General features: G+C 57.8%; 54 protein-coding genes and 2 pseudogenes (2 of these 56 only partly in view). 20 read left to right on the forward strand and 36 right to left on the reverse strand.

Going from position 1 to position 56394, the window contains the following annotated elements; genetic code table 11:
- A protein-coding gene (locus ACQQZ8_RS01925) for a low molecular weight phosphatase family protein (protein WP_430267889.1) crosses the window boundary here: on the forward strand, positions 1–289 show its 3' portion. Its footprint begins 146 nt before the window's first position; only the last 289 of its 435 coding nucleotides appear in the window; its start codon lies off the left edge, out of view; it ends in the stop codon at positions 287–289.
- A gap of 59 nt (positions 290–348) precedes the next feature.
- Complete coding sequence (trxB, locus tag ACQQZ8_RS01930) at positions 349–1335, forward strand: thioredoxin-disulfide reductase (protein WP_430267890.1); 987 nt, start codon at positions 349–351, stop codon at positions 1333–1335.
- Between the two features lie 81 nt (positions 1336–1416).
- On the opposite strand, the gene ACQQZ8_RS01935 is transcribed toward trxB, so the two are convergent.
- Together ACQQZ8_RS01935 and ACQQZ8_RS01940 are read right to left on the reverse strand one after the other, a co-directional pair.
- Positions 1417–1914, reverse strand: coding sequence for a universal stress protein (locus tag ACQQZ8_RS01935; RefSeq protein WP_430267891.1), 498 nt, complete (start codon positions 1912–1914; stop codon positions 1417–1419).
- Between the two features lie 253 nt (positions 1915–2167).
- Positions 2168–3835, reverse strand: a complete 1668-nt coding sequence (locus tag ACQQZ8_RS01940) for a heavy metal translocating P-type ATPase (protein ID WP_431711065.1) — start codon at positions 3833–3835, stop codon at positions 2168–2170.
- A 306-nt stretch (positions 3836–4141) separates the two neighbouring features.
- On the opposite strand from ACQQZ8_RS01940, the gene ACQQZ8_RS01945 reads away from it, so the two are divergent.
- The 3 genes from ACQQZ8_RS01945 to ACQQZ8_RS01955 are packed head-to-tail and all read left to right on the forward strand — an operon-like array spanning position 4142 to position 6381.
- Complete coding sequence (locus ACQQZ8_RS01945; RefSeq protein ID WP_011113070.1) at positions 4142–4195, forward strand: chloramphenicol resistance leader peptide; 54 nt, start codon at positions 4142–4144, stop codon at positions 4193–4195.
- 21 nt (positions 4196–4216) lie between these two features.
- Positions 4217–5392: a chloramphenicol efflux MFS transporter Cmx gene (cmx, locus tag ACQQZ8_RS01950; RefSeq protein ID WP_431711066.1), complete on the forward strand. Its 1176-nt coding sequence runs from the start codon at positions 4217–4219 to the stop codon at positions 5390–5392.
- Positions 5392–6381 (forward strand): IS481-like element IS5564 family transposase, encoded by a 990-nt coding sequence (locus ACQQZ8_RS01955; protein WP_012359994.1) that lies wholly within the window; start codon positions 5392–5394, stop codon positions 6379–6381. Before cmx ends, ACQQZ8_RS01955 begins: the two co-directional genes overlap by 1 nt.
- 167 nt (positions 6382–6548) lie before the next feature.
- Here ACQQZ8_RS01955 and cmtR read toward each other — a convergent pair whose 3' ends face one another.
- Positions 6549–6917 carry a Cd(II)/Pb(II)-sensing metalloregulatory transcriptional regulator CmtR gene (gene cmtR / locus ACQQZ8_RS01960; protein WP_430267893.1) on the reverse strand — a complete coding sequence of 123 codons (369 nt, stop codon included), beginning with the start codon at positions 6915–6917 and terminating at the stop codon, positions 6549–6551.
- 225 nt (positions 6918–7142) lie between these two features.
- Entirely contained in the window at positions 7143–7907 is a 765-nt protein-coding gene (locus ACQQZ8_RS01965; RefSeq protein WP_001389365.1) for an IS6-like element IS6100 family transposase, read from the reverse strand.
- 383 nt (positions 7908–8290) lie between these two features.
- Here ACQQZ8_RS01965 and ACQQZ8_RS01970 point away from each other — a divergent pair, with 383 nt between their 5' ends.
- Complete coding sequence (locus tag ACQQZ8_RS01970; RefSeq protein WP_004152787.1) at positions 8291–8431, forward strand: hypothetical protein; 141 nt, start codon at positions 8291–8293, stop codon at positions 8429–8431.
- On the opposite strand, the gene ACQQZ8_RS01975 is transcribed toward ACQQZ8_RS01970, so the two are convergent.
- From ACQQZ8_RS01975 to dfrA1, 5 genes are all read right to left on the reverse strand, one after another.
- Positions 8414–8914 (reverse strand): GNAT family N-acetyltransferase, encoded by a 501-nt coding sequence (locus ACQQZ8_RS01975; protein WP_000376623.1) that lies wholly within the window; start codon positions 8912–8914, stop codon positions 8414–8416. The genes ACQQZ8_RS01970 and ACQQZ8_RS01975 overlap by 18 nt on opposite strands.
- A gap of 127 nt (positions 8915–9041) precedes the next feature.
- Positions 9042–9881, reverse strand: a complete 840-nt coding sequence (sul1, locus tag ACQQZ8_RS01980) for a sulfonamide-resistant dihydropteroate synthase Sul1 (protein WP_000259031.1) — start codon at positions 9879–9881, stop codon at positions 9042–9044.
- Positions 9875–10222, reverse strand: a complete 348-nt coding sequence (locus ACQQZ8_RS01985; RefSeq protein WP_000679427.1) for a quaternary ammonium compound efflux SMR transporter QacE delta 1 — start codon at positions 10220–10222, stop codon at positions 9875–9877. Before ACQQZ8_RS01985 ends, sul1 begins: the two co-directional genes overlap by 7 nt.
- A 116-nt stretch (positions 10223–10338) precedes the next feature.
- Positions 10339–11184: an ANT(3'')-Ia family aminoglycoside nucleotidyltransferase AadA11 gene (locus tag ACQQZ8_RS01990; RefSeq protein WP_048608579.1), complete on the reverse strand. Its 846-nt coding sequence runs from the start codon at positions 11182–11184 to the stop codon at positions 10339–10341.
- A gap of 92 nt (positions 11185–11276) precedes the next feature.
- Positions 11277–11750: a trimethoprim-resistant dihydrofolate reductase DfrA1 gene (gene dfrA1, locus ACQQZ8_RS01995; RefSeq protein ID WP_000777554.1), complete on the reverse strand. Its 474-nt coding sequence runs from the start codon at positions 11748–11750 to the stop codon at positions 11277–11279.
- 156 nt (positions 11751–11906) lie between these two features.
- On the opposite strand from dfrA1, the pseudogene intI1 reads away from it, so the two are divergent.
- Positions 11907–12428, forward strand: a pseudogene (intI1, locus tag ACQQZ8_RS02000) (class 1 integron integrase IntI1); the annotation flags it as partial.
- Positions 12429–12467: 39 nt separating this feature from the next.
- Here intI1 and ACQQZ8_RS02005 read toward each other — a convergent pair.
- On the reverse strand, positions 12468–13232 hold the full coding sequence (locus ACQQZ8_RS02005) for an IS6-like element IS6100 family transposase (protein WP_001389365.1): 765 nt from the start codon (positions 13230–13232) through the stop codon (positions 12468–12470).
- A gap of 207 nt (positions 13233–13439) precedes the next feature.
- Between ACQQZ8_RS02005 and ACQQZ8_RS02010 the strand changes: the two genes are divergently transcribed.
- On the forward strand, positions 13440–13784 hold the full coding sequence (locus tag ACQQZ8_RS02010) for a hypothetical protein (RefSeq protein ID WP_417374357.1): 345 nt from the start codon (positions 13440–13442) through the stop codon (positions 13782–13784).
- Between the two features lie 208 nt (positions 13785–13992).
- Here ACQQZ8_RS02010 and ACQQZ8_RS02015 read toward each other — a convergent pair whose 3' ends face one another.
- Together ACQQZ8_RS02015 and ACQQZ8_RS02020 are read right to left on the reverse strand one after the other, a co-directional pair.
- Complete coding sequence (locus tag ACQQZ8_RS02015; protein ID WP_431711067.1) at positions 13993–14985, reverse strand: arsenic resistance protein; 993 nt, start codon at positions 14983–14985, stop codon at positions 13993–13995.
- 154 nt (positions 14986–15139) lie between these two features.
- Positions 15140–15529: a heavy metal-responsive transcriptional regulator gene (locus ACQQZ8_RS02020; RefSeq protein WP_133835017.1), complete on the reverse strand. Its 390-nt coding sequence runs from the start codon at positions 15527–15529 to the stop codon at positions 15140–15142.
- A gap of 107 nt (positions 15530–15636) precedes the next feature.
- On the opposite strand from ACQQZ8_RS02020, the gene merA reads away from it, so the two are divergent.
- Entirely contained in the window at positions 15637–17067 is a 1431-nt protein-coding gene (gene merA / locus ACQQZ8_RS02025) for a mercury(II) reductase (RefSeq protein WP_431492716.1), read from the forward strand.
- A 30-nt stretch (positions 17068–17097) separates the two neighbouring features.
- Here merA and ACQQZ8_RS02030 read toward each other — a convergent pair whose 3' ends face one another.
- Complete coding sequence (locus tag ACQQZ8_RS02030) at positions 17098–17931, reverse strand: IS5 family transposase (protein WP_431711068.1); 834 nt, start codon at positions 17929–17931, stop codon at positions 17098–17100.
- Between the two features lie 431 nt (positions 17932–18362).
- Here ACQQZ8_RS02030 and ACQQZ8_RS02035 point away from each other — a divergent pair, with 431 nt between their 5' ends.
- From ACQQZ8_RS02035 to ACQQZ8_RS02045, 3 genes are all read left to right on the forward strand, one after another.
- Positions 18363–18956: a recombinase family protein gene (locus ACQQZ8_RS02035; RefSeq protein ID WP_035762867.1), complete on the forward strand. Its 594-nt coding sequence runs from the start codon at positions 18363–18365 to the stop codon at positions 18954–18956.
- Positions 18957–19028: 72 nt separating this feature from the next.
- Complete coding sequence (locus ACQQZ8_RS02040; protein ID WP_431711069.1) at positions 19029–20471, forward strand: Mu transposase C-terminal domain-containing protein; 1443 nt, start codon at positions 19029–19031, stop codon at positions 20469–20471.
- Positions 20471–21283, forward strand: a complete 813-nt coding sequence (locus ACQQZ8_RS02045) for an AAA family ATPase (RefSeq protein WP_105553695.1) — start codon at positions 20471–20473, stop codon at positions 21281–21283. The genes ACQQZ8_RS02040 and ACQQZ8_RS02045 overlap by 1 nt, the downstream gene beginning before the upstream one ends.
- A 168-nt stretch (positions 21284–21451) precedes the next feature.
- Here the strand turns inward: ACQQZ8_RS02045 and ACQQZ8_RS02050 are convergent.
- The 16 genes and pseudogenes from ACQQZ8_RS02050 to ACQQZ8_RS02125 all read right to left on the reverse strand — a co-directional run.
- Positions 21452–21880: pseudogene (locus tag ACQQZ8_RS02050) on the reverse strand (integrase core domain-containing protein); the annotation flags it as partial.
- 35 nt (positions 21881–21915) lie between these two features.
- Positions 21916–23087, reverse strand: a protein-coding gene (locus ACQQZ8_RS02055) for an IS3 family transposase (RefSeq protein ID WP_431711070.1) whose coding sequence is annotated in 2 segments (ribosomal slippage) — positions 21916–22808 and positions 22808–23087 — 1173 coding nt in all. Because the reading frame shifts where the segments join, the coding sequence is not laid out codon by codon here.
- A 122-nt stretch (positions 23088–23209) separates the two neighbouring features.
- Positions 23210–24238: a 4-hydroxy-2-oxovalerate aldolase gene (gene dmpG, locus ACQQZ8_RS02060; RefSeq protein WP_431711071.1), complete on the reverse strand. Its 1029-nt coding sequence runs from the start codon at positions 24236–24238 to the stop codon at positions 23210–23212.
- 30 nt (positions 24239–24268) lie between these two features.
- Positions 24269–25198: an acetaldehyde dehydrogenase (acetylating) gene (locus ACQQZ8_RS02065; protein ID WP_431711072.1), complete on the reverse strand. Its 930-nt coding sequence runs from the start codon at positions 25196–25198 to the stop codon at positions 24269–24271.
- Between the two features lie 176 nt (positions 25199–25374).
- Complete coding sequence (gene istB, locus ACQQZ8_RS02070; protein WP_431710131.1) at positions 25375–26154, reverse strand: IS21-like element helper ATPase IstB; 780 nt, start codon at positions 26152–26154, stop codon at positions 25375–25377.
- A 2-nt stretch (positions 26155–26156) separates the two neighbouring features.
- Positions 26157–27686, reverse strand: a complete 1530-nt coding sequence (gene istA / locus ACQQZ8_RS02075) for an IS21 family transposase (protein WP_431710132.1) — start codon at positions 27684–27686, stop codon at positions 26157–26159.
- Between the two features lie 331 nt (positions 27687–28017).
- Positions 28018–28698, reverse strand: a complete 681-nt coding sequence (locus ACQQZ8_RS02080; RefSeq protein ID WP_431711073.1) for a 2-keto-4-pentenoate hydratase — start codon at positions 28696–28698, stop codon at positions 28018–28020.
- A gap of 284 nt (positions 28699–28982) precedes the next feature.
- A complete protein-coding gene (locus ACQQZ8_RS02085; protein WP_431711074.1) occupies positions 28983–30593 on the reverse strand; it encodes an ATP-dependent acyl-CoA ligase in 1611 nt (536 codons plus the stop codon).
- Positions 30590–30940 carry a zinc ribbon domain-containing protein gene (locus ACQQZ8_RS02090; protein WP_431711075.1) on the reverse strand — a complete coding sequence of 117 codons (351 nt, stop codon included), beginning with the start codon at positions 30938–30940 and terminating at the stop codon, positions 30590–30592. The genes ACQQZ8_RS02085 and ACQQZ8_RS02090 overlap by 4 nt, the downstream gene beginning before the upstream one ends.
- Positions 30904–32046 (reverse strand): thiolase family protein, encoded by a 1143-nt coding sequence (locus tag ACQQZ8_RS02095; protein ID WP_431711076.1) that lies wholly within the window; start codon positions 32044–32046, stop codon positions 30904–30906. Before ACQQZ8_RS02095 ends, ACQQZ8_RS02090 begins: the two co-directional genes overlap by 37 nt.
- A 117-nt stretch (positions 32047–32163) precedes the next feature.
- A complete protein-coding gene (locus ACQQZ8_RS02100) occupies positions 32164–33498 on the reverse strand; it encodes an MFS transporter (RefSeq protein ID WP_431711077.1) in 1335 nt (444 codons plus the stop codon).
- Positions 33499–33566: 68 nt separating this feature from the next.
- Positions 33567–34625: an amidohydrolase family protein gene (locus ACQQZ8_RS02105; RefSeq protein ID WP_431711078.1), complete on the reverse strand. Its 1059-nt coding sequence runs from the start codon at positions 34623–34625 to the stop codon at positions 33567–33569.
- A 27-nt stretch (positions 34626–34652) separates the two neighbouring features.
- Positions 34653–35198, reverse strand: coding sequence for a 3-hydroxyanthranilate 3,4-dioxygenase (locus ACQQZ8_RS02110; RefSeq protein ID WP_431711079.1), 546 nt, complete (start codon positions 35196–35198; stop codon positions 34653–34655).
- Between the two features lie 45 nt (positions 35199–35243).
- Complete coding sequence (locus ACQQZ8_RS02115) at positions 35244–35660, reverse strand: RidA family protein (RefSeq protein ID WP_431711080.1); 417 nt, start codon at positions 35658–35660, stop codon at positions 35244–35246.
- Positions 35657–36454 carry a 2-keto-4-pentenoate hydratase gene (locus ACQQZ8_RS02120; RefSeq protein ID WP_431711081.1) on the reverse strand — a complete coding sequence of 266 codons (798 nt, stop codon included), beginning with the start codon at positions 36452–36454 and terminating at the stop codon, positions 35657–35659. The genes ACQQZ8_RS02115 and ACQQZ8_RS02120 overlap by 4 nt, the downstream gene beginning before the upstream one ends.
- The gene (locus ACQQZ8_RS02125; RefSeq protein ID WP_431711082.1) at positions 36451–37932 is read right to left on the reverse strand and encodes a 2-hydroxymuconic semialdehyde dehydrogenase; all 1482 of its coding nucleotides are present in this window, start codon (positions 37930–37932) and stop codon (positions 36451–36453) included. Before ACQQZ8_RS02125 ends, ACQQZ8_RS02120 begins: the two co-directional genes overlap by 4 nt.
- Positions 37933–38071: 139 nt before the next feature.
- Here ACQQZ8_RS02125 and ACQQZ8_RS02130 point away from each other — a divergent pair, with 139 nt between their 5' ends.
- The 3 genes from ACQQZ8_RS02130 (at position 38072) to ACQQZ8_RS02140 (ending at position 41687) form a co-directional block, all read left to right on the forward strand.
- On the forward strand, positions 38072–39046 hold the full coding sequence (locus ACQQZ8_RS02130; protein ID WP_431711083.1) for a LysR substrate-binding domain-containing protein: 975 nt from the start codon (positions 38072–38074) through the stop codon (positions 39044–39046).
- A 124-nt stretch (positions 39047–39170) separates the two neighbouring features.
- The gene (locus tag ACQQZ8_RS02135) at positions 39171–40817 is read left to right on the forward strand and encodes a thiamine pyrophosphate-binding protein (RefSeq protein WP_431711084.1); all 1647 of its coding nucleotides are present in this window, start codon (positions 39171–39173) and stop codon (positions 40815–40817) included.
- A 60-nt stretch (positions 40818–40877) separates the two neighbouring features.
- Positions 40878–41687, forward strand: a complete 810-nt coding sequence (locus ACQQZ8_RS02140; RefSeq protein WP_431711085.1) for a cyclase family protein — start codon at positions 40878–40880, stop codon at positions 41685–41687.
- Positions 41688–41873: 186 nt separating this feature from the next.
- Here ACQQZ8_RS02140 and ACQQZ8_RS02145 read toward each other — a convergent pair whose 3' ends face one another.
- Both ACQQZ8_RS02145 and ACQQZ8_RS02150 read right to left on the reverse strand, forming a co-directional pair.
- A complete protein-coding gene (locus ACQQZ8_RS02145; protein WP_431711086.1) occupies positions 41874–42032 on the reverse strand; it encodes a hypothetical protein in 159 nt (52 codons plus the stop codon).
- An 824-nt stretch (positions 42033–42856) separates the two neighbouring features.
- A complete protein-coding gene (locus ACQQZ8_RS02150; protein ID WP_431711087.1) occupies positions 42857–43828 on the reverse strand; it encodes a helix-turn-helix transcriptional regulator in 972 nt (323 codons plus the stop codon).
- A 90-nt stretch (positions 43829–43918) separates the two neighbouring features.
- Here ACQQZ8_RS02150 and ACQQZ8_RS02155 point away from each other — a divergent pair, with 90 nt between their 5' ends.
- Positions 43919–44467: a DinB family protein gene (locus tag ACQQZ8_RS02155; RefSeq protein WP_431711088.1), complete on the forward strand. Its 549-nt coding sequence runs from the start codon at positions 43919–43921 to the stop codon at positions 44465–44467.
- Positions 44468–44631: 164 nt separating this feature from the next.
- On the opposite strand, the gene moaA is transcribed toward ACQQZ8_RS02155, so the two are convergent.
- Positions 44632–45672, reverse strand: a complete 1041-nt coding sequence (moaA, locus tag ACQQZ8_RS02160) for a GTP 3',8-cyclase MoaA (protein ID WP_431711089.1) — start codon at positions 45670–45672, stop codon at positions 44632–44634.
- A 142-nt stretch (positions 45673–45814) separates the two neighbouring features.
- On the opposite strand from moaA, the gene modA reads away from it, so the two are divergent.
- The 3 genes from modA to ACQQZ8_RS02175 are packed head-to-tail and all read left to right on the forward strand — an operon-like array spanning position 45815 to position 48154.
- A complete protein-coding gene (modA, locus tag ACQQZ8_RS02165; protein ID WP_431711090.1) occupies positions 45815–46606 on the forward strand; it encodes a molybdate ABC transporter substrate-binding protein in 792 nt (263 codons plus the stop codon).
- The gene (locus ACQQZ8_RS02170; protein ID WP_431711091.1) at positions 46599–47405 is read left to right on the forward strand and encodes an ABC transporter permease; all 807 of its coding nucleotides are present in this window, start codon (positions 46599–46601) and stop codon (positions 47403–47405) included. Before modA ends, ACQQZ8_RS02170 begins: the two co-directional genes overlap by 8 nt.
- Positions 47402–48154, forward strand: a complete 753-nt coding sequence (locus ACQQZ8_RS02175; RefSeq protein WP_431711092.1) for an ATP-binding cassette domain-containing protein — start codon at positions 47402–47404, stop codon at positions 48152–48154. The genes ACQQZ8_RS02170 and ACQQZ8_RS02175 overlap by 4 nt, the downstream gene beginning before the upstream one ends.
- Before the next feature lie 79 nt (positions 48155–48233).
- Here ACQQZ8_RS02175 and narI read toward each other — a convergent pair whose 3' ends face one another.
- Genes narI through ACQQZ8_RS02195 form a run of 4 tightly spaced genes read right to left on the reverse strand, consistent with a single transcriptional unit; the run spans position 48234 to position 55082 of the window.
- Positions 48234–49004 (reverse strand): respiratory nitrate reductase subunit gamma, encoded by a 771-nt coding sequence (gene narI / locus ACQQZ8_RS02180; protein ID WP_431711093.1) that lies wholly within the window; start codon positions 49002–49004, stop codon positions 48234–48236.
- A complete protein-coding gene (narJ, locus tag ACQQZ8_RS02185; RefSeq protein WP_431711094.1) occupies positions 49001–49699 on the reverse strand; it encodes a nitrate reductase molybdenum cofactor assembly chaperone in 699 nt (232 codons plus the stop codon). The genes narI and narJ overlap by 4 nt, the downstream gene beginning before the upstream one ends.
- Positions 49696–51351, reverse strand: coding sequence for a nitrate reductase subunit beta (gene narH / locus ACQQZ8_RS02190; RefSeq protein WP_431711095.1), 1656 nt, complete (start codon positions 51349–51351; stop codon positions 49696–49698). Before narH ends, narJ begins: the two co-directional genes overlap by 4 nt.
- Positions 51348–55082 carry a nitrate reductase subunit alpha gene (locus tag ACQQZ8_RS02195; protein WP_431711096.1) on the reverse strand — a complete coding sequence of 1245 codons (3735 nt, stop codon included), beginning with the start codon at positions 55080–55082 and terminating at the stop codon, positions 51348–51350. Before ACQQZ8_RS02195 ends, narH begins: the two co-directional genes overlap by 4 nt.
- 206 nt (positions 55083–55288) lie before the next feature.
- Here ACQQZ8_RS02195 and ACQQZ8_RS02200 point away from each other — a divergent pair, with 206 nt between their 5' ends.
- Positions 55289–56394 carry the 5' portion of an MFS transporter gene (locus ACQQZ8_RS02200; protein WP_431711097.1) on the forward strand. Its footprint extends 121 nt past the window's final position, so the window shows 1106 of its 1227 coding nt (coding positions 1–1106); its start codon is at positions 55289–55291; its stop codon lies beyond the right edge, outside the window.

Below are 56394 nucleotides of genomic sequence, written 5' to 3' on the forward strand. Positions count from 1 at the left end.
CAAGGCAATCAACGATCTTTCGGCCCAAACACTGATGGATCTAGGCATTGATATCAGTGCCGAAACTCCCAAGCAGCTCACCGAACAAATGTTGCGCGACGCCGGATTAGTCGTAGTCCTGGGCACCGAAGCGCAGGTTCCACCACTTGATCAAGTGCAGATCGAAGTGTGGGAAACCGACGAGCCATCGTTACGCGGCATCGAAGGCCGCGAACGCATGGAACTAGTACGCGACGATATTCATGCCCGCGTGAAAGACCTTGCTCAGCGCTTACTGGGCGCCAAGTAAACCTGAACTAACCAACAACTAAGAACTTCTTTACCGTGCTCGATGAAAGGCACCCGCTCATGAGCGTTGACTCTACTGAAGCCATCCGCAACGTCATCATTATCGGCTCAGGCCCTGCCGGATACACCGCGGCGATCTATACCGCCCGCGCAGATTTGGCACCTTTGGTCATTGCCGGTTCAGTCACCGCCGGCGGCGAACTCATGAACACCACGGAGGTTGAAAACTTTCCGGGATTCACCGACGGCATCATGGGGCCCGTCCTGATGGACAATATGCAGAAGCAGGCTGAACGTTTCGGCGCTGAAATTCTCTTCGATGACGTGACTCACGTTGAGTTGGATGGCGAAGTGAAGAAGGTGACGGCCGCCAACGGGCAGACTTATCGTGCCCGCACTGTCATCCTGTCCACAGGTTCGGCCTACCGCACTTTGGGTGTCTCCAATGAGCAGCGCCTGACTGGCCACGGTGTATCGTCCTGCGCCACCTGTGATGGGTTCTTCTTCCGCAATCAAGAAATCGCTGTCATTGGCGGTGGTGATTCGGCGATGGAAGAAGCCTTGTTCCTCACCAAGTTTGCTGCCAAGGTGACCGTCGTGCATCGCCGTGACACACTGCGTGCCTCCAAAATCATGGGCGACCGGGCTCTAGCCCATCCCAAGATCGAATTCTTGTGGGATAGCACTGTCACCGATATCGACGGAGACGAGAAAGTCACCGGATTGCAGATTGAAAATCTGCGCACCGGAGCATCGAGTCGCTTAGCGGTCACCGGTGTATTTGTTGCGATTGGCAACGACCCCCGCACCGACCTGGTCAAAGATCAGCTAGAACTGACCTCTGCGGGAACGATCGCTGTCGAGGCCCGTACCTCGAAAACCTCTGTCGCTGGTGTCTTTGCTGCCGGGGATGTCATTGACCCTACCTACCGTCAAGCAATTACGGCCGCGGGGTCCGGTTGCGTTGCGGCCTTGGACGTCACCCATTATTTGGCCGCTGGGGAAACGACGGACACGACAACTGATAAGTCTGCGCAGCTCGTCTAACTCTCTGGGCAGAAGAGGTGGGGCCGGCCGGTGAATTGGCCGCGGCTCCGGTTTCCCCCGACTCTGTGAAATTGTTTGGGGTTAGTGGTCGTGCCGTCTGTGCGCGGGTGGAACGATCAAGAGCGGACGCTGCTGGTACGCGGCCAGGTGCGCACCGGTGGACTCTCCAACGAGCACTGAAATGCGCGAGCTCACGGAGGTTCGTCTAGTTCCAATAATGAGCATCGACGCACAGGACTCATCTGCAAGCCGAGAGAGCGCTCTCCACGGTTCACCAGCCAGGATCCGCAATCTCCACGACACGTCGCGGCCAACTATGTGCGCTTCGATAGTCTCTAACAGCGTCAGGGCGTCGACGGTGTTCTCTTCATCCAAGTCATCAGGATGCAGGGAGCGATTGATGATGTTTTTACTGAAGCCCCACTCGGTGAGATAGCTATCGGGTTTCACGTAGGCGAAAACAAGGGGCACACCGAGTTGGTGCGCAAGATCCGTGGCGCAGGTCAAAACCTCGGGATGCTGGTGAGGAATGAACCCCACGATCAGTGGCCCGGCCAAGTTCTCCTGGTTCGACAGCATGACAACCCCCAACTGCCTTTGACAGGTAGTGCATCCGTTGTGGTCTCAGGATGACGGAAAACTCTCCCGCGCAAAAGGTCCTCTTCGATGATTTACATGCCGTTCCTTTTGGCTGTACGTATCGAATAGCGATTTTTACAGCAAGAAGTGGCGTAGCAAACAAATAACATGACGCTGACTTCTAGATTTGAATGCGGTGCATTCTCCCCGTTGGGAACAGTGCACCGCCTTCAACAGCATTAACGATAGTTTTCTAGGTCAAGACTGTATCTGGTTGTCGGGTTAGTTGTGCCCGGCGAACGCGAGCCGCGCGTAAACCGTTAGCAATCACCACGACCTCGGCTACCTCATGAACGAGCACGACGGCTGCTAACCCCAGCACACCAGTGACTGCCAGCGGTAGCAGAACAATGATGATAGCTAAGGACAAGATGATGTTCTGATTCATGATGGTTCGACCCCGTCGCGCATGAGATAAAGCCTGCGGGATCAACCTCAGATCATGACCGGTAAAAGCAACATCAGCCGATTCTATGGCTGCATCAGCACCGGTCGCTCCCATCGCAATACCCACCGTGGCAGTAGCCAAAGCGGGGGCATCGTTGATCCCATCACCAATCATCCCTGTTGGAACCTGCTGCACCGACGCAGCGACTTCACGAGCTTTGTCTTCAGGACGCAGCTCGGCATGAACGGTGTCGATGCCTGCGATAGCAGCCAACGCATGGGCAGTACGCGCGTTATCCCCGGTCAGCATGAGCACGTCAATTCCCTGATCACGCAGGTGACGAACCGCTTCAGGAGCTTCAGGGCGCAGTTCATCGCGCACACCGATCACACCAATGACCCGCCCTGCACGAGTCACCATCACACAGGTTTGCCCCGATGCTTCCATGCTTTCCACGGCAGGTGTGAGTGTTCCCGGGGTGATCCAGCGAGGGCTACCCACCGCGACTGGCACACCGTTGAGTACACCAGTAATGCCGTGTCCGGGTTCTTCAACAACTTCGGTTGCTTCAGGGATCGCCGATGCCGCTGAGCTAATGGCCCTAGCCAAGGGGTGGGTGCTGTGGTGTTCCAGAGCTGCGGCAACATTGAGCACAGCATCCTGGCTCACACCGTCAACAGCGTGAACCTGAGTCACCGCTGGCTGATTACGGGTCAGTGTTCCGGTCTTATCGACTGCGATGCGGCGCAGTGAACCTAAACGTTCGAACGCTGCACCACTTTTGATGATGACCCCAAATTTACTGGCAGCACCGATCGCGGAAACAACGGTCACGGGAACAGCGATCGCCATCGCACACGGGGAGGCGGCAACCAGCACCACCAGGGCGCGGGTGATCCACGTTTCCGGATCACCCACAAGAGAACCGATGATGGCCACCAGGACGGCTAGGACGATCACCCCAGGAACAAGCGGTCGGGCAATACGATCGGCTAGACGAGCTCGCTCACCGCGTTCCGCCTGAGCTTGTTCGACCAGGCTCACCAGCGTAGTCAATGAGTTATCAGTGCCGTTGGCTGAAGCGGTCACTTCTATGGATCCTGAAGTGTTGATTGAACCGGCGGCGACCTGGTCACCTACGGACACATCCACGGGAATGGATTCACCGGTAATCGCCGAGGTGTCTAAACTGCTAGACCCCTGGCTGATCACCCCGTCAGTAGCAAGGCGTTCTCCTGGCTTCACACGCAGGAGATCACCAACCCGAATCTCTGATGCGCTGACAACGGTTGGCATGCCGCCGCGGATGACCGTTGCTGTTTCTGGGACCAGCTTCAGTAAGGATCGCAGTCCTGACCGTGCACGGTCCATGGCCTTATCTTCAAGGGCTTCAGCGATGGAATACAAGAACGCCAGCGCGGCGGCTTCCTCAACGTAGCCCAGGATGACCGCACCGACCGCGCTGATGGTCATCAGTAGCCCGATACCGATTTTTCGATTCGAGAACAGATTGCGAAGGGCGCCAGGAACAAAGGTATATGCGCCGAGCAGTAGACCGATCCAGAAGAAGACTAGGTGTGATGTCTAGGGACGTTGTTCTGGCCCCCGCCCGTAATGACACCGTGCCGATTCAAGAAGTATCTGTCCAGACCGCTCGCCATTGAAGGCATGTTAGAGTTTAGGGCATGTCGAGTCCCGAATCAGACAGGTCAGGGGTTGTCGGTCACACCGCCAGCCCCTTGAACCACTAGTTACGACGCCCACGATCTGTGTGGGCGTATGTCTGGCGTACCCGGGGCGCTGGCCGTGGTGACAAGAAGAACCATTTCTTGATCTCACACCTCGGAGTACTCGATGCCTTTTGCCCTCTACATGCTTGCCCTGGCGGTCTTCGTCATGGGCACTTCAGAATTCATGCTCGCGGGATTGCTCCCCGCGATCGCGACCGAACTTGACGTCTCGGTCGGCACTGCGGGCCTGCTGACCTCCGCATTCGCAGTCGGTATGGTCGTCGGCGCGCCAGTGATGGCGGCATTCGCTCGCCGTTGGCCACCGCGGCTCACATTGATCGTTTGCCTTCTCGTGTTCGCGGGAAGCCACGTCATCGGAGCGATGACACCAGTGTTCTCTCTCCTGCTCATCACCCGGGTGCTCAGCGCTCTCGCAAACGCAGGATTCCTCGCCGTAGCACTGAGCACGGCCACTACCCTCGTGCCAGCGAACCAGAAGGGGCGTGCACTGTCGATCCTGCTCTCCGGCACGACGATCGCAACCGCCGTGGGCGTCCCCGCCGGGGCACTGCTCGGCACAGCGCTGGGCTGGCGAACGACGTTCTGGGCGATCGCCATCCTCTGTATTCCCGCGGCCGTTGGAGTCATTCGTGGCGTCACGAACAATGTTGGTCGGAGCGAGACTAGCGCGACCTCACCAAGGCTCCGTGTCGAGCTCAGCCAGTTGGCGACGCCGCGGCTCATCCTGGCCATGGTACTCGGAGCGCTGATCAACGGAGGGACCTTTGCGGCATTCACCTTCCTGGCACCCATCGTGACCGAGACCGCGGGCTTGGCCGAAGCGTGGGTGTCCGTCGCGCTGGTGATGTTCGGCATCGGATCGTTCCTTGGCGTCACGATCGCAGGACGACTATCAGATCAACGACCTGGCCTCGTGCTCGCAGTCGGCGGACCGCTATTGCTGACAGGCTGGATCGTGTTGGCAGTGGTCGCATCTCATCCCGTCGCGCTTATCGTCCTCGTCCTCGTTCAGGGATTCCTGTCGTTCGGCGTCGGCAGTACTCTGATCACGCGTGTGCTGTATGCAGCATCGGGTGCGCCAACGATGGGCGGTTCGTACGCAACCGCAGCATTGAATATCGGAGCTGCAGCGGGGCCCGTGCTTGGTGCGCTCGGGCTCGCGACCGGGCTGGGGCTGCTCGCGCCGGTTTGGGTCGCTTCGGTGCTGACAGCGATCGCTCTCGTCATCATGCTTCTCACCAGACGCGCGCTTACGAAGACCGCGGCGGAGGCCAATTGATGACCCATCCGAACGCTCTTCTCACTCCTCGTGCCCGTCTCCGGTTAGCCCGGCTGATTGTCGAAGACGGCTATCCGGCCACGATCGCCGCAAAGATGTTCATGGTCTCCCCGATCACTGCCCGGAAATGGGCAGGCCGCTACCGGGAAGAGGGTGAGTTTGGGATGCAGGATCGCTCCAGCAAGCCGCACCGGATCCCAGGCAGGACGCCCGAGCATGTCAAGAAGAAGATCATCAACCTGCGCTGGCGGCTTCGACTGGGGCCAGCCCAGATCGCTGCGCGACTTGGTCTCTCGACGTCGACTGTTCACGCGGTCCTCGTCCGTTGCCGCGTGAACCGCCTCTCGCATATCGATCGTGTCACTGGCGAGCCATTGCGGCGATATGAGCATCCTCATCCGGGATCGTTGATTCATGTCGATGTCACGAAGTTCGGCAACATCCCCGACGGCGGTGGACATCGTTACGTAGGTCGGCAGCAAGGCGCACGGAACAAGCTCGCGACTCCGGGATTACCACGAGGAAAAGATCACAAGCCGCGCACCGGGACGGCGTTCGTTCACACAGTCATCGACGACCACTCCCGCGTCGCATACGCAGAAATCTGGTCGGATGAGCAGGCGAGCACAGCGGTGGGAGTTCTCGAACGCGCCGTGGCCTGGTTCGCCGAACGAGGCGTGACCGTCGAGCGAGTCCTATCCGACAACGGGTCGGCATACAGATCCCACGCATGGAGGGACTTCTGCGCTCGGCTCGGCATCCGACACAAGCGGACACGCCCCTACCGGCCGCAGACGAACGGGAAGATCGAGCGATTCCACCGCACGCTCGGGGACGGCTGGGCCTATGCCAGGTTTTACGGTTCAGAGGCCGAACGACGCCTGGCGCTGCCCGGCTGGCTCCACTTCTACAACCACCACCGACACCACTCTGCGATTGGCGGCGTACCCTTCGACCGACTCAACAACGTCCCTGGACATCACAACTAGGGCTACTACTTCAGCGGTATCGCTTGAAGTGGTCCATTCAAGGATGAGGCCGGCGAGGAAGAAAACGCCAGAGGTGATAGGAATGAGCACATGCCAATCCCGGTACCAGGGCAGTTCTTCCTCGATTTCGACGGTGATTTCCGGTGATTCACAACCGCACGCGGAACTCATACTTTATCCTCGACTATTAGTGAACTATCGGTAGTGCAGTCCGGACAGGAAGAATCTACACACGGCACTTGGTCATCGACGGCTAAGGTCACATCCACGAGAGCGCTGAGTGCCGTGGTCAGATGCGGGTCGGTGATTTCGTAGCGAGTTTTACGTCCCTCGAGTTTCGCCACGACAATCCCGCACCCCCGCAAGCAGGTCAGGTGATTCGAGACGTTCGCCCGACTCAACCCCAAGTCCTCGGCTAACTGTGCAGGGTATCCCGGTTCATGCAGCAAAGATAGAAGGATACGCGAACGCGTGGGGTCGGCCATGGCGCGGCCGAGCCGGTTCATCGCTTCGATCCGCGATTCAATATTCATCATAAACTGTACTATACAGTAGATAATGTATAGACGATCTCGTGTCATAAACATTCGTTTTTGACACCCTGAAACTGAAGGATTTGCATCACGCCATTTCAGTTGAAAATTCAAGGGTCAATTTTTCGCACAGGGGTTCAAAACCCAGTTCCATATTCTATGGGTCAGTTCTATGGCTCTGTTGCAAAGATTGGCGGCAGTCAGAGGTAGGCTGTCGCTCTGCGCCGATCAGGCGGCTGCTGCGAAATGGTGGTTGAGCATGCCCATGGCCTCCGTCAGCGCCGAGGGCCCAATGCCAAAAGCTCTCTCCACAAGGCGCACCTCGCCCCTGATGCCGGGCTGCAGGCACCAGGGGCGAGCCTGTCCTTTGCGCAGGGCTCGCATGACTTCGAATCCCTTGATCGTGGCATAGGCCGTGGGGATCGATTTGAAACCGCGCACCGGCTTGATCAGTATCTTGAGCTTTCCGTGATCGGCCTCGATCACGTTATTGAGATACTTCACCTGCCGGTGGGCCGTCTCCCGGTCCAGCTTTCCTTCGCGCTTCAATTCGGTGATCGCTGCACCATAGCTCGGCGCTTTGTCGGTATTGAGCGTGGCAGGCTTTTCCCAGTGCTTCAGGCCTCGCAGGGCCTTGCCCAGGAACCGCTTCGCTGCCTTGGCGCTGCGGGTCGGCGACAGGTAGAAATCGATCGTGTCGCCCCGCTTGTCGACTGCCCGGTACAGGTAGGTCCACTTGCCCCGCACCTTGACGTAGGTTTCATCCAGGCGCCAGCTCGGATCAAAGCCACGCCGCCAGAACCAGCGCAGCCGCTTCTCCATCTCCGGGGCGTAGCACTGGACCCAGCGATAGATCGTCGTATGGTCGACCGAAATGCCGCGTTCCGCCAGCATTTCCTCAAGGTCGCGATAGCTGATCGGATAGCGACAATACCAGCGCACCGCCCACAGGATCACATCACCCTGGAAATGGCGCCACTTGAAATCCGTCATCGTTCCGTCCGTCCAATCTCCGCCAAGCATGCTCAAGCTTCACGATTTTTGCAACAGAGCCCACACGAGTATTGAGCATAGTCGAGATTGGTGCAGATCACTTCTGATATTGAACTGTCAGGAGCTGGCTGCACAACAGCCATTACGCCCAATCAACTGGTGCAGTCGTCTTCTGAAAATGACATTTGGTATCTCTCATAAACGGATGTTTTTGAGAGAACTATCTTCGGCCTTCACACGCACGAAAGGCGGCGAAGCTCCGCCGTTAATCCGTCCGCCGGAGATCTCGCCCAGGCAGGCTGAAGGCCGAGCAAGCCTGACAGGCCCGAAAAGCCCGGCACGGGCGTCGGCGGCGATGACGGCGGCGGCATTATCCAGGGTTGATGATGGAAGTGGAGGATATCGACAACCTCTCGCGCAACCAAGACATCGCGGTCGGACTGCAAGTGATCTTGAAGCCACGGGCCCGTCCCACCCCGACATGGACCTCGATGCCCGAACGGACGTTAGATTTCGAGTTCTAGGCGTTCTGCGATGAAGGTTGGATCCCAGCCGGGATTGAAAGTGTCGACGTGGGTGAATCCGAGCCGCTCGTATAGGCCACGCAGGTTCGGGTGGCAGTCGAGCCGCAGCTTGGCGCACCCCTGCGTTCGCGCGGCATGGCGGCAAGCCTCGATCAGCGCGGAGCTGACACCCCGGCCCGCATGTGTCCGTCGCACCGCGAGCTTGTGCAGATATGCGGCCTCCCCCTTGAGGGCGTCGGGCCAGAACTCGGGATCCTCGGCCGACAAGGTGCAACAGCCGACGATGCCGTCGCTGCAACTCGCGACTAGGAGCTCGGATCTCAGGACGAAGGTCTCCGCGAATGTCCGGTCGATCCGCGCGACGTCCCAGGCGGGCGTTCCCTTGGCGGACATCCACGCCGCAGCGTCGTGCATCAGCCGCACAACCTCGTCGATATCACCCGAGCAGGCGACCCGAACGTTCGGAGGCTCCTCGCTGTCCATTCGCTCCCCTGGCGCGGTATGAACCGCCGCCTCATAGTGCAGTTTGATCCTGACGAGCCCAGCATGTCTGCGCCCACCTTCGCGGAACCTGACCAGGGTCCGCTAGCGGGCGGCCGGAAGGTGAATGCTAGGCATGATCTAACCCTCGGTCTCTGGCGTCGCGACTGCGAAATTTCGCGAGGGTTTCCGAGAAGGTGATTGCGCTTCGCAGATCTCCAGGCGCGTGGGTGCGGACGTAGTCAGCGCCATTGCCGATCGCGTGAAGTTCCGCCGCAAGGCTCGCTGGACCCAGATCCTTTACAGGAAGGCCAACGGTGGCGCCCAAGAAGGATTTCCGCGACACCGAGACCAATAGCGGAAGCCCCAACGCCGACTTCAGCTTTTGAAGGTTCGACAGCACGTGCAGCGATGTTTCCGGTGCGGGGCTCAAGAAAAATCCCATCCCCGGATCGAGGATGAGCCGGTCGGCAGCGACCCCGCTCCGTCGCAAGGCGGAAACCCGCGCCTCGAAGAACCGCACAATCTCGTCGAGCGCGTCTTCGGGTCGAAGGTGACCGGTGCGGGTGGCGATGCCATCCCGCTGCGCTGAGTGCATAACCACCAGCCTGCAGTCCGCCTCAGCAATATCGGGATAGAGCGCAGGGTCAGGAAATCCTTGGATATCGTTCAGGTAGCCCACGCCGCGCTTGAGCGCATAGCGCTGGGTTTCCGGTTGGAAGCTGTCGATTGAAACACGGTGCATCTGATCGGACAGGGCGTCTAAGAGCGGCGCAATACGTCTGATCTCATCGGCCGGCGATACAGGCCTCGCGTCCGGATGGCTGGCGGCCGGTCCGACATCCACGACGTCTGATCCGACTCGCAGCATTTCGATCGCCGCGGTGACAGCGCCGGCGGGGTCTAGCCGCCGGCTCTCATCGAAGAAGGAGTCCTCGGTGAGATTCAGAATGCCGAACACCGTCACCATGGCGTCGGCCTCCGCAGCGACTTCCACGATGGGGATCGGGCGAGCAAAAAGGCAGCAATTATGAGCCCCATACCTACAAAGCCCCACGCATCAAGCTTTTGCCCATGAAGCAACCAGGCAATGGCTGTAATTATGACGACGCCGAGTCCCGACCAGACTGCATAAGCAACACCGACAGGGATGGATTTCAGAACCAGAGAAAGAAAATAAAATGCGATGCCATAACCGATTATGACAACGGCGGAAGGGGCAAGCTTAGTAAAGCCCTCGCTAGATTTTAATGCGGATGTTGCGATTACTTCGCCAACTATTGCGATAACAAGAAAAAGCCAGCCTTTCATGATATATCTCCCAATTTGTGTAGGGCTTATTATGCACGCTTAAAAATAATAAAAGCAGACTTGACCTGATAGTTTGGCTGTGAGCAATTATGTGCTTAGTGCATCTAACACCTGAATTAAGCCGACCCGCGAAGCGGGTTCGGCTTGAATGAATTGTTAGACATCACTGGCATGGCACCAAGCAATTTAGTGGCTTCATGTTTCACGAAGTGAACGAACGCCGCCAACTGATCCGCGCGTGAGGCCAAGCAATCTTCTCCTTGTCCAAGATAAGCCTGCCGGGCTTCAAGCAGTACGGGCTTATGTTGATCTGGCAGACGCTCAATTGCCCAGTTGGCAACGATATCCTTCGGTGCGATCTTGCCGGTTGCTGCGCTGTACCAAATGCGAGACAAGGTAAGCACTACATTCCGCTCATCGCCTTCCCAATCCGGCTGCGAATTCCATAGTTTCAGAGTGTCGCTCAATGCCTTGAATAGATCGCCTTCCGGAACTGGGTTAAAGAAATCCTCTGCGGCCGAACCTGCCAATGCAAGGCTATGCTGCCTTACTTTAGTTAGCAGAATAGCCAGATCAACATCGGTTGTGGCGGGCTCGAAGATGCCCGCAAGAATGTCCTTACGCTGCCACTCCCCGAATTGCAGTTCCCGTCTGGCCGGATAACGCCAAGGGACAACATCACCATGCACGACGATGGTAACTTCCAAGGCGCGGAGAGCCTCACTTTGGCCAGGGGAGGCAGAAATTTCCAAGAGATCTACGACCAGGGCTTGTCGGACAGTCTCATCGAGCTGTGCAGCCACAGTAACCAGCAAATCAATATCACTGTATGGCTTCAGGCCACCGTCCAGTGCAGAGCCGTACAAATGCACGGCCAGCAACGTTGATTCCAGATGACGCTCGATGGCGTTGAGAGCCAGTGATAGCTGTACCGAAATCTCGGCGGGTACTGCGTTACTCATGATGTCTAACGCCTGGCACAGCGGATCGCAAACCTGGCGCGGCTTTTGGCACAAAAGGCGTGACAGGTTTGCGAATCCGTTGCTGCCACTTGTTAACCCTTTTGCCAGATTTGGTAACTATAATTTATGTTAGAGGCGAAGTCTTGGGTAAAAACTGGCCTAAAATTGCTGGGGATTTCAGGAAAGTAAACATCACCTTCCGGCTCGATGTCTATTGTAGATATATGTAGTGTATCTACTTGATCGATCAGGCTTTTGTATATCTCCCCACCACCTGAAACAATGACATGATCCGTTATTTTCTTTAGGTTGGTTAAAGCATCTTTAATTGATGGAAAGATCAATACGTTCTCATTGTCAGATGTAAAACTTGAACGTGTTACGACCGCATACTTTCGGTTGGGTAATGCTCCCATTGATTCAAAAGTCTTGCGTCCAACCAACAGCCATTGGTTATAGGTAATAGCTTTAAACAGGAGCTGTTCACCTTTGGCACTCCATGGAATATCAGGGCCATTCCCGATAACTCCATTCTTCGATATAGCTACCATTAGTGATAGTTTCACAATTCTTCCTCAGAGGTTAACTTTGTTTTAGGGCGACTGCCCTGCTGCGTAACATCGTTGCTGCTCCATAACATCAAACATCGACCCACGGCGTAACGCGCTTGCTGCTTGGATGCCCGAGGCATAGACTGTACAAAAAAACAGTCATAACAAGCCATGAAAACCGCCACTGCGCCGTTACCACCGCTGCGTTCGGTCAAGGTTCTGGACCAGTTGCGTGAGCGCATACGCTACTTGCATTATAGCTTACGAACCGAACAGGCTTATGTCCACTGGGTTCGTGCCTTCATCCGTTTCCACGGTGTGCGTCACCCGGCAACCTTGGGCAGCAGCGAAGTCGAGGCATTTCTGTCCTGGCTGGCGAACGAGCGCAAGGTTTCGGTCTCCACGCATCGTCAGGCATTGGCGGCCTTGCTGTTCTTCTACGGCAAGGTGCTGTGCACGGATCTGCCCTGGCTTCAGGAGATCGGAAGACCTCGGCCGTCGCGGCGCTTGCCGGTGGTGCTGACCCCGGATGAAGTGGTTCGCATCCTCGGTTTTCTGGAAGGCGAGCATCGTTTGTTCGCCCAGCTTCTGTATGGAACGGGCATGCGGATCAGTGAGGGTTTGCAACTGCGGGTCAAGGATCTGGATTTCGATCACGGCACGATCATCGTGCGGGAGGGCTCTGTTGCAAAGATTGGCGGCAGTCAGAGGTAGGCTGTCGCTCTGCGCCGATCAGGCGGCTGCTGCGAAATGGTGGTTGAGCATGCCCATGGCCTCCGTCAGCGCCGAGGGCCCAATGCCAAAAGCTCTCTCCACAAGGCGCACCTCGCCCCTGATGCCGGGCTGCAGGCACCAGGGGCGAGCCTGTCCTTTGCGCAGGGCTCGCATGACTTCGAATCCCTTGATCGTGGCATAGGCCGTGGGGATCGATTTGAAACCGCGCACCGGCTTGATCAGTATCTTGAGCTTTCCGTGATCGGCCTCGATCACGTTATTGAGATACTTCACCTGCCGGTGGGCCGTCTCCCGGTCCAGCTTTCCTTCGCGCTTCAATTCGGTGATCGCTGCACCATAGCTCGGCGCTTTGTCGGTATTGAGCGTGGCAGGCTTTTCCCAGTGCTTCAGGCCTCGCAGGGCCTTGCCCAGGAACCGCTTCGCTGCCTTGGCGCTGCGGGTCGGCGACAGGTAGAAATCGATCGTGTCGCCCCGCTTGTCGACTGCCCGGTACAGGTAGGTCCACTTGCCCCGCACCTTGACGTAGGTTTCATCCAGGCGCCAGCTCGGATCAAAGCCACGCCGCCAGAACCAGCGCAGCCGCTTCTCCATCTCCGGGGCGTAGCACTGGACCCAGCGATAGATCGTCGTATGGTCGACCGAAATGCCGCGTTCCGCCAGCATTTCCTCAAGGTCGCGATAGCTGATCGGATAGCGACAATACCAGCGCACCGCCCACAGGATCACATCACCCTGGAAATGGCGCCACTTGAAATCCGTCATCGTTCCGTCCGTCCAATCTCCGCCAAGCATGCTCAAGCTTCACGATTTTTGCAACAGAGCCTATAGGAGGGCAGAGAGGTGAGTTACGAGCTGCTGCCCTGGCTGATTCTCGGCGGTGCCGTCGTCCTCGTGGCGGCCGCGTACCTCGTTATCCGCATCATCGTGCGGATGGTCCGATTCCTGCTCCGATAACGGAGGCGGGCGGGGATGAGAGAGGGTCGGCTATTCGGCCAGCCAGGCGAAGAACGCGCCCGCGTCCTCGATGACGCGACGGCGCTGCACGCTGTACTGAGGCGTACGGCCGGTGCGCAGTTCGGGAGGTATGTCGGCGTCGACGTACCCATGCTCGGCCAGCTCGCGGCCTGGCATGAGCGCGTCGTCGACGGGACGCACTACAACGGCGAGGACGGGCGCGGCGACGGCGCAACTGGCACCGTCACCACGGCGGCAGAGCTGCACCGTGCCGCCGCAGCGTTCGATGCCGCCTCGGCCGCGCTGCGCGAAGCGCACGCAGCCAACGGCGTCGTGCGCTGGTACGACGATCCCCAGTGAGTCACGACGTGGACGGCCCGGATGCCGACACCGAGGAGCGCACCCGCATCGGGCAGGTGCTCGATGCAGCTCTGCCGCCGACGAGCGCCGACCGATAACGACCGTTTTAGGCCCTAACTGTTTTGTTGCGTGACACGCTGTGACTATCAACTTGGGGCGGCGGTTAAACCACGGCATTGTTTGGCGGCAGTGGCCCGGATGGGCAAAATTAGGCTGGTTGACGGTGTTGTTCAGTCCGAATGATCCGGGGCAGAAACCTGACGAAGAGGACCATGCCGATGAGCTCGACAAGCGTCTGGGTGACCACGACCAATGCGGCCAGGGCCAGAGGTTCGGGCAAGGCGAGGGCGAGCGGGAGCACGACCAGTGAATTGCGGGTCGCGCCGCTAAATACGACTGCACGCGTGGCGGCGACATCGAGACGTGCCCATCTGGCCGCCAGCATTCCCAGCGGCACCATCACCAACAGGAACGCAGCGTAAAGCGGCACCACCGCCAGCAGCGAGCCAACTTCCTGGCCGACTCCGGTGATTTGTGAACCGACGACCACCGCCAGGGTCACCATCATCAGGGGAACCATCAGAGCCTGCATGATGTCCATGATGATCCTGCCCGCCGCGGCCTTGCGCGCCAGCGCCTGTGTCAGGGTTGCCGCCGTCAGGGGAATGAGGATCAAGACGATGAGGGCCTCGACGAAGGGTGCGGGGTCGATGGCCGAGGCCACGTCGGGGCCGACGAAAAGCAGCAGGTAGAGGGGCAGCAGCATCTGGAGCAGCATCAAGACCGGGGCGGCGGCCAGCAGCCTGTCGCTGGCCCCGCCGGCCAGGCCGGTGAACACGATGACGTAGTCGATGCAGGGGGTCAGCAGGACCAGCAGCACCCCGAGCAGCAGGGCCTGGTCCCCGGCGATGAAGCGGGTCAGTCCGAACACTACGACGGGGACCACGATGAAGTTCAGCACCAGCACGGTTCCCATGAACCGCAGGTCCTTGGCGGCCTTGCCGATGGAGGCGAACGGGATGCCCAGGAACGTTGCGTAGAGCAGCAGCCCGAGGACCGGGTTGATCGAGTGTTCCAATGCTCCGGCCGAGCCGGGGGCAAGGAACCCGACGCCGCCGCCGATAAGGATGGCCACGAGGTACAGGCCGATCTGGTGGTGTTCCATCCGTGCAATGAGGTTCTGGGTTTTCACCATGCCCATGTTAGGCGACGCGGGCGGTCGAGCAGGAGTTGATGCCCGAGTGACCGTGGTGAAGGACGGTGAACCGACTGCGGGACCGGGGCATTTCGCGTTCATGGCCCCGCGGGGTGCCGCTGGGCGTCACCCCGCGACACCATCCGACCAGGTCTGCCACTCAGATGTAGCGGCAGACCTGGTCGGCGGAGCAGGAGTCCGGCTCCGGATCCCTCGCCTTTGCGTGGAGCTGGGAAATGCTTTCCCGGAGGACCAGCAGCTCGGCGATCTGGGCATCGAGCTCCCTGAGCCGCAACCCCAGCAGGCCTTGGACGTGCGAGCACGGGGCCTGGCCGTGTTCGCGGATCTTCAGGATCTGCCGGATCTGGGCGAGGGTGAGCCCGGCGGCCTGGCCGCGGTGGATGAACCCGACCAGCCCCACGGCACCGTCGCTGTAGTCCCGGTAGCCGGAAGCCAGACGCTCGGCCGGAGGAAGCAACCCCGAATCCTCGTAGAAGCGCAGGGTCTTGGTCGTGGTTCCGGTCGCTTGCGCAAGTTGTCCGATTCTCATGTTCGCTGACTCCCCTTTCAGTGGTCACCGCACTTGACCTTCCACTGTACTGGAAGGTTCATGATGGTGCATAGGAAGTTTTGCACTACAGGGAAGAGGTAGCTGGAATGACAAACGAACGGTTCGATCTGGCGATTGTTGGTTCCGGGGGCGGCGCGTTCGCGGCCGCGATCCGGGCCACCGGACTGGGCAAGCGCGTCGTGATGGTGGAGCGTGGCACCGTGGGCGGGACATGCGTGAACACCGGATGCGTGCCCTCAAAAGCACTCCTGGCCGCCGCGGAGGCCCGCCACGTGGCGTTGGACGCGGCCCGCTTCCCCGGGGTGGCGGCCTCGGCGGGCCCGGTGGACATGCCGGCCCTGATCCAGAGCAAGGCCGCGCTGGTGGAAAGCATGCGAACGGAAAAGTACATTGAACTGGCCGCCGACCACGGGTGGACCATGCTCGAAGGGGAGGCCTCGTTCACCGGAACCCAGGACGAACCCCGACTCCGGGTCGCCTCCCCGGACGGTGCCGAAAAAACGATCGAGGCCGACCACTATCTCGTGGCCACCGGCTCCGCCCCCTGGACGCCTCCCGTCCCTGGACTGGACGAGACAGGGTACCTGACCTCGACGACGGCGATGGAACTGGACGAGGTCCCCGAATCAATGCTGATCATGGGCGGGGGCTATGTTGCCCTGGAAATGGCGCAGCTTTTCTCCCGGCTCGGTTCCCGGGTGACCATGCTGGTCCGTTCCCGGCTGGCCTCGCAGGAGGAACCGGAGGCATCCAAGGCATTGGCCGAAGTTTTTGCCGACGAGGGGATCCGGGTGGTCCGGCGGGCCTCCGCGGAGACTGTGGAGCGCGATCACGCCAACGGAGGGGTCCTGGTCTCGGCATCCGTGGCCGGCGGCAGGGAAACGTTCCGGGCATCCCGGCTCCTGGTGGCCACAGGCCGACGCCCCGTCATCGACGGGTTGAATCTTGACGCCGTCGGCGTGAAGACCGGCGCCACGGGCGAGATCGTGATTGATTCCCGCCTGGCCACGTCCAACCCGCGCATTTGGGCTGCCGGGGACGTGGCCGGACACCGGGAGTTCGTTTACGTCGCCGCGGCCCACGGCGCCCTGGCCGTGGACAATGCGCTCACCGACGCCGTCGCCGAGGTTGACTACCGGCACCTGCCCCGGGTCACCTTCACCAGTCCCGCCATCGGGTCGGTCGGCATGACGGAGAAGGAAGCCGTCGCTGCCGGGATCCGCTGCGAGTGCCGGGTCCTGCCCCTGGAGTACGTGCCGCGAGCCGTGGTCAACCGCGACACCCGCGGCTTCATCAAGGTCGTCGCCGAGCTCGGCACCGGACGGATCCTGGGCATTTCCGCCGTCGCCAGGGACGCCGGAGAACTGGCCGCCGCCGGCGTCTACATCCTCGAAGCGGGGATGACCACCGCACAGGTCGCCGCCGCCTGGAGCCCCTACCTGACGATGGCCGAGGGCATCAGGATCGCCGCCAAGGCCTTCACCACCGACATCGCCAAACTGTCCTGCTGCGCCTAAGAGATCGCGCCAATAGAGAGCCACTCGTCATTAAGGCTTTCGTTTAGGTCGTGAATCCCATCGGTATTTCACCCAGCTCTCGGCGATCAACCGACGAATCACGATGATCGTGTTAGCCAAACTGATCAAGGCATCAATCACCTTGGTCTTCACCTCGGTGCAGATCGCTAGCTTCTTGAAACCACGGTTGTGCCAGGAATTGGTCCGTTCCACCACCCACCGGGCACCGGCCTGCAAGGGTTCGCCCTTGGTGCTGATCACATAGTCGCACCCGAGCTCTTCGAGCAGGTCGCGGGTTTTCCGGCTGTCATAGCCGGCATCCAGATGCACGGTGATCCGCTGCGGCAAGAGGTGCTCGATACGGCGCAGTTGCTCCAGCGTAGGGCGTAGCAGTGGCGAATCATTCCGGTTGGCTTCGGCGACAACGCAACCAAGCGGTAGTCCTTTGCCCTCGACGAGCAAGGAGCGTTTAGTGCCTTGTTTTCCGCGATCGACCGGGGATTTCCCGGCGGCTTGGCCGCCGCACGGGGCTTTGACCAGACATCCGTCCACGACCAGATCTTTCAGGTCCAGGCCGATGAGCTTGTCGTAGGATTCCAGCGCGATCAGTTCCAAATTCTCGAAGATTCCTGCGCTGATCCATTCATCCCGGCGGCGTCTGATCGTGGTGGCTGAGCAGGTGGAGTCGCTGATTTTCTCGTAAGAGGCACCAAGCACGAGGACTTGGATGAGTTTTTCGAAGATGATCCTGTCGCTGATCCGTGGTCGGTGGCATCCCCATGGATGGGTGTCCACGTTCTGCGGGATAAGGGACTGGAATTGACTCCATAAGGGGGTCATGATGGATGATGGAAGTGCAGGCACGTGACCTTCTTGTGTAAACGGTTCTCGACAAACCTTGTTTAACACTGTCCGTGCCTGCTTTATAGATTAATGACGTAGCTGACTTGGTTAATTACGCCGTCAATAATAGTAAATATGGTTTCGGTGCTTCTATTGGCGCGATGTCTAAGCGAAACCCACCTGAAGCAGAGGACTTCGGGTGATTCAATCTCAGGTGTTCGCTGCACTATAGCCGCAGTGGCGCACCTACCAAAAGGGGAAAGCGGTCAGACCAACCGCTGACGGTCGCGAGGCGTCTTGAAAACCTAAAGCTTTTTGAGACGCTACCTAGAGTAGAAACTTGTCTCATCAAATACTTGGAAAACGCGGGCTGTATTTGTCTTATAAACTCGTCCCAACGTAAAACGTCTTACCTGCTTGCCGCACAGGGGTTTTTGAGTCACACTGGGCAGGTGAGGCATTTGGGATACACACGAGTGAGCACTTCGAGCCAAGACGCGGCCTTGCAACTCGACGCTCTTGCTGCAGCGGGGGTGCAGAAACGCGACGTGTTCGCCGATGTGACGTCCGGCAGCCGGAGCGCGATTGAGCGGCCCGGGATGAAGAAACTGCTCGAGTACGCGCAGTCCGGGGACACCGTGGTGGTCTGGCGAGTAGACCGGCTCGGGCGATCCCTGATCGATGTTTTGAACACCGTGAACCTCTTGCGCGAGCGCGGGGTGAATGTCCGCTCCATTTCCGATGGGATCGACCCGGCCACGTCGACCGGGCGGATGATGCTGAACATGCTGGCCTCGTTGGCCGAGTACGAGCGCGAGCTGATCGTTGAACGAGTCAATGCCGGCATTGCTGCCGCCCGGCAATCCGGAACCCGTTTCGGCCGGCCGGTCTCTGACCCGGCGGTGATTGCCGATAAGCTCGCGATCGCCAAAGATGCCCGCGCCAGGGGACGCACCGCCGAAGACGCAGCACGTCTGGTTGGCTGGAGCCGCGCGACGTTCTACCGCCACTTGGGCCAAGAATCCGCCTCTGTCAAGAGCCTGTGATCGGCCATGTCCCGGCGAAGCGAACCGCGCAGGGACGCACCGCTGGGACAAAACCAGAATGGCAGCAGTACCGTGAAAGCAGGAACCTCTTACAGCGGCCTGATCAAGGCAACGGCACGCTGGGAAATACTGCGGCAACACGTCGAAGACGGAGTGCCGCTGACGGTCTTGGCTGAGGAACACCATATCGGCCTGAGGACACTGCAGCGATGGCACCAGAGCTTCAAGCTCCAGGGGAAGCCTGGTCTGGAACCGGTGGCACAGGGCAAACGCGGACGCCGGATGCCCAGCGACTTCGTGAAGCTGGTCGAAGGCCTCGCCTTAGCTAAACTGCCCAGGACGACGGCAGCCATCCACCAGCAAGCTAACAAGGTGGCGCTCCACCAGGGATGGGCACCGGTTTCCTACTCAACCATCCGCTCGATTGTCGGCGAGATAGATCCCGGGATGATGACACTGGCGCAGCAAGGCGCGGCGGTGTACCGCGATAAGTACGAACTGGTCTGGCGCCGCCGCGCCGAACGTCCGAACGCGGTGTGGCAGGCTGATCATACCGAGCTAGACATTCTGGTTTTTGACACTGGTCATCGGCCGGTTCGCCCGTGGCTCACCACGATCATGGATGATTACTCGCGAGCCCTGTGCGGGTACATGATCTTCACCGGTGCTCCCTCATCCTTGAATACGGCATTGGCGTTGCGTGAGGCGATCTGGCCCAAAAAGACAGCTGATTGGCCGATGTGCGGAATCCCTGATGTGCTCTACGTGGACCACGGAACCGATTTCACGAGCCACCACATGGCGCAGGCCGCCAGAGACCTGCACTTCGAAATCACTTTCTCTGCAGTAGCCCGGCCACAGGGCAGAGGAAAGATTGAGCGTTTCTTCGGTACGTTAAATACCGAGCTTTTGGCCCGGCTACCGGGTTACTTGCACAACGTACGCAATCCCAAACCCGGACTATCGATTAGTGAACTGGACACGGCGCTAGGTGAGTTCATTGGGCAGAATTACCACCAGCGTGAACACCAAGAGATCAAAGAAACACCTCAAAAAGCGTGGCAGGGCAACGGCTGGTTGCCGCGTCTGCCTGAATCCATCGATGAACTGAACCTGCTGCTGCTCACGGTCGCCAAACCTCGAATCGTCCACCGCGATGGGGTGCACTTCCAAGGGCTACGCTACATATCTCCCTTGCTGGCTGCCTATGTCGGAGAATCCGTCATCCTTCGCTACGACCCGCGAGACGTTGCCGAGATTCAGGTCTTTCATCGTGGCCAGCACATCTGCAAAGCTGTGGATCCCACGCACGAACGATCCATCATGACCTTTAAGGACATCCAGAAAGCACGCTCTGCACGAAAGCGTCAGCTGCGCGGACAAATCAATGAACGAATCGCCACCGTCGCGGAATTTCTACCGGCCGGGCAACCAACCACGGAGGCACCCCAGCCTGATCCGGCGGTCCACCGAACCAAGAAAACGAAGCTGCGCACTTACGCGGAGGACGAGTAATGGGACCAACAACTTTTATCGCAACGAAGGAGCACCGCCGCTTCACTGAGTTCGCCAATGCGGTGCGTCGGCAGCGGACTATCGGGGTCTGCTATGGACAAGCTGGAATTGGCAAAACCCTATCGGCTAAACGTTATGCCAACTGGAGCCCGAAAGCCGAGGCGTTAATAGAGGAATGGGGCCGACGGGAGGACAGTGACCTCCAGATCTACAAGGATCTGGCCAAAACGCGGACCGTCTTCTTCACCCCAGGGGTTCTGACGACGCCTAAGCAAATCAAGGATGAACTCTCTCTGGTCACCACCCGGACCTCGATCTGTATCCATCAACATCTCGATACTTTAGGTGCCACGACGGGCCCGATGAATCAAGACAAGCATGTTGAGCTGATCATCGTCGACGAGTCGGAGCGACTCAACGCCACTGCCTTAGAAGTGCTACGAGATAGGTATGACAGGAACAATATCGCGCTGATGCTGATTGGGATGCCTGGCATCGAAAAGCAGTTCAGTCGATACCCTCAGCTCTATAGCCGTGTTGGTTTTGCTCACGAGTACCGTCCGCTTGCTCAGGATGAACTGCATTTCGTTCTGCAACGAAAGTGGCGTGCCCTCGGAAAAACTCTGGACTTGGAGGACTTCACCGATACGCAAGCTGTCGCGGCGATCGCCCGTATCACCCGCGGTAATTTCCGGCTGATCGATCGACTCTTCACACAGATGCAGCGAGTCATGAAAATCAATGAGCTGGACACGATTACCGATGATGTTGTTGAAGCTGCGCGATCCACGCTAGTGATCGGAATCAGTTGAACCGCCAATATTAGGTGCGCAGAAACCGCCAAACGAAGTTAACAATCACAAAGTAGCGATGCGTGGCGAGACGTCTTACAACCGTTGGATTGCGAGACCCTACGCGCTGGGGTGGGTTTGCTGTGAGGCGTTGGTACCGTTCAACCCTGACACGTAGGGCAAGGGCACTGGATCCAATTCGTCATGAGTGCTTTTCATGATTTCACCCAACTTCGACACCACCACATCCAGCCTACTGACCGAAGACTGGGCCAATCGACGTTTACTGAGATATTCGGCGACTTCCGCTTCCAACACTGATAAGTGAATCGGTTCGGTCGCTGGTGTATGTTCCAGCAGCTCCCAAGCAGCCTGTGGGGTCGCTTGGTTCAAGGATTGACGCGGTCTACGTTTGTTGCAATGCTCACGATAGTGTTTCAGTAGCCTCTGCACATCGGCCAGATTCTGTGGCTTGTTCGCCGTCAAGAAACGTTGCAACGTACGGTGTTAACGTTCGTTCTTCCCCTGAGTCGTAGGTCTTCCTGGTAGACCAGTGATCGGCAGGCTTCCCTTGGATGCGAGAAACATTTCTACTGAACCGAATGTTCCGCTACGCAAACTGGGTCTGCTGAAGGTTTGGTTGACACCAAGGCTTACGCTGCCAGAGCGACAGACTCGATCATTGTAGCCTCGAACTGGATCGGGGTCATTTTCCCCAACCCTCGTTGCTTGCGCTTGCGGTGATACTTCCCCTCCAGCCACCCAATAATGGCCAAGCGAAGTTGTTGACGGGAGGACCACCATCGGCGGTCCAGGACGTTCTTCTGAAGCAAGCTGAAGAACGACTCCATGGCGGCATTGTCACCGGCTGCCCCGACCCTGCCCATCGAACCGACCAGCCCATGACGTTCGAGTGCCTGGGTGAATTTCCTGGAGCGGAATTGGCTACCGCGGTCGCTATGGACCTTGACCCCGCGCGGATAGCCCCGGTGGGCCACCGCCATTTCCACGGCGTTGACCGCCAGATGAGCCTTCATCCTCGAATCAATCGAATACCCCACGATCCGGATACTGAACACGTCCTTGATCGCACACAAATACAGCTTTCCTTCGCCCGTGTGATGCTCGGTAATATCGGTCAGCCATAACTGCTTGGGCTGTTCGGCGGTGAAGTCCCGCTGCACCAGGTCATCATGCACCGCAGGGCCTGCCGGGACGTGCTTGCGTTTGCGCTTGCTGATCACCGAACGGATCCCCGCCTTGCGGCACAACCGCCACACCCGCCGCTCGGAGACCTGGTATCCGGCGTCTTCCAGATCATCCGCAAGGACTCGGTAACCGCCTTCGGGATCTTCTTCGTGAAGCTCGTGCAGCTTGGCCGTCAGCTCCCGCTCTTCGATTTCCCGGGCGGAAACAGGGGTTTTCAGCCACTTGTAGTACGCCTGGGTGCTGAACCCAAGTACCCGGCACGTCACCGCCACCGGAACATGTTTCCGGCCTGTTCTGGCGGCTAGTTCTTGGACGAGCCGGCCCATTATTTTGGGGAGCGGATATGCGGCTGCGAAAGATAGGCTGCGGCTTTGCGCAGCACTTCGTTCTCCATTTCGAGTTCCCTGATGCGTTTGAGCGCTTGAGACATTTCCTTGCGTTCACCAGCATCGGAGGACGGGGTCATTCCGTGGGATTGGTAGCGGGCATCGCGGACCCACGTTTGCAGTGCTGTCTTTGAGACACCTAGGTCCGCAGCGACTTGCTTCTGGGACATCCCCGACTCCACGAGAGCGACGGCCTCCTTCTTGAACTCGTCAGTGAAGATTCTTGGCATGGTGATTGTGTCCTTCGGTTGAGCATAACCATAGCTAGATTATGCGGTCGAAGTGTCAACCAAACCTTCAGCAGACCCTCTCTAAGAAAAATCTACCGACCCGTTTCTAGGAGTACAGTCTGTTACTCGGTGCAGGACAGCTGGACAGCCACGTCCACAATCATGTCTTCCTGGCCACCTACGTAGCCAGCCTTACCGACTTCTTCCAAGATCCGGTAGGCAGGAACACCGTAGCGTTCGGCAGCGCGCTCGGCGTGGATCAGGAACGAGGAGTACACCCCGGCGTAACCCTGCATGATCGAGGCGCGGTCCATGATTGGCATGCGGGTGATGAATGGCTTGACGATATCTTCGGCGGCACCCATCAGGCCCTGCACATCCACACCGGTCTTGACATCCAGTCGGTCGAAGGCGGCGGCCAGCACCTCGGTAGGGGAGTTACCCGCACCGGCGCCCAGTGCCAACAAAGTGCCGTCGATCTGCTTGGCCCCGGCACGCACGGCGTAGACCGAGTTCGCAACACCGAAGCTCATGTTCTGGTGGCCGTGGAAGCCAACCTGAGCGTCATCGCCCAGCTCGGCAACCAGTGCCGAAACACGGTCGGAGACGTCTTCCAAGATCAGCGCGCCGGCCGAGTCGACCACGTACACACACTGGCACCCGGCATCGGCCATGATGCGAGCCTGCTTGGCCAGATCCTCCGGGCTGGTGCGGTGGCTGAGCATCAGGAAGCCCACGGTTTCCATGCCCAACTTGCGTGCGTGCTGGAAGTGCTGGATCGAGATATCGGCTTCGGTGCAGTGGGTGGCGATACGCGCCACGGAGGCACCGGCGTCATGGGCCTGGTTTAGATCGTGGATGGTGCCCAAACCCGGCAGCATCAGCACAGCGATCTTGGCCTGCTTGGCTTCATCCACGGCGGCACGGATCAGATCCAGTTCCGGGGTGAGCGAGAAACCATAGTTGAAGGAGGAGCCGCCCAAGCCGTCACCGTGGGTGACCTCGATGACCTCAACGCGCGAATCATCTAGCGCACGGACCACATCGCGCACATGCTGCTCGGTGAACTTGTGGCTCATGGCATGTGAACCATCACGCAGAGTGGTATCGGTCAGACGGATATCGAAAGTTGTATCCAAAGGTGCATTCATTATTTCTAAATCCTTATCCGGGCGAGAGCTTTAGGCGCCTGCGGCGAGCTTGGCATCGATCTTCTCGGAGAGCAGATCGGCAGTGCGGGTGGCGGCAGCGGTGATGATGTCCAAGTTGCCGGCGTACTCGGGCAGGTAATCTGCTGCGCCCTTGACCTGCACCCAGACACCGACGCGTCCATTACCGCCCCAGTCTTCACGAGCAACATCGAACTGAGGCTCAACGCGTAGCTCATAACCCGGAACGTAGTCACGGATCTTGGCCGCGGCTTCGTCGATGGCGGCACGAATCTTGTCCTGCGTTTCGCCAGGTTCTGCCGCTTCGGCAGGGATCGCGCAGTAAATGGTGTTGCGCATGATCATCGGTGGCTCGACCGGGTTGATGATGATGATCGCCTTGCCACGCTTGGCACCGCCGATTGCCTCCAGGGCCTTAGCGGTGGTCTCGGTGAACTCGTCCACGTTGGCGCGGGTGCCCGGGCCAGCGGACTTCGAGGCGATCGACGCGACGATTTCGGCGTAATCAACGGGCACCACGGAGGACACGGCGGCCACGATGGGGGTGGTGGCCTGGCCGGCGCAGGTGATCATGTTGACGTTCATGGTGTCGGTGAGCTCATCGAGGTTCACCACAGGGGCCAAGTACGGGCCAACGGCTGCCGGGGTCAGGTCGATCGCGTGGATCCCGGCTTCCTTGTAGCGTGGAGCGTTGGCCGCGTGTGCCTTAGCGCTGGTGCACTCAAAGACGAAGTCTGGCTTGTCTTCCTGAGCCAGTAACCAGTCCACGCCTTCGGCGGAGACAGTGACGCCAAGCTTCTTGGCACGGGCCAGACCGTCGGAGTTCGGGTCGATGCCGATCATGTACTTAACTTCGACGTTCTTTGAACGGCGCATGATCTTGAACATCAGGTCGGTGCCGATGTTGCCAGAGCCTACAATGGCGGCGGTTTTCTTTACCATGAGAGCGAAATCCTTTTAGAGATGTCAAGGGACATTGGTTTCTGCCCACGGGCGGCCACGAAAAATGCCCACCATTGGCCAACAAAACTGCCCGCTGACGGCCACCACCACTGCCCACTGTGAAAGTAATTTCCAGCCTGGCGGTGACCAACAGCAGTCCACCCCGGGAACTCGTCCTAGTGCAACGCGCTCACCCCCGCCCCGGCCAGCGCCTGAGTCAGTCGGACCGAGTCACCACTGGTCTGGCAAATATGGGCATGGTGTAGCAACCTGTCCACTGTCGCGGTAGCAAGAGTCTTTGGCATCAACTCGTCAAACCCCGCGGGGTGCAAGTTCGAGGAAATCGCTACCGAGCTCTTCTCATACGCGGCATCAACCACCCGGTAAAGCGCTTCAGCAGCGTCTTCAGGCACCGGTAACAACCCAATATCATCAATAATGACCAGGTCAGAACGCAGAATCTTGTCCACGGCTTTGCTCACTGACGCGTCGACCCGGTGTGAGCGCACGATCCCGGCAAGGCGTTCAAGGGTAAACCACGCAACTTTCAGCCCTTCATCCACCGCGTGCTGCCCCAACGCTTCGAGGAAGAACGTTTTACCAGTGCCAGAAGGGCCTGCCAGCACAAGGTTTTCCGCACGCTGAACCCATTCCAAAGTTCGTAAGGCCTGCTGCGTCGCAACCGGGATGGTTGAAAGCGTTGGATCCCATGTATCGAACGTTTTCCCAGTGGGAAACCCTGCGGCTTTGCGCCTGCTAGCGATCACCGACCGGGAACGGCCGGTTGTTTCCTCCTGAAGTAAGGCCCGCAGCACCTCGGCCGGTTCCCACCGCTGGGACTTTGCCGTGGCGAGTAGTTCGGGGGCCGCGAGGCGGGCGTGTGGCATCCTTAGGGCACGGAACTGGGCTTCGAGGTCTTCTGGAAGCGGTGGTGCGGAATTGATGCTGATCACCATTTCTACTGTTCTCCTGTCGGTTCAGTGGCCCCGAAATCGGCCCATGATCTGGTTCCTTGCGTCAAGGAACTCTGCTCACTACCCTGATGCTTCACGGGCTGATTGCCAACGACTTCACAGGCCAAGATGGAGCGTAAGTCTTCATAACCGAACCGATGATGCGTCGCAGCTAACCCGAGGGCCCGGTCCACCGCAGCAGTGCCATGTAACTTGGCAAGGCTGACCGCTTCAGCCATTTTCACCAAGATCCGGTCCGTGCCTACCGCGGCCGCTTCACACAGCCAGGTGGTGGCTCCGGCACCGATGGCGCAGAAATCTCGTTCTGCCTGGGTACGGGGCTTAGGCTCTTTCACTCCCGGAATCTTCTGCTCTTGATTCCCGGAGAAATGCTCGGATTTCACCGCCACCATCCCCGGGCCCAGCTTCAAGTGCGAGGCCACCTGTTCTGGCCCGTCAACACCTTGATGAACAATGACCACGGTGGCTTGTAAACCGACTCCCACGGTGCGCACCCACACCGTTTCACCGAGCAACCGTCCGGGCACTGAGTAGCGTGCGTTCTCATAACTGATCATGGAAGTGTTCATCGGCACCTTACGGCTTTCGCCCAGCGCGAGGGTGAACGGCTCATCCGGGATCCGGTGCAGCGCACCCTGCTCTGTAGCGGTGAGCAGGTCCATCGGTGCTTGCCCAGTGGACCGGTGTTTCTTCTGATTCACCTGCGCCATGAACTGGTCGCAAGCCTCCTCAAGCTCTTCAAAAGAGTTGTAAGCGGGGCGCAAGTTCGTCTCTGTGGGTACGAGATCCGCCTTCGCGATTTTCACCGCGTTCTCCACTCCGCCCTTCGTTGCTGGATCTCGTGGTTCACAGGTCAATACGCTCACCGAGTAGTAGCGGGCGAACGTCACCGCCGACCTGTTACGCACCGGGATACCGGCTACATGCATCACCGTCACGGTTTTCTCGTTATCGGTCAACACATACGTCGGCGCACCACCCAACAGCCGGAAGGTGCGGTCCAAAGCGGCGAACACGGTAGGCCCCTGCCGGTCAGGCAACGCGAGCACAACCCGGAAGCGAGACCAAGCCAACCAGGCGACGAACAGCACGGTTTTCACGCCGTTCACCACTGGCCCATCACCGAAATCGTACTGAAGCCACAACCCTGGCTCGGTCACCCACGGCAGATGATTGCGCTGATTGCCTAGCCGATAGGAACGCTTCAGCTCGGCCACCGATCGGCGGGTGGAACGTTCAGAACCGGTGTAGCCCATGCTGATGAGTTTTTCGTGGACTTTATCGGCACGGATCAGGCCCGAAGACTCACCAATGAGCTGCTCAATTATTACCCGGTACTCATCGGTGATTTTTGTGCGGGGTTTCATCCCAGGAATCGGAGCGCCTGAATTACGGGCTTTGACGTGCTTAGCAACGGTGTGGTGTGAGCAGCCGGCAAGTTCGGCGGCTGCGCGAAACGAACCGGTTCGGTCGTACGCTGCAAGAATTTCCATGATTTCTCCGTCAGACTTCATAGAGGGGCTCCTTTCAGAACCATGGGTTGATGAGTTGTTGGTACTTTTCATCAAACCCGATGGAAAGGAGCCCCGCTCTCTTCCCTCGCCGAGGTGGCATCAGGGTGAGAACAAGGTTGGTTATGAAATCAGTGGGCAAAGAGTGCTGGCCATGAGCGGGTAATTCTGCTGTCCGTCAGCGGGCAGTTTTGTTGTCCGTGTGTGGGCATTTATTTGGCCACCTATGGGCAGTTTTTCATGTCCGCTTACAAGAGAGAGATTAGAGGTGTTGCTCCCGCTGCCGGAGCTGGACTCCGGCAGCGGGTGCGAGGGTCCCGAGCGGGACTGTCGCTTAGCTGAAGTTGACGGTGAGCTTGCCTAGCTCACCGAAGTCAGCGGTAGCGGTGGAGTCTGCGACCACCGGCATGGCGCTAGTGAAGGACCCGGGAAGAATTAGCTGGCCTGCTTCCAACGCGACACCCTGCTCACCGAGCACATTGGCAAGCCAAGCTAGCGGAGCGATGGGATCGCCCATCACAGCGCTACCCTTACCGGTTGCGACGGTTTCCCCATCGATCACCAGCGAGCAGGACACCTCGGACAAGTCCTCAACGCTGACATCCAAGGCGGTAGTACCTACGACGATGGCACCGCAGGAGGCGTTGTCGGCCACGGTATCGACCAGCTTGATATCCCAGTCCTCGATGCGCGAGTCGATGATTTCAATGGCTGGGTAAACCTCACCGATGGCTGCTGCGGCCTGTTCGCGGGTGACTCCCGGACCAGTGAGCGTTTCCTTCAGGACGAAACCGAATTCTGGTTCCACTTTCGGAGAGATGAAGGAATTCGCCGGAATGGTGGCGTCTTCGTTGTGCACCATATCGGTGAAGAAGAATCCGAAGTCGGGGGAGTCAACACCGAGCTGCTTCTGCATAGCCAAGGAGGTCAATCCAACTTTGCGTCCAGCCAGCACGCGACCAGCGGCGAGATGGTGCTGCAGTTGGCCGTCTTGGATTGCGTATGCGTCGTCCAAATCTAATCCTTCAAACCTTTCGCGCAGTGGCAAAATAGCTTGCCCACTTGTCGTTGCAGTAATGAGGTCATACGCAAATTGTGCTACCATTTCCCGTCTTGCATCGTGAGCTTGAATAAGGGATTGGCTTTCGTTTCGAGGCCGAGAGATTTTCTGGGGACTCATTAAGGAGGACTCCATATCTTGGGCTATCACAATCTGCTTTTTGCCTATTTTGGTAGCCTAATTCGACAGTTGCAGAAGCATCGCCCGGAATCGTTCCAGCGGAAACGGGGGCTTCATGTTCAAATACCAGTGGCGACAGGATCGGACGCTTGGATACAGGATGGAGAGGATTCTCGATCCCACTGGGCTAGGCTTCTTCCTTTTTCCCGCAGAACAGGCTTTCGAACCTTGCCATTTTCCGTGCGTGGCAATTCCTCCACGATAGTTATAAAGCGGGGTATCGCGTAGGAAGCAAGCCTAGGTTCACAAAACGTTTGGATTTCCTCGAAATTGATCGGGCCATTAGCCACAATAGCTGCCATAACCTCGTCCTCACCGAGCTCCGAATCCACTGCATATACTGCGACATCGCTAATGAGGGGATGCTCTCTCAAAGCCTGTTCAACCTCGGCTGCCGAGATATTTTCACCTCGTCGCCGGATCACGTCCTTGATGCGATCTACGAATCTCATCCACCCATCGGCTTCAATCACAACGCGGTCGCCGGTATGAAACCAAAGGTCCTGCCAAGCTACAACCGTCGCTTCCGGCATGTTGAAATAGCCAGTGGCAAAGGCATGAGGTTGATCGCTTCGCAACAACAACTCCCCCGGCGTCCCTGCTGCGACTTCGTACCCATATTCATCCACTACGCGAGCAATGAAACCAGGCTGGACTTTACCAATGTACCCTGGTCGTTGCTCCTCGCGACTGGCTGCAACGACTGAGTTAGTTTCCGTAGATCCATAGCCATCTATCAATGTAACGCCGAAACGCTTCCGGAATTCCTCCAATAGTCCGGGAGGCGTGGCAGGAGACAGCGCGGCCGTAATCCTGTGATTACGGTCATCAGCGGTCGGGGTCTTATTAGCCAAGATGCTAACCATGGCACCTAACAGGTATGTGAAAGTTGCTCCAGCGTTCCGGGCATCCGACCAAAATCTTGTCGCCGAAAAACGGGGACCAATAACGTACTCGGCACCACTAACTAGTGCCTGACTGAAGGCATTGAGTGCGTTCGTATGAAAAAGTGGAAGACATGTGTACAAAACGTCTTTGTCGTTCAACCCCAGCTGTTGTGTGACGTTCATTCCCCACCAATAGAACTGAGCATGAGGGCATTGGACTCCCTTAGACACTCCCGTGGTGCCAGATGTATATAGAATTGCTGCCGTGTCGCGGGGGGTAATTGCGGCGGGAACGGCCGCTGGGGCGGAGTCTGGAACCGGCGCGACGGGGTAGTTCACTTCCTGCAAGTTCTCATTTTCATCAAGAAGCCAAATCTGCTGCAATTCTGGAAGATTCGGAATTCGGACAATGTGTTCGAGCAATGAATTTTCCAAGATCAACAGTGACGACTTTGAATTCTCCAGGATGTGATGCAGTTGTTCGCCTCGGGCAGCCGTATTGATGGGAACGGCTATAGCGCCGATCCAAGCGCAACCCAGAATGAAGTCCAACAGCTCAATCCGGTTGGAAGACATCATGGCGACTTTGTCACCCACGCGGATTCCTTGCTGCTGCAATAAGCCTCCGGAAAGTGCGACCGCGTCAACCATTTGGCGCGAACTTCTACAAAGGTTACCGCTTCGGAGCAGCATCTTATCCGGTGTACGACGGGCGCGTTCTTGAAGCAGCCCTGGCACCGTCATTCCGGCCGGATCTGATGCGAAAAGCTGGGACGTGCTCATGATTCTCCTCGTAATTGCTGTCCTAGTGGCACAAACGCTGCCACTTCAGGGTCCATTGTCACTTCATTTGTTAAGGGGAGCAGGGCGCCGACCCGGGTATGGCCTCCTACTATTCGTGCTATGAAATAGACTTTCGGTTCGCCACCCACGATCGTGGCCAACTGCGTTCCATCGGCTAATATTGTGGTTGTTTCGACTGTCCCGCTGTCGATGGAACCTGTGTTGAAACGCGTGGAGCTGCATGCTGGGCAAATCAGTCGTTTGGGGAAATAGCTGGCTGAACAGCCCTGGCAAACTTGAACATATGCGCTCATTCGCCCGCCTCCAAGATGGTCATGTTTGCACATGCCCCAAATCGATACAGCACCATTCCGTAACCGCTGACAACCCCGAGTTTTGCTGAGACTTGTCTGCTTCCCGCATCTTGCCTGAGCTGTCTGACTACTTCAACGAGCCCGTGCATGCCCCCCGCTGATCCTGCTTGGCCGGCAGAGAGCTGGCCTCCCGAGGTGTTAAGGGCCAAATCACCCGAATAGATGCGCGTGCGAATGTACTCGGAAACGTCTGTGCCGTAAGGGATGAATCCCATATCTATTAACTGGGCCACTACCATGGAAGGATAATCGTCATAGACGGCCAATACATCGACGTCATCGGGCGCGATACCTGCCCGTTCCCAAGCAATAGAAGCACAATCCGCAAGCCCCGTCTGTAAACCGTCACCCGACTGATTATCGGCGTTATATGAAGCTGTTACCGCTAGCACTTTGGCTCGGCGCTTGCCCTTAGCTAATTCATCCGCCACAACCACCACAGCATCGGCACCGGTTACAGGGGGTACGCAGTCGAATCTTCCCAGAGGCTCTGCAACCAATGGAGCTTGAAGATAATCTTCCAGGGTCAATGGTGAGCGGTACACTGCATCAGGGTTCGCTGTGGCCCAGCGGCGCTGGGCCACAGCTATTCGGCCATAGTCTTTTCGGGTCAAACCAAGCTTACTCATTTGGCGAGTAGTCAGCATGGCGAAAAGGGCATTGGGCCCGGACATCGGCAGTGTTGATAGGTGTTCTTCCGTTGCTCGGTTGTAGCTAGCTACAAGGCGTTTGAAGGCGTTCTTGTCCATCAAATCACCGGCGGCAATTACTATGACCGATGCGTCGCCAGCTTCGATGGCATGAACAGCATGTTGAAGCATTGATCCAGCGCTGGCGCCCCCATTGGTGTCTTGCATCAGCCATGACAGGCGGAATCCAAGCTTCCAAGCCAAATCGATTGCATGGTCGGGCTCCAGTGTGAAGCTAGAAACTGCGAAGCCATCGACATCATCTGGTGTCAACCCTGCGTTCTCCAGGGCTCTGGTCACAGCATCTGCGATTGTCGTTTCGGTCGATGCGTCGGCTGCCGGATACCGAGTATAAGGCGATTCGCCGGTTCCAATGATTGATGCGGTCATGAAATACTTTCTCTTCTCCTGCCACGCATTGCGGCGATAGTATGTGCTCGGATACCTCTGTCAGATCAGGCATTCTTCTTTAGCCAGACATAGGTTCGGCCTACCTGCTATTCGGAACTATCTGCGGAGTGCTGCCTCACTCCGTTCCTCGGACTGAGTCCCGCGGTGAAGACCCATCTGTCGTGAACTTACCAGAGCAATGAGGGTGATAGCGGCCATTCCGATTGCGTAAAGGGAAACTGGAGTTGAGTTGCCGAAGTTCAGCAGCAAAGCTGTCGCTATAAATGGCGCAAGACCACCGGCGAAAACGGCTGCTAATTCGTGTCCAAGCGCCATTCCTGAATATCGAACCTCTGGGCTGAAAAGTTCATGGAAGAAGGCCGGCTGAGCGCCAATCATGGCTGCATGGCACACTCCATTGCCGATGAAGTACGCGAGGATAATCAACGGCGCGGAATTAGAGTCCAGCAATGCAAAGAACGGAAATGCCATTCCTGCAAGGGCTACAGCACCAAACCCATAGACTTTACGTCGTCCGATTTTGTCGGATAGATGCCCAAAGAAAATGATCGAACCAAACGCGAAGAGCGTTGATAATGTGACGCCAAGCAGTAATATGCCTCGATCGACGCCGACATGGACGCCGTATACCAGTGAGAAAGACAAGATCAGATAAGAACCGCCATTCTCGGCAATGCGAAGACCCATTGCGACGAGAATTTCCTTCGGGTGAGTGCGGAGAGCTTCGAGAACGGGAATAGAACGTTTTCCGTGTTCCTTTGTTTTCGTGAATTCCTTGGCCTCAGGCAAATGAAAGCGGATGTACATTCCTAGACCGAAAAGTAATACGCTCAGCAAGAAGGGCAAGCGCCATCCCCATGCAAGAAATTGCTCATCGGGTAGCAGTTGTACCAAATAGAAAGCTGCGGAGGAGAGTACAAAACCGAGTGTCACGCCACCCTGGCTAAAGGCTGAGTGCAAACCCCGTCGCTCGTTTGAAGAGTTCTCGCTGATGATCAGCACTCCGCCGCCCCATTCGCCGCCGGCAGCGATACCCTGTACCACTCGCAGAACCACGAGCAATATCGGTGCTATAATACCCACGTTCTCGTAGGTGGGCAATAGTCCCATGAGGAACGTCGCCGAACCCATCATGGTCAGAGTTGTAACCAGCGCCGTCTTGCGGCTGATGCGATCGCCAATGTGTCCAAAGATGATCCCACCTATCGGCCGGGCCGCGAACCCCACGGCAAACCCCGCAAAAGCTCCCAGGGTTCCTACAAGAGGATCTACGTCAGCGGGGAAAAACAGGTCCCCGAATACGATGGCGGCCGCTGTGGCATAGAGGAAGAAGTCGTACCATTCCAAAGCATTGCCCATTAGGGAGGCAACAATGAACTTTCTAACACCCGGAGACTTGGGTGGCGAATCTGTTGTTTCGTGGCGAGACATGGAATTCTCCTGCTAGGTAGGTTAGGAGTGGTGGGAATAGTCGCATAAGAGCGTCGATTCCCACCGGATCAAATGGCGTCCTGCGTGACGGAGGCTACGCTGGGTGGAGTAGAGGGATTGAATCCCAGGTATGTTTGAGCATTCCTGCTGAGCATTTGGAGACGCTGCTCCTGGTCGAGGAAGCTGGCATTGTGGATCAGAGTTCCTGCAGGATCTTCACCTAAGGGATAAGGAAAATCTGAACCCAACATAATTCTTTCGCTTCCCATGACGTCCACGAGAAGCCGCAAGGGCGCTTCGTCGAAGACCACGGAATCTACACTGAAACGGTCAAGATAATGGGATGGAGGCATTTCGGAAGTCGCAATCAGGTCTGGTCTGCGGTGCCAGGCGTTGTCCATACGTCCGACCCAGTAGGCGAATGATCCACCACCGTGGGCGAAGCACAAGCGCAAATCCTTAGGAAGCCTGTCAAAGCCGCCGCCGAGAATAAGCGAGAGAATGGATAGATGGGTTTCAGCTGGCATTCCCACCAGCCATCGAGCCATCCATCGCTCGAGACGTACTGAACTGGGCATGTCCCACGGGTGGACGAATACGGCAGCACCGCGGGAGGCGCAATGCTGTAAGAAGGTAATAATTCCTTCGTCGTCGAGATCGCGGTCGCCCACATGGTTACCGATCTCTACTCCCAAATGTCCGTTGTCTAGACACCTGTCTAGCTCTGCACATGCCGCATCTACGTCTTGCAACGGGACTTGGCAAAAGGGCAGGAGCCTCCCGTTACCGGGTTCACAGACTTCCAGAGCCAGATCATTGAATATGCGACTCACTTTAGTGGCTTCCTTCACCTCCCGCGCGTAGGAGAAAAACAACGGAGTTGGTGATACAACTTGAAAATCGACAGTGTCGGAGTCCATCTGCATCAAGCGCTCTTCGGCGCCCCATGCGTTTGAACGTAACGGCCGATATTCGTTCGACCCGAGCATAAGCATCGCTTCACGCTCCGAGTCTGCTCTGAGCCAAGGCCATGGACCTGCGCCATGGGTGACCTGCTCAAGATCTGGCCACCCATTTGGAACGTAGTGGGTGTGGATATCGATCGTGGGATTATCGCAGTTCAACACGGTTATCTTTCTGTCTGCGATGTCGGACTAGCCGCGGCCCGGATGAATTGCGCCACATTTACCACACGTGCGAGCTAATTCATCGGTGGCATAGAACTGGGTAAATACCGGAGGAAGATCCTCAACGATGTCCCGAACTTGCAGTTCGACCTCGTGGATGAGATTTGAGCATTCCAAGCAGTACCACTGGAATTTTTCCAGTGTCCCCTCCTCGCGGATCCTTTCAATGACAATACCTAGAGAACCGGCCTCAGGCCGTTGAGGGGAGTGGGGGACATTCCCGGATAGCAACCACATTTCGCCCTCTCGGATATCGACGCGTTGAATGCCTTCATCGGTGACGATGTTGACATGCATGTTTCCCTTGACCTGGTAAAACCACTCCTCATAGGGATCGACATGGAAGTCGGTGCGTTCGTTTGGACCGCCGACCACCTGTACGATGAAATCGTCAACCTGGGTCCACATGGCCTTATTATTCACCGGTGGTTTGAGTGAGTCTTCGTTTTCGGCGATCCACTTTTGGAAGTTGAAGACCGGCAGAATGGTGGTTTTGCTGATGCTTTCAGTCATGATGATGCTCCTTTGTATGCTTTGATTTTTGTTGGTTTGTGGCGTCTAAGGTTGTGGCCTGTAGGCTACGCCCTGGATCTCGATCAGTAGGTGTGGGTGCGGTAGCTGGTGAACTGCAACCGTGGTCCGGGTTGGACCTTCCTCATCGAAAAATCTTCCGTAGACCTCGTTGTAGGCGCCGAAATCGTTCATGTTGACCAGATATACGGTGAGCTGAACCAGATCATTCAGGGATGACCCGGCATTCCGCAGGATTTCTTCGATGTTTTCGATTACTGCTTGTGTCTGTGCTGCGATGTCGAGGGTCGTTGTTCCAAATTCATCTACCTTGACCCCAACAAAGGAATTGTCGGGAAGGCGGCTGCTGGTCCCTGAAACATAGATAAATTCGCCGGCTACTTTAGCGTGGGGAAAGCGTCCCCGCGGAACCGCCAGATGCTCGATTAGTTTCGACTGCTTCATGCTTCTGCTCCCGAGATCTCGAGTTCGATAGTTCCCAATCCTGCCACGACGGCGGTGACCCTACTCGAGGGAACCAAAGCGATCGCGGCGGTTGCGGCACCAGCCAGTAACACGGAACCGACGGGCAATGTAGTTCCATGTCGTTGATTCATGCGGGCAAAGGCCTCCAGCGCCAACATGGGATCACCTAAGATTGCCGAGGTTGAGCCCGTCTCAACGACCGTGCCGTCGACGAGCATTGTGACGGCGCGTCCAGCTAGATTGGTATTAAAATCGACCCATTCTCCGACGGTGTAGCGGCAGGCCGAAGTATTATCTGCCACGACATCGGAGAGGCTGAATGAAAAGTTTCGGTAGCGTGAATCGATGATCTCCAACGCAGGCGCCACGGCATCGATACTGCCTATTATTTCCTCAAGGTCCGCCCCCGGCTGTATTTCCTGCCCAAATCGAAAAGCGATCTCGGGTTCCACCCGGGGGTGCACTAAATGGGAAAGGGAGAGCTTAGAACCGGATTCGATTAGCATCCGATCTGTGAGAAACCCGACGATTACTTCGCTGACGCCCATCTGTTCCATCTTTGCCTTGCTGGTGAAACCAAGCTTGGCTCCAGTGATCTGCTCGCCGCGTTCACGTCGAAGAGACAGAAGTTTCTTCTGCACATAATAGGCATCCTCGATGGACAACGAGTCATTGAACTGTTCAATGGGACTGCCGGAAGCCTCAGCCTGGTCAAGCTGGACGGCAATCGACTCAAGGTTGGTCCGGTACCCCGTAGTGGTTCGTGAAGTCATGCTGGTTCAACCTCGCTCAGTGAGATGCAGATATTTGTCGGTTCGCTATAGAAGTGCAGGGAATGGGAGCCTCCTTCACGTCCGAGACCGGAGAGGCCCATTCCGCCAAAGGGGGATCGTAGATCACGCATGAACCATGTATTAACCCACGCGATTCCGACATTCATGCGACCAGCGACGCGGTGCCCACGTTCCAGATCGCTGGTCCAGACTGAGGCGGCAAGCCCGTACGCTGTGTCGTTGGCTAGGCTAATGGCTTCTTCCTCGGTATCGAAGGGAATCAACCCGGCCACAGGCCCAAAAACTTCTTCCCTCATGACCGGCGCATCATGGTTGAGTCCCGTCCACAGGGTGGGCTCCACCCAGGCACCGCCGGCGAGGTCAGGACCCATATCCGGGATCCCGCCCCCCACGATTGCTGTTCCGCCTTGTTCCTTGGCACGCGCGAAGTAGTCGAGGACTTTTTCGCGGTGCTTCAATGAAATTAGCGGTCCGGTCGTTGTGCTGTCCTCGTGGGGCATACCTAATTTCAGTTGTTGGACCCGGGCAACGAGCCCGGATACGATTTTCTCGAAGATAGTGCGTTGTATGTACACGCGCTCGGTACAAAGGCATACTTGGCCCGTATTGGTAAAAATGGAGCGCATCAAGCCATCGAGTGTCTTTTCCACATTTGCGTCTTCGAATACCAGTGCGGCGTTCTTTCCGCCGAGCTCAAATGAAACCGGTCTGACATTTGGTGCCGCGGCGCGCATAATTGTGGATCCAGTTGCGGACTCACCCGTGAAAGTAATCCCATCGATCTCCGGGTGCGTGGTGAGGAACTCTCCGGCGGAATCTGGGCCAAACCCATGCACCAGGTTGAATACACCATTCGGCACGCCGGCTTCGGACATAATCCCGGCTAACACTGTGGCGGAGGAGGGGGTATCTTCTGAGGGCTTGACGATTACGGCATTGCCACAAGCAATGGCAGGGGCAACTTTCCATGTCAGCAGCAGCAGGGGCAGATTCCAGGGCACGATAACTGCGACTACCCCTAAAGGTTTACGCAGTGCATAGTTAAGCGCCTGGCGGCCATCTGGAAGCTCAGTGAGGTAAGAATCGAGGCTCTGGGCGGCAATCATGTCAGCGAAAGCTCGAAAATTCGCTGCTGCCCGTGCGATATCTACTTCACGGGCCAATGTCTCTGGTTTTCCGGTATCGGAGACTTCCGCTTCCAGAAGATCCTCGAAACGCGCGTCGATTCGGTCAGCGATACGACGCAATAGTGCGGCGCGATCGTTTACCGTCATGCGACCCCACGGTCCTTCGAGTGCTGACCGTCCCGCTTTGACTGCGGCGTTGACGGTATCGCGATCGGCTTCTGCTACATGGGCAATTAACGAACCGTTCACTGGATTGGTCTTTTCGAACGTCATGTCAGCTGCATCGATAAAGGAGCCGTCGATGTAGTTTCGCAACGTGGGGATGGTCATATGATGCTCCGCAAATAGTTGAAATTCTTGGCTACATGTAGGTCCGTGTGGCCGTACTCACAAGTTTGCTCAACCGCTACATGCCTGTCGAATGCTTTTCCTCGTGACGACATGACTATATGGGCATATCATGGTGCTCATGGATATTCGGGTTTTACTCAATGGGCCATTGAAGTTGCGCCATCTGGTGCTTATTCTGACGATTGCAGAGCAGGGCAGCATTGTGGGGGCAGCGAAGCATTTATACATCACGCAACCCGTGGTGAGTAGGGGTTTGCGGGAGGCTGAAGATGTCCTAGGCGCTCCGCTGTTCGAGCGTGGTCCACGTGGGGTCCGGCCAACGGATTTTGCCGAAGTCTTCATCGATCATGCCCGAGCGATTGTCGGTCATGTTCAACAAGCCACCCAACACATTTCTGAGATTGCTGACGCCACTGTAGGATCCGTAGTCGTCGGTACTTACGTCGCAGGAGCGAATCTTCTACTGCCTAGGGCCATTGCTTCGCTCAAGCGACAGCGGCCGAAACTAAATGTCCAGGTTCGTGAAGCAACCCCGGATCGACTCACCAACGGGCTTATCGCCGGAGATATCGATGTTGTCGTTGGACGCTTGAGTCCACTTAAGGAAAATTCCCTTCTCCAGCAAGCTGCCCTCTATCATGAGCCTTTCCAGGTTATTGCACGTCCCGATCATCCAATTTTTAGCGTCAATGGCGAGCTGGGTCTGGCTGATCTCTGCGAATATCCGTGGGTGCTGCCCGCGACTGCCACTACCCTTCGCGGCGAACTCGAGCAGGCGTTTACCAAGGAACATCTGGAACTGCCGGAGCAACAGGTCGAGTGTTCTTCCCCGATTACACTCCGAGCACTTGTGGCAGAAACGGACTATCTGGCGCTTCAGCCCTACACACTCGCGAACGCAGATGCTGCCTTGAAAATCGTAGACCTCCGCATAGACGGTATCGGCCAGACCGTTGGCGTGACGATGTTGCTGGAGAAATATCGCAGTCCAGCGGTGGTCCTAATGCTGAAGTGCTTGGAGATCGCTGCAACCGATATCAGGAATTCAATTAACAGCCGCACGTATACGGGTGTCCGAGGCGCTGCCAAATAGTCAGGTATGTCGAACCGACACGGCTTGTTACCAAATAAGCATTGGCCATTTGACCCGAAACAAAGCGACGATTTTTAGTCAGGGCTGTATAGCCTTCCCAAGAAGAATGAGGTTCCAGATCTCTATGCGTGTCTTTGAAATTGTGGCCGAAACCCTGATCGGTCTTGGCATCCGGCAAGTCTTTGGAGTCGTAGGTAGTGGTAACTATGACGTAACTAAGGCCTTGGTCGAACATGGGGCCAATTATGTCGCCGCCCGGCATGAGGGCGGCGCTGCGTCAATGGCAGATGCCTATTCGCGGATCGGGGACTCCGTTCCCGTGATCTCTCTGCATCAAGGATGTGGGCTAACAAATGCCATAACTGGAATTACCGAGGCAGCGAAATCAGGCTCCCCTATGCTTATTCTTGCTGCTGAGGTTGCAGAATCTTCCATACATTCCAATTTTCGGATTGCCCAAGATCGGCTCGTAGAGTCCGTCGGGGCAGCAAGCATCCGTATTACGAAGGAAACTGCTGCGAGGGATGTGGCTCTCGCATACCGTATAGCAATCACTCGGCGTATTCCGGTCCTAGTGAATCTTCCACTGGATATTCAGGCGGCGGAATCAAACGAGCAATACGCCACCCCCATGCGTAACTTCTCCGCCCTTCCTGATGCCGTGCGTCCTGACAGTGCGGACATAGAACGTCTTGTCGAACTGTTTCAACATGCGGAACGCCCGGTAATCATCGCTGGCCGAGGTGGACGCGGTGCCGGAATCGAACTTCGTGAGCTGGCTAGAGAAGCCGGGGCGTTATTGGCGACCTCTGCCGTGGCACGCGGATTGTTTAACGGCGACCCCTACTATCTTGATATTTCCGGTGGATTCAGCACTCCCTTGGCCGCCCGGTGTATACAGGAATCAGATCTCATTGTATCGTTTGGGTCGGCTTTGAACATGTGGACTATGCGCCACGGGGAGCTAATCGGCCCCACTGCGACGGTAGTGCAGATCGATACTGATGCCCTTGCCCCGGGGAAGCATCGCTCCGTAGACATGGGGGTCGTGGGAGACTCTGCCTTGACCGCGCGCGCCATTACAACCGAGTTACGCATGCAGGGTAAACCAAGAATCGGGTATCGCACGGCGGAAATAGCCGAGGCCATAAAGAAGGAGGGACGATGGCAGGACGTCCCTTATCAGGACCAAGGAACCAGCGACAGGATCGATCCGCGGACTTTAACAATTGCGCTTGACGAAATTCTCGACAAGGATCGAGTCGTGGCGGTGGACTCAGGAAATTTCTTGGGCTATCCTTCTGCATTCCTCGACATCCCAGATGAGAATGCACTGGTCTTCAGTCAAGCGTTTCAATGCGTGGGCCTCGGCCTTGCCAGTGCCATCGGCGCCGCTTATGCTCAGCCAGATCGCCTTCCTGTATTAGGCACTGGAGACGGAGGCGCATTGATGGCCTCAGCAGAAATGGAAAGCGTTGTCCGTTTGGGCATTCCCTTAGTTGTTATTGTCTACAACGACGCTGCCTATGGGGCAGAAGTCCATCACTTTGGCAAGAACGAAAGCGATATGGGATTTGTATCCTTCCATGATACGGATTTCGCTGCCGTTGCCCAAGGATATGGCTTTACGTCGGGCACAGTACGCACCCTTGAAGACCTCCAATTCGTGCGGGAATGGCTTTCAGGGCCGCGAACCACGCCCTTGCTTATTGACGCAAAGATCTCCTCTTTCCCTTCCTGGTGGCTTGAAGAGGCATTCAAAGGTCATTGACATGTATCGTCCCAGCATAAAAACCTGTAGCGCCCCAAAGATCTTGCTATCGAAAGTGACATGCTCATGAACACGTCCAATCCAATCGGTGAGGCCACTGTCCTCACCGAATTGACCGCGCTCTTGGCCGAAGGCAGAGTCAAAGTGATCGATTTGACAACACCGCTGACTCCGCAAACTCCGGCTTTACGCTTGCCTGCGCCTTTCTCTAATCTCATCGACTTCACACTTGAAGAAGTCGCCTCATACGACGCTCGCGGACCATTATGGTCGCACAATAATATCCATATTGGTGAACACTTTGGTACTCACGTGGATGCACCAGTCCACTGGATCAGTGGCCAAGAAGGCCACGATATTTCCCAATTGCCGGTGGAAAGACTTGTTGGTCCCGCTGTAGTGATAGACATGAGCGCTGAAGTTTCGGCTAACCCCGATTTTATGCTGGAAATTGAGCACATCAAGAAATGGGAGAGGATCCATGGAACCCTGCCACGCGGAGCTTGGCTCATCTACCGGACTGGTTGGGACCGATTCGCCCATGACGAGTCGCTTTTCCTGAACTCGGATGACACCGGGTCGCACACCCCAGGCGTCTCCGCAGCTTGCGCTAAGTGGCTGGCCGAAGAATCGAATATTTCGGGCTTCGGAGTCGAAACAGTGGGCATAGATGCAGGCAAAGGATTCGATTTGGATCCTCCTTTTCCCGTACATCACTATCTTCTGGGGAACGATAAATACGGCGTAACTTCGCTGAAAAACGTCTCGGCCTTACCCACAACCGGCGCGGTCATTATTGTTAGTCCGCTGCCGCTGGTCGGGGGTACCGCCAGCCCAGCTAGAGTGCTGGCGTTGGTAGATACCAGATAGATGGCCTCATTGGTTAAGGAATAGAGAAGAACTACCCTAGGCGCAATCGAGGGCACGGGGTAGTTCTTCAAGTCTATTAACTGGTGAAGCGAGATGTTTCTGTCCGGCGAATACCCAAGCGAAACAGCTCAGTTTCCTCACCCGGTAATTTCAAACCGTACGTACATTCACCCATGCGCCACGCGTTTACGACTCCAGCTCATCGTTCAACGACGGGTAAACCATCCATCTAGCACCCGCACGCTGTTGATGAGCTTCCATGGCTTGACTGCTATATCCCATGGTTTCAGCGACAATCGCAGGAGAGACACGCAGCACGAGCTCTTGCAGTGCTGCGTTCTTCACTCCCCGAAGGTCTATCCCCGCTTCGCGCAGTCGGACCATCAGCTAATTCGCATTCAAGTGTTCTCCCGATACGTATCCCAGATAGCACCAAGACGAATTCTGATTCGCTACGTTATTTTGATTCATCCTGCGAGCCAAGAATTCTTTAATGACTTCGTCAAATGAGGGAGGAACCTCGATGGGGGTTGTATTAAAATAACCTGAAGGCGGCCATCGTCTGAGTGCTCGAACTGGTTCACCTTCAACGCGGCAATCCTTACCAATGGCTGTCCAAAAACAAGTAACAACAACGACGCAGCTCGATCACCTATGCTCAGCTTGAAGCTTCCTAATGCATGACGAATCAGATCATTTCGTTCTTCAGAACTGATTCGCGGACTTGTTTGGGCAACACGGTAGGGGAATTCAACTTTAGGGATGTCTTAGTTTGCATTGCCCAACGGACGAAAGTTCGAGCGATGCTACGAGTCGTGAGCTCATCAGCCAACTAATCATAGATGTCTTGCTGAGTGCATTTGACTACCGATTTTTGCCCGTTCCTGTAGGAATGCAAGGAATTCGATCGCTACCGCGTGGACTGCCGAGCGCGCAGTAGCGTGCCTTTTTCCAATTTCCAGCTGCGTTCTATTATCGGGGGACCGCGAGTTCGCAAGTTCTGATAATATAACAGCCTCTGATGGGAAAATCCTTTATCCGTTTCCTCCGTATCCAGCTTTCTTCGAGGGTTCCCTGAAGAGATCAACATAGCTGTAGGCCAGTAACCCGATTCTTGAAGAAGCCAAAAGACTAGGGGATCCCTGCGCTTGGCCGACTTGGGTGCGAACTTACCTAGCCAACTTGTCTTTCTGACTCTGCTGACCGAGATTCGCTGACCAGCGTGCCAGTAACGTGCGCAGTTCCGTCGGCTGCACGTCGGTCAGTTCCGCCTCGCATAGCGCCAGCCCGAATGCCACCCATCTGAGGTCAGACTCTTCGCTTCGCACCAGACAGCTGTGCTCATCAACTGGCTGGATTTCGAACCACTTGCCGATTCGTGAGGTCACCACCTCAGCGCAGGCATGTACCCGAACGCTGACTTGTAATTGCCCCGCGCCACGCAGCCCGGCGCGGACGAACTGCGCTGCCTCCCCGCCGGGGATCTGTCGCGGAGCAAAACGCAGTGCCCGGGGTTGGGCGTTTTCGGCACGGTCCACCCGGAAGCTGCGCCAGTCAGCTCGGTCTAAGTCATAGGCCACCAAGTAATAGCGGTTTCCCACGTTGACCAGTTTGGCTGGCTCCACCCGCCGCGAACTCGCATTGCCCCGCGCGTCACGGTAGTCAAAGGCTACGCGCTCTCGGTCACGGCATCCTTGCGCGAAGACCACCAGCACCTGCGGGTCCACAGGTTCCGGGACAGAATAATGGGAGTCTAGGGGGACGGTGCTTGTAGTTAATGCTCGCGCACGTTCCCGGAGCCGCGCAGGAAGCACCGGAATCACCTTGGACAGGGTTCGCAGTCCGGCACCGGCCAACACATCCTCCCCGCCGTGGATGGTCGACTGCAGGCCGATAACTAGTGCCACGGCTTCCTCGTCATCGAGCACTAGTGGCGGTAGGGCTGCCCCGGCCGCCAGCTGATAGCCGCCGCCGACGCCACGTTCAGCTTGCACCGGGTAGCCCAGTTCGCGTAGCTGATCCACATCACGACGCAAGGTGCGTAAGGATACTGCCAGTCGCTGAGCTAGTTCTTCGCCGGACCAGTAGCGTCGCGTCTGTAACAAAGAGAGCAGACGTAAGGAGCGTTGGCTGGTACTCATACGAATATTCTCCTCCGATTTAGGACAGAAACTGACACTTATGGTTTCTATTCTGGTCTTATCGGCCCATCAAGAACGAGGAGCAAGACCATGAGTACCACTATGAAGACCACCAACACCACGCTGACCGGAGAACGTGCCGACCTGCATCAGGCACTGTCCAATTGCCGCCACTTCCTGCGCTTCACCGCCCAGAACCTCACCAATGAGCAGGCCTCGACCCGCACTACCGTCAGTGAGCTGACGGTAGGCGGACTGATCAAACACGTGACCGCTATGGAGCTGCAATGGCAGCAGTTCATGATCCGGGGCAAGGCCGCTATGGCAAGGGATGGCGTGGATTTTTACAATATGCCACCCGAAGCCCTTGAAGCCTTTGGCGCCGAGTTCAGCATGCAGCCGACCGAGCAGCTAGCGGGTCTGCTGGAGAAATACGCGCATGTCGCCGAGGAAACTGATAGGTTGCTAGCCGAAATCGATTTGGAAACGGTGCACGAACTGCCGCGCGCCCCGTGGTTTGTGGACACCCATTGGTCGGTGCGCCGCACGCTGCTGCATATTATCGCTGAGACCACCCAGCACGCCGGACATGCGGATATCATCCGTGTATCTTTGGATGGACAGAAGACCATGGGTTAGCTCAAAAGAGCAGACTTCGAACTGTACCGGCCTTGAAGCTCGGCATGGTTCTGGACTCCCTGCGTCTGCTACGAGACCAGGGAGTTCCTTCTTTTACTCTCGGACATCTAAGCATCGCCGATGGCCGGACACCAGAAGATCCGACTCCGGATTGGGTCGTCCCGCTAACCGCCGATATACGACATCTCGATGCGCTTGCGGTTTCCCGGGGTGAGCGCGGCACGCAGCTCCGAGTAGTTGTCATCGCGCTGGCGCCAGCGTCCGGTGAGCGCCTCGGCCAGTTCCCGGTCGTCGGCCCCGCCGCGCAGCAGCGCCCGCAGATCGTACCCGGACCCGGCGAACAGGCAAGTGTACAGTTGACCTTCGGCGGAGACCCGGGCGCGCGAGCAGTTCCCGCAGAATGCGTTGGTTACGCTGGAGATCACGCCGATCAGACCGGCACCGTCCTTGTAGCGCCAGTGGTTCGCGGTTTCTCCCGGTTCGGTCTTGGCCGCAGGTTCCAGCGCCCAGCGTTCGTTGATTCGCGAAACTACCTCGCTGGAGGGTACTACCTCGTCCAGCTTCCAACCATTGGTGGTACCTACGTCCATGAACTCGATGAAACGCAGGATCTGCCCGGTGCCGCGGAAGTGCTCGGCCAGGGTGAGGATCTCGTCATCATTGACCCCGCGTTTGAGCACGGTATTGATTTTCACCGGTCCGAGTCCAGCCTCCTCGGCGGCCTCGATGGCCTGCAACACGCGGGAGACGGGGAAGTCCACGTCGTTAATCGCCTTGAACCGGGCATCATCCAGCGAATCCAGCGAGATGGTGACGCGGCGCAGCCCGGCGTCCTTCAGCTGGCTAGCCATGACCGGCAGCGCCGAGCCATTGGTGGTCATAGCCAGATCCAGCGGACGCCCGTCTGGGGTTTCCAAGCTGGAAAGGATGCCCACGAGATCCACGATGCCGCGGCGCAATAACGGTTCGCCGCCGGTCAGACGTAACTTGGTGACGCCCAAGGACACCGCGACCCGGGCCAAACGTTCGATCTCTTCGAAACTGAGCAGCTCGGAACGTTCGCGGAACTGGAAGCCACGCCCGAAGATCTCTTTGGGCATGCAGTACACGCAGCGGAAATTACAGCGGTCGGTGACCGAGATCCGCAGATCGTGCAACGGCCTAGCTCTGGCATCGAGCAGGGGCGCGCCTGGTTGAGCGTTCATTCTCCCAGCGTAGCGGGTTGTCGGTTCGCTGCGAAGTGGCGTGAACGCTTCGGCTCACCGGTCATCGCACGGCTGTCGGTGGGCACTTGTGCGGTTGTAGCATGGCAAGCAGAGACATGCCCGCCAGCAGCCAAGGAACCCGATGCGCTTTTTACCCGCCGCCGCACTACGAACCTTTGCTCTGCTTGGCATCGGCACGTTATTTTTCGCCGGATGTGCCGCCAGCGATAGCCCCACCGAAAACACCGACACAGCCTCAAGTAGTACGCTGACGATCTCCGCGGCCGCTTCGTTACAGCGCTCCTTTGACGAGATCGCCCGGCAGTTCACCGCAGCGCACCCGCAGACGCACATCGCTACCATCGCCTACGACGGTTCCTCCACGCTGGCCACCCAGATCGTTGAAGGGGCCCCGGTGGATGTCTTCGCCTCGGCCGATGAAAAAAATATGGCGGTGGTGACCGAGGCCGGGCTGGGCAGGCCACCGGCCATTTTTGCGACTAATACCCTAGTGATTGCTGTGCCCGCGGGAAACCCGGGCAAGGTGCAATCTCTGAATGACCTGACCGGGGTCACCACGGTGCTATGCGCACCGCAGGTGCCCTGTGGCTCGGCCTCCGCCAAACTGCTGGAAAACCAAGGAGTACAGGTGCAGGCCGCGAGCCTTGAACAGAACGTCACTGCGGTGTTAGCTAAGGTCAGCGCAGGGGAAGCCGACGCTGGCCTGGTCTACGCCACCGACGTGTTGGGCCAGGAAACAGTGGAATCCGTGGTGCCCACGGGCGCCGAGGACGTGGTCAATTTCTACCCGATCACCGCGCTGAGCGAGCAGCCTGGAGCACAGGACTTCGTTGACTTCGTGCTGGGCGAAACCGGGCAACGAATCCTGAAGGAACACGGCTTCGGCACACCGGCGGGGGACGTCAATGGCTAGCGACACTGGGGTGCGGGTCACGGGTCTGGCTGTGGCTCCGGCGCTGCTGGGCATCGCGTTATTGGTGATGCCGCTTATCGCTCTGGTCACGCGGGCCAGCTGGGGAACCTTGTGGCGGGATGTCACTAGCCCCGAGGCGTTGGATGCGCTATGGCTGAGTCTGCGCACCGGGGTGGCGGCCACTGCGTTGTGCGTGCTGTTGGGCGTGCCATTGGCGGTGCTGATGGCGCGCAGTGGACCCAAACTGGCCCAGCTGTTGCGTGCTCTGGTGGCAGTGCCACTGGTGCTGCCACCGATGGTCGGCGGCGTTGCGTTGCTGTTCCTCTTCGGGCGCACCAGCCCCATCGGACAGTTCATCGACGCGGCCTGGGGCTTGACCCTGCCGTTTTCCACCTTCGCGGTGGTGCTCGCCCAAGCCTTCGTTGCGCTGCCCTTTCTGGTGCTTTCGGTGGAAGGTTCGCTGCGTTCGCTGGGCACCGGATATGAGCAAGCCGCTGCAACTCTGGGCGCCGGACGCTGGATGGTACTCACCCGTATTACCCTTCCGCTGGCCGCCCCCGGCCTAGTGGCTGGCGTGATCCTGTGCTTCGCCCGCGCCATCGGAGAATTTGGGGCGACAGCGCTGTTCGCTGGCAACGCCCCGGGCATCACTCAGACCATGCCACTGGCGATCTATACCGCTTTCAATGGGGCTGGCACCGGACGTGACGCCGCCGTGGCGCTGTCCCTGTTGCTGCTGGGCACCGCGGTACTGGTACTCGTCTGCGTGCGTGCCTGGCGGCCGGGGGCACTGAAATGACGTTGCAAGCTCGATTGGAAATCCCGCGGAGCGGATTCACCGTGAGCGTCGAATTCACCCTGGCACCGGGAAAGGTGCTGGCACTCATGGGCCCAAGTGGTGCCGGGAAGTCCAGCATCGTGCATGCGCTGGCTGGTATCCAGCAGCTCGGTGCTGGGAGTATCGAACTGGAGGGCCGGGTGCTGGCCGATGAGCACACCCATGTGCCGCCGCACCGACGGCACATCGGCCTGCTGGGGCAAGAACCGCACCTATTCCCGCATCTGGACGCCGCGCAGAACATCGCTTTCGGAGCACGGGCGGGTGGCATGGAGAAGCGTGCGGCGGCGCGGGAAGCGGCCCGCTGGCTTGAGCGACTGGGCTTGGCGGAGTTTGCCGCGCAGCGTCCGGGGTCACTGTCCGGTGGGCAACGACAGCGTATCGCCCTGGCCCGGGCACTAGCGGCGGCACCTCGCATGCTCCTAATCGACGAGCCCTTCGCTTCACTGGATGTGGAAGCCGCGGGGGACATGCGACTACTGGTGCGTGAAGAATTGGATCGCACCGGCATTAGCGCGGTGATCGTCTCCCACGCGGCGGTGGACACGGTGGCGCTCGCCGACGAACTGCTGGTGTTAGAGCAAGGCGCTGCCACCCACTATGGGCCGGTTGCCGAGGTGTTTGCGGCACCTGCCACACGCTTTATGCGCGCCGTGGTGGCCGCGCTGCCCGCCTCCGCCCGGGTCACGGAGGCAACCGATGGTGTCTGACACTCGTCCCTGCACCGGACTAGGTCGGCTTGCAGGTCATGTGCCGGCGGGGCTGAACTGGCTGGTATTAGGGTTGTGATCAGCGGCTTCGTCGAGCACGTTTGGGTTCCGGTGGCGTGGTGATTGGATCCCAACCGCGGCGTACCGGACGTGTTCCGGTGCCGCGCATCTGGTCACGGGAGCGGTACACAATATAGGGGCGGAACAGGTACCCCAGCGGGGCGGAGAAGACGTGTACCAGCCGGGTGAAGGGCCATAGCGCAAACAACAAGGACGCGGTGATCACGTGGAGCTGGAAGCTGAGCGGAACGCCGAGCATGAGTGCCGGCTCGGGCTGGAAGATCAGCATTTGGCGCACCCACGGGGAAATGCTCTCCCGGTAGGAGTAGCCGGGTCCAAAGACCTGATGTACGAGGGTCGCCACGGTGCCAAAGAATAAGGTGGCGCCCAAAAACACGTACATGATTTTGTCCATGACGGTGGTAGCTAAGAAGACCGGACCGGTGGTTCTGCGCCGATAAATCAAAATGGCCAGACCGGCCAGAGTTAGTATGGCTGCCGCGGTTCCCATCCACGTCGCCCCGAGGTGGTAGATATGCTCGTTAATCCCGATGGCGTAGAGCCATTCGCGTGGGATCAGCAAGCCCACGACGTGTCCGGCGATCACCATCAGAATGCCCAGATGGAACATTGGGGAACCCCAGCGGAGGAGACGACTTTCATAAGTCTGGCTAGATCGGGTGGTCCACCCGAACTTATCGAAACGATAGCGCCAAATATGCCCGACGATGAACACTACGGCGGCGGCATAGGGCAACACCACCCACAACAAAATGGCAGAGGTACTCACAATCCCTCCCGGGGGCTGAAGGGCGGAAGATTGCCCAAGAATGATAGACCCACAGTTTCAGTGGGTGGTCCCTCACTGACCAGATTGAGTACCCGTTCTCGGGTAGCTGCATCGACCGGTGGCAAGCTTAGGGTGATCACGCGCAGCAACCCAGCCCAAGGGCTGTCGGTGGCTTCCAGCGCCTGACGTAGAACTTCGATCCCCTCGATATGCGAGGCCAGTAAGGCTTCGGCGACCGGGTCGTCGCAGCGGGCCGAAAATTCGAGCACCGCCGGCAAATAGTCCGGTAACTCCTCGGCTTCAAACTCCCATCCGGTGGCCCGGTAGGCTTCTAAAAACGTCACCAGCGCCGTGCCGCGTTTGCGGGTATCCCCAGTGGCGAAGTAGCTCAGATAGAGGCTGCATTTTCTTTTTAAATCGAAGGTCTGCACATAGCGGCGCTGCCACTCGGTGGGGCCGGCAGCTGTGGCCGCGGCTAGAAACTCGGTGAAGGGCTCGCGGATTTGTGGCGGGATGTCGGCCACGTGCCCGGTTAGGGATGCTAGCCGGGCGAACCATTCTTGATCCGGGTAGTCCAGTAGCAAGGAAGCCAGCATGTGAACGCGGGAGCGCTGATCACGGCTCAGCTTCACTGGTTGCAGGGTGCCGGGCAATGGTCTGCGCGGGGTAACCCGGTTGAAAAGCTTAGGGATCATGACTCACCACCGGATTTAGCTGAACCATCGGGTGGGAAGAGCCCGTCGGGACGCCCATTGCCATCCCAATTCAGCAGATTAACGCGGCCGGGCGATGACGGGCGGTCGGCGGTCTGGCGGTTCTTCAACGCCTGATAGTTCTCCACGGCTACCGGCACCGACTCGCCCGAGGACGAACCGAACGGTCCGGCTCCACCCATTCCCGGGCCGCCCTCGAAGTCTAGGGAACATCCCATCTCCTCTAGATCATGGGCCTGCTCGGCGTGCGCCGAAGGGATCACATAGCGTTCCTCGTACTTGGCGATGGCCAATAGCCGGTACATTTCCTCCATCTGTGGACCGGTCATACCGACGGCTTGGGCGATCGACTCCTCGCGGTGCTCATGAAGCGAGATCCCGCGCATATAGGAGCGCATTGCCGCTAGTTTTCTTAGGGCGAGGTCTACCGGCTCGGGATCCCCGGCAGTGAAAAGTTCGGCTAGGTAGCCGATGGGGATGCGCAACTTATCGATTGCTGCGAAGAGGTTATTGGCATCCTCCCCATCATTACCGGTATTGGTGACCACATCCACCACCGGGGAAAGTGGCGGGATATACCAAACCATTGGCATTGTGCGGTACTCGGGATGTAACGGTAACGCCACCTGATACTCGCGAATCAGTCGCCAGATTGGGCTGGCTTTGGCAGCGTCGATCCAGTCTTCCGGGATCCCGCCGGCGCGCGCTGCTTCGATCACGGCTGGATCGTTGGGATCCAATAACACTTGACGTTGCGCTTCGAGTAGCTCATGTTCGTCCGCAACGCTGGCCGCTGCGGCGACCGCGTCGGCGTCGTAGAGCACCAGACCCAGGTAGCGTAGCCGTCCCACACAGGTTTCGGCGCAGACCGTGGGTAGCCCGACCTCCACCCGGGGATAACAGAAAGTACATTTCTCGGCCTTGCCGGTGCGGTGATTGAAGTACACCTTCTTGTACGGGCAACCTGAAACGCACATCCGCCAGCCGCGACAGGCATCCTGATCCACCAGCACTATCCCATCTTCGGCCCGCTTGTACATAGCGCCGGAGGGGCAGGAAGCGACACAGGAGGGGTTCAGACAGTGTTCGCAGATGCGCGGGAGGTAAAACATGAAGGCCTTCTCGTACTCGGCCTTCACTTCCTCGCTCATTTTGGCCAGCAACGGATCCTGATCCATGGTTTCTAATGAACCACCGAGATTATCATCCCAGTTGGCTGACCACGCGATTTTCATATCCTTACCGGTCAGCAGCGACTTGGGCCGGGCCACCGGGGTATGCTCCCCGCTGGGGGAGTTCAGCAACATGTCGTAGTCGTAAGTCCACGGCTCGTAGTAGTCGTGAATCTCCGGCAGTTTCGGGTTAGAAAAAATTCTGGAGAGCTTATGTAGCCGTCCACCGCCTTTGAGCTTGAGCCGGCCACGCTTATTCAGCTGCCACCCACCTAGCCACTTCTGCTGATCCTCGTAACCGCGGGGATATCCCACCCCGGGACGAGTTTCAACATTGTTGAACCAGACATATTCCACACCGGTACGGTTGGTCCAGGCCTGCTTGCAGGTGACCGAGCAGGTGTGGCAGCCGATGCATTTGTCCAGATTCATTACCATGGACATTTGTGCCATGACCTTCATCGGTATTGCACCTCCTGGTTGCGACGGCGGATCGTGGTGACCTCATCGCGCTGGTTGCCGGTGGGGCCGAGATAGTTGAATGCCCAAGCTAGCTGGCCATATCCGCCGATCAGATGGCTGGGCTTCATCAAAATACGGGTGAGTGAGTTGTGGATACCGCCACGTTTACCGCTGGTTTCGGCGATCGGCACGTCCACGGTGCGATCCTTGGCGTGGTACATGTACACCGTGCCCTCGGGCATCCGGTGCGAGACGATGGCACGGGCCACCACCACGCCGTTGCGGTTATAGGACTCGATCCATTCGTTGTCCCGCACCCCGATCTTTGCCGCATCTTGCGGCGACATCCAGATGGTCGGCCCGCCACGCGAGAGGGAGAGCATGAACAGGTTGTCCTGGTATTCGGAGTGAATCGACCACTTCGAGTGCGGGGTGAGATACCGGACCACCACTTCGGCGTTCCCCGATTCGTGGGTGCTGGTGGCGCCTAACCGCCCGTCCCCGAAGAGCCGATGCATATCAAGCGGTGGACGGTAGACCGGCAGAGCTTCGCCGAGTTCTTCCATCCAGTCGTGATCTAGATAGAAATGCATCCGCCCAGTGAGTGTATGCCAAGGTTTGAGGTGTTCCACGTTGATCGCGAAGGCGGTGTAGCGTCGTCCACCGTGTTCGGAACCGGACCATTCCGGAGAGGTCACCACGCTACGTGGTTGGACTTGCACATCCTTGAAAGAGATTCGCGAGCCCTCGTGTTCCTCGGAAAGGTAAGCCATCTTTTGCCCGGTATGTTCCTCCAGCTGCCGGAAACCGGCGGTGGCCAGCCGGCCGTTGGAGGTTCCGGAGAAGGCCAGAATCATTTCACACACTTTTTGATCGGTATCCAGTTTCACCGACCCGGCATTCGGGCCAGTGGCCACGGTGCCGTTGAGTCGGCCCAGCGCCTGAATTTCCGGTGCTACCTTGTAACTGATGCCCTTGGTGACCATGCCCAGTTTCTTGGTCAGTGGCCCCAAAGTACTCCAGCGTTCAAACAAGTTCGGGTAATCGCGCTCCACCACGCTCAGTTTGGGCATGGTGACACCCGGGATCAGCGGTTGGTTGTGAAGCACCCGCCCCTTCGGGGTGGCCATCACCTCCGCGGTGTCGTGCTGTAACGGGGTGGCCACCAGATCTTTGCGGACGCCCAGATGGGTTTGGGAGAGTTCCCCGACCCGCTTAGCCATCTGCCCGAACAGATCAAAGTCTGTTTTGGTCTGCCAAGGTGGGGCGATCGCCGGGTTGAAGGAGTGAATAAATGGGTGCATGTCCGTCGAGGACAGGTCGTACTTTTCATACCAGGTCGCCGCCGGGAAGACGATGTCCGAGAAGAGCGTGGTACTGGTCATGCGGAAATCGGCGGTTGCTAGCAAGTCCAGTTTTCCTTCGGGAGCCTGGTCATGCCACGCCATATCCACCGGGCGGCTACCTTCTGGTGTTTGTGGGGCGCGCACTGAGGCGTCGGTTCCCAGCAGGTGCTTGAGGAAGTACTCGTTTCCCTTACCCGACGAGCCAAGAATATTCGCCCGCCAGATCAACACCACGCGGGGGAAGTTCTCCGGGGAGTCAGGGTCTTCGCAGGCGAAGGACAACGAGCCATCGGTCAACGAATCCACCACATGCTGTGCCGGTTCCTTCCCCGCTGCTTCGGCCTCATCCACCAAGTCCAGTGGGTTGCGGTTAAACGTCGGGTAATCGGGCATCCACCCGCGTTTGATCGAATCCACGAGACAGTCCGCAGTGGTGCGTCCATCAAACTTTCCGCGCGCCAACGGGGAAGCCAATGAGTTAGCAGGTAGTCCGTCATAGCGCCATTGGTCCGTGGCAAGGTACCAGAAGGCGGTACCAATGGTGTGGCGTGGGGGTCTGCCCCAATCGCCGGCCGAGGCGTACTGCTGGTAGCCGGTGATCGGACGAACCTTTTCCTGACCTACATAGTGCGCCCAGCCGCCGCCGTTGACTCCCTGACAACCGGTCATCATGGTCAGCGCCAAGAAAGTGCGGTAGATGGTGTCTGAGTGGAACCAGTGGTTGGTTCCCGCACCCATCAAGATCATCGAACGGCCACCGGACTTCTCGGCGGTATCGGCAAATTCCCGGGCAATACGAATGGCCTGCTCGGGTGGGACAGAAGTGTGTTCTTGCTGCCAACCCGGGGTGCCCGGACTGGAAGTATCCATGTAGTCGGAGGGCCAACTACCGGGCAGGTTTTCGCGCGCTACCCCGTATTGGGCGAGCATCAAATCAAAGACGGTGGTCACTAACTTTTCACCCACCCGCAATACCGGTACACCACGATTGATCACACCCGAACCTCCGGCATGTTCCTGCCCGGATTCTGGAGTCAGATCGAACCGCGGCAAACTGATTTCGGCAGCCGCACCATCCCAAGATTCCAGATCCGCAACCGAAAGCACCGGGGTGATATCGCCCAAATCCAGATTCCACGAACCTTTGTCTTCGGCGGAGAACCGGTGGCCTAAGGTGCCACGTGGAACTCGGGGTGCGCCGCTGGCATCGAGCAGGGCCGGCTTGAACGCGGCATTAGTCTCTTGTGCTGCACTACCGCCTAAGTCTGCTGCGGTGAGGAATTTTCCCGGTACCGGCTGGCCGGTAACCTCATCGATCTCCACCAAGAAGGGGGAATCGGTGAAACGGCGCATATAGTCCTCGAAGGCAGCGGTGCGCTTCTGCACGTAATGTTCGGTGAGGATCACGTGTCCCATGGCCAGACCTAAGGCGGCATCTGTGCCCGGATGCAGGGCCACCCATTCATCAGCGAATTTGGTGTTATCCGTATAGTCCGGGGAGACGGTGACGACTTTTTGTCCACGGTAGCGGGCCTCAGCCATGAAGTGCGCGTCCGGAGTTCGGGTCACCGGAACGTTCGAACCCCACATGATCAGGTACTGAGCGTTCCACCAGTCCGCGGATTCTGGGACATCGGTCTGATCCCCGAAGACCTGTGGACTAGCTACCGGCAGGTCGGCGTACCAGTCATAGAAGGAGAGCATGGTCCCACCAATGAGGTTCATATAGCGCGATCCGGCCCCGTGCGACACCATGGACATGGCTGGGATCGGGGAGAACCCGGCAATCCGGTCCGGTCCATACTTTTTGATCGAGTAAACCTGCGCCGCCGAAGAAATCTCCAGCGCTTCATCCCAGGTGGTGCGGATCAGCCCGCCTTTACCGCGGGCCTGCTTATAGCGTTTGGCCTTGACAGGATCCTCCACAATGGAGGCCCACGCCTGAACCGGATCGGCGAATTGTTGTTTGGCTTGACGATAGAGCTCAGCCAACACATCACGGATGTACGGGTAGCGGACCCGGGTGGGGGAGTAGGTGTACCAGCTAAAGGCGGCACCACGCGGACAACCTCGCGGCTCATATTCCGGGGAGTCTGGACCCACCGAGGGGTAGTCTGTTTGCTGGGTTTCCCAGGTGATGATGCCGTCCTTGACGTATACCTTCCAAGAACATGATCCGGTGCAGTTCACCCCGTGTGTGGAACGAACCACCTTGTCGTGGGCCCATCGGTCGCGGTAGAAAACATCACCTTCTCGGCCGCCCTGAAGAAACATGGCGCGTAAGTCCGCGCTGGTCTCACCGCGACGCAGGAATCGTCCCATCGTCAGCAGCGAGTCGGCGAGCGGTCCATCGGTGGCCGAGGTGTGGTTTGGCCTATCAGTCATTTGCGGGTACTCCCAACTGTGACGCTTATCACGATCTTTGCGCCTTGCCGAGAAAGTATCAACCCCTTTGGAAGAACACTGGGGGAATCAGCTTGCGCTGCAGGCAAAGCAGCGGATACCTCTAGCGCGGGGTTCAGGCTCTGGGCTAGTCTGCATGTCAAACAGCTTTGTGATGTGTGTGAACCGACCCCGGTTGGAGGAATCCCATGAGCACAAACTCCGCATCATCATCCGCGCCCGCTTCCCCGGATTTACGCGGACAGTTTCCCCAAGTCTTGCTGGCTACGCTGGCTAGCGCCGTAGGTTTCTGGGCTTGGATGCTCATTTCCCCCATTCAGGTGTTTTACGCCGAAGGGATGCAACTCAGCGAGGGGCAAGTGTCCTTAATGCTGGCCACCCCGGTATTGGTCGGAGCATTGGGGCGGATTCTGACCGGCGCACTGACCGACCGCTATGGGGCCCGAAAAATGTTTACGCTCGTGCTTCTGGGTTCCATCCCTGCGGTGTTGCTGGTGGCCTGGGCCGGGACTATCGGCAACTTTGTGTTGCTCATTGTGGCCGCTACATACCTCGGCTTAGCCGGCACCATCTTTGCGGTGGGGGTGCCCTTCGCCAGTGCCTGGTATGCCCCGGAAAAGCGCGGATTCGCCAATGGTGTGTTCGGTATGGGAATGATCGGAACCGCAATCTCGGCCTTCCAAACCCCGCGCCTGCTCAACTCGCTGGGTTACGTACAGACCCACTTCTTTATGGCGGGACTAATGCTAGTCACCGCCGCCTTAGTGTGGTTTTTCTTGCGAGAATCCCCGGCCTGGAAACCAAATAAGCAGCCGCTGATTCCGAAGGTGCTCGGCACGCTGAAACTGCCAGTAACCTGGCAAATGTCATTTCTCTATGCGATTGTTTTCGGTGGGTTTGTCGCCTTCTCAAACTTCCTGCCCAAGTATTTAGTAACGATCTATCCGGATCAGGTAGATCCGGTGGGTGCCGGTACCCGCACCGCACTCTTTGCGGTGGCCGCGGTGATCGCCCGCCCGATCGGTGGCGTCTTAGCGGACAAATTTGGTCCGAAGATTGTGGCATTGATTTCGCTGGCTGGGATCGTGTCACTGGCTTATATCGTGGGGCAACAACCAGCGGAAGGCATTCTGACCGGGGCAACTTTCTTAGCCATGGCCGCGGCCATGGGGTTGGGCATGGGTGCGGTCTTTGCCTGGATCGGGCCGTCCACCCCACCGGAGAAAGTCGGTGCCGTCAGCGGGGTGGTGGCAGCTGCCGGTGGACTGGGCGGGTATTTCCCGCCACTTGCTAT

The organism is Glutamicibacter uratoxydans (genome assembly GCF_050753455.1).
In the GTDB taxonomy this organism is placed as follows: domain Bacteria; phylum Actinomycetota; class Actinomycetes; order Actinomycetales; family Micrococcaceae; genus Glutamicibacter; species Glutamicibacter uratoxydans_A.

Excerpts from the sequence above, each read along its gene's own strand:
- ACQQZ8_RS01935 (WP_430267891.1), bottom strand. The coding sequence starts at position 1,914 with ATGCTGTCGAACCAGGAGAACTTGGCCGGGCCACTGATCGTGGGGTTC.
- moaA (WP_431711089.1), bottom strand. The coding sequence starts at position 45,672 with ATGAACGCTCAACCAGGCGCGCCCCTGCTCGATGCCAGAGCTAGGCCG.
- ACQQZ8_RS02125 (WP_431711082.1), bottom strand. The coding sequence starts at position 37,932 with ATGACCATCCCCACGTTGCGAAACTACATCGACGGCTCCTTTATCGAT.
- ACQQZ8_RS02150 (WP_431711087.1), bottom strand. The coding sequence starts at position 43,828 with ATGAGTACCAGCCAACGCTCCTTACGTCTGCTCTCTTTGTTACAGACG.
- ACQQZ8_RS02085 (WP_431711074.1), bottom strand. The coding sequence starts at position 30,593 with ATGAGCACGTCCCAGCTTTTCGCATCAGATCCGGCCGGAATGACGGTG.
- trxB (WP_430267890.1), top strand. The coding sequence starts at position 349 with ATGAGCGTTGACTCTACTGAAGCCATCCGCAACGTCATCATTATCGGC.
- istB (WP_431710131.1), bottom strand. The coding sequence starts at position 26,154 with ATGGTGATCAGCATCAATTCCGCACCACCGCTTCCAGAAGACCTCGAA.
- modA (WP_431711090.1), top strand. The coding sequence starts at position 45,815 with ATGCGCTTTTTACCCGCCGCCGCACTACGAACCTTTGCTCTGCTTGGC.
- ACQQZ8_RS02005 (WP_001389365.1), bottom strand. The coding sequence starts at position 13,232 with ATGACGGATTTCAAGTGGCGCCATTTCCAGGGTGATGTGATCCTGTGG.
- ACQQZ8_RS02020 (WP_133835017.1), bottom strand. The coding sequence starts at position 15,529 with ATGAGAATCGGACAACTTGCGCAAGCGACCGGAACCACGACCAAGACC.
- ACQQZ8_RS02090 (WP_431711075.1), bottom strand. The coding sequence starts at position 30,940 with ATGTGCAAACATGACCATCTTGGAGGCGGGCGAATGAGCGCATATGTT.
- ACQQZ8_RS01955 (WP_012359994.1), top strand. The coding sequence starts at position 5,392 with ATGACCCATCCGAACGCTCTTCTCACTCCTCGTGCCCGTCTCCGGTTA.
- sul1 (WP_000259031.1), bottom strand. The coding sequence starts at position 9,881 with ATGGTGACGGTGTTCGGCATTCTGAATCTCACCGAGGACTCCTTCTTC.
- ACQQZ8_RS01965 (WP_001389365.1), bottom strand. The coding sequence starts at position 7,907 with ATGACGGATTTCAAGTGGCGCCATTTCCAGGGTGATGTGATCCTGTGG.
- ACQQZ8_RS01985 (WP_000679427.1), bottom strand. The coding sequence starts at position 10,222 with ATGAAAGGCTGGCTTTTTCTTGTTATCGCAATAGTTGGCGAAGTAATC.
- ACQQZ8_RS02175 (WP_431711092.1), top strand. The coding sequence starts at position 47,402 with ATGACGTTGCAAGCTCGATTGGAAATCCCGCGGAGCGGATTCACCGTG.
- merA (WP_431492716.1), top strand. The coding sequence starts at position 15,637 with ATGACAAACGAACGGTTCGATCTGGCGATTGTTGGTTCCGGGGGCGGC.
- ACQQZ8_RS02195 (WP_431711096.1), bottom strand. The coding sequence starts at position 55,082 with ATGACTGATAGGCCAAACCACACCTCGGCCACCGATGGACCGCTCGCC.
- cmtR (WP_430267893.1), bottom strand. The coding sequence starts at position 6,917 with ATGATGAATATTGAATCGCGGATCGAAGCGATGAACCGGCTCGGCCGC.
- ACQQZ8_RS01970 (WP_004152787.1), top strand. The coding sequence starts at position 8,291 with ATGATGGAAGTGGAGGATATCGACAACCTCTCGCGCAACCAAGACATC.
- ACQQZ8_RS02130 (WP_431711083.1), top strand. The coding sequence starts at position 38,072 with ATGGATATTCGGGTTTTACTCAATGGGCCATTGAAGTTGCGCCATCTG.
- ACQQZ8_RS02135 (WP_431711084.1), top strand. The coding sequence starts at position 39,171 with ATGCGTGTCTTTGAAATTGTGGCCGAAACCCTGATCGGTCTTGGCATC.
- ACQQZ8_RS01990 (WP_048608579.1), bottom strand. The coding sequence starts at position 11,184 with ATGAGTAACGCAGTACCCGCCGAGATTTCGGTACAGCTATCACTGGCT.
- ACQQZ8_RS01940 (WP_431711065.1), bottom strand. The coding sequence starts at position 3,835 with ATGACCATCAGCGCGGTCGGTGCGGTCATCCTGGGCTACGTTGAGGAA.
- ACQQZ8_RS02170 (WP_431711091.1), top strand. The coding sequence starts at position 46,599 with ATGGCTAGCGACACTGGGGTGCGGGTCACGGGTCTGGCTGTGGCTCCG.
- ACQQZ8_RS01975 (WP_000376623.1), bottom strand. The coding sequence starts at position 8,914 with ATGGACAGCGAGGAGCCTCCGAACGTTCGGGTCGCCTGCTCGGGTGAT.
- ACQQZ8_RS02120 (WP_431711081.1), bottom strand. The coding sequence starts at position 36,454 with ATGACTTCACGAACCACTACGGGGTACCGGACCAACCTTGAGTCGATT.
- narJ (WP_431711094.1), bottom strand. The coding sequence starts at position 49,699 with ATGATCCCTAAGCTTTTCAACCGGGTTACCCCGCGCAGACCATTGCCC.
- ACQQZ8_RS02115 (WP_431711080.1), bottom strand. The coding sequence starts at position 35,660 with ATGAAGCAGTCGAAACTAATCGAGCATCTGGCGGTTCCGCGGGGACGC.
- ACQQZ8_RS02045 (WP_105553695.1), top strand. The coding sequence starts at position 20,471 with ATGGGACCAACAACTTTTATCGCAACGAAGGAGCACCGCCGCTTCACT.
- ACQQZ8_RS02140 (WP_431711085.1), top strand. The coding sequence starts at position 40,878 with ATGCTCATGAACACGTCCAATCCAATCGGTGAGGCCACTGTCCTCACC.
- ACQQZ8_RS02155 (WP_431711088.1), top strand. The coding sequence starts at position 43,919 with ATGAGTACCACTATGAAGACCACCAACACCACGCTGACCGGAGAACGT.
- narH (WP_431711095.1), bottom strand. The coding sequence starts at position 51,351 with ATGAAGGTCATGGCACAAATGTCCATGGTAATGAATCTGGACAAATGC.
- ACQQZ8_RS02015 (WP_431711067.1), bottom strand. The coding sequence starts at position 14,985 with ATGGGCATGGTGAAAACCCAGAACCTCATTGCACGGATGGAACACCAC.
- ACQQZ8_RS02100 (WP_431711077.1), bottom strand. The coding sequence starts at position 33,498 with ATGTCTCGCCACGAAACAACAGATTCGCCACCCAAGTCTCCGGGTGTT.
- ACQQZ8_RS02065 (WP_431711072.1), bottom strand. The coding sequence starts at position 25,198 with ATGGTAAAGAAAACCGCCGCCATTGTAGGCTCTGGCAACATCGGCACC.
- ACQQZ8_RS02010 (WP_417374357.1), top strand. The coding sequence starts at position 13,440 with ATGAGAGAGGGTCGGCTATTCGGCCAGCCAGGCGAAGAACGCGCCCGC.
- dmpG (WP_431711071.1), bottom strand. The coding sequence starts at position 24,238 with ATGAATGCACCTTTGGATACAACTTTCGATATCCGTCTGACCGATACC.
- ACQQZ8_RS02095 (WP_431711076.1), bottom strand. The coding sequence starts at position 32,046 with ATGACCGCATCAATCATTGGAACCGGCGAATCGCCTTATACTCGGTAT.
- cmx (WP_431711066.1), top strand. The coding sequence starts at position 4,217 with ATGCCTTTTGCCCTCTACATGCTTGCCCTGGCGGTCTTCGTCATGGGC.
- istA (WP_431710132.1), bottom strand. The coding sequence starts at position 27,686 with ATGAAGTCTGACGGAGAAATCATGGAAATTCTTGCAGCGTACGACCGA.
- ACQQZ8_RS02110 (WP_431711079.1), bottom strand. The coding sequence starts at position 35,198 with ATGACTGAAAGCATCAGCAAAACCACCATTCTGCCGGTCTTCAACTTC.